At 63.5% G+C, this 55506-nt stretch carries 55 protein-coding genes and 1 riboswitch (2 of these 56 cut by a window edge); of the genes, 33 read left to right on the top strand and 22 right to left on the bottom strand.

The genetic code is table 11. The annotated features are described in order from the left end of the window. Positions 1-540 carry the 5' portion of a hypothetical protein gene (locus tag CO671_RS26270; RefSeq protein WP_097608381.1) on the bottom strand. Its footprint begins 402 nt before the window's first position, so 540 of the gene's 942 nt are visible here — the first part of the coding sequence; its start codon is at positions 538-540; its stop codon lies beyond the left edge, outside the window. Positions 541-730: 190 nt separating this feature from the next. On the opposite strand from CO671_RS26270, the gene CO671_RS26275 reads away from it, so the two are divergent. The 3 genes from CO671_RS26275 to CO671_RS26285 all read left to right on the top strand — a co-directional run bounded on the left by CO671_RS26275 (position 731) and on the right by CO671_RS26285 (position 2976). Beyond that, positions 731-1303, top strand: a complete 573-nt coding sequence (locus CO671_RS26275; RefSeq protein ID WP_097608382.1) for a transglutaminase-like cysteine peptidase — start codon at positions 731-733, stop codon at positions 1301-1303. A gap of 342 nt (positions 1304-1645) precedes the next feature. Next, complete coding sequence (locus tag CO671_RS26280) at positions 1646-2047, top strand: hypothetical protein (RefSeq protein WP_097578911.1); 402 nt, start codon at positions 1646-1648, stop codon at positions 2045-2047. A gap of 221 nt (positions 2048-2268) precedes the next feature. Then, positions 2269-2976: an isoprenylcysteine carboxylmethyltransferase family protein gene (locus tag CO671_RS26285; protein ID WP_097608434.1), complete on the top strand. Its 708-nt coding sequence runs from the start codon at positions 2269-2271 to the stop codon at positions 2974-2976. Between the two features lie 129 nt (positions 2977-3105). Here CO671_RS26285 and CO671_RS26290 read toward each other — a convergent pair whose 3' ends face one another. Both CO671_RS26290 and CO671_RS26295 read right to left on the bottom strand, forming a co-directional pair. Next, on the bottom strand, positions 3106-3636 hold the full coding sequence (locus CO671_RS26290; RefSeq protein WP_097608383.1) for a gamma carbonic anhydrase family protein: 531 nt from the start codon (positions 3634-3636) through the stop codon (positions 3106-3108). An 11-nt stretch (positions 3637-3647) separates the two neighbouring features. Beyond that, positions 3648-4343: a fumarylacetoacetate hydrolase family protein gene (locus CO671_RS26295; protein WP_097608384.1), complete on the bottom strand. Its 696-nt coding sequence runs from the start codon at positions 4341-4343 to the stop codon at positions 3648-3650. Positions 4344-4616: 273 nt separating this feature from the next. On the opposite strand from CO671_RS26295, the gene CO671_RS26305 reads away from it, so the two are divergent. Continuing rightward, positions 4617-5369 (top strand): nucleotidyltransferase domain-containing protein, encoded by a 753-nt coding sequence (locus CO671_RS26305; RefSeq protein ID WP_097608435.1) that lies wholly within the window; start codon positions 4617-4619, stop codon positions 5367-5369. A gap of 924 nt (positions 5370-6293) precedes the next feature. Here CO671_RS26305 and CO671_RS26315 read toward each other — a convergent pair. After that, positions 6294-7274, bottom strand: coding sequence for an SDR family oxidoreductase (locus CO671_RS26315; RefSeq protein ID WP_097608387.1), 981 nt, complete (start codon positions 7272-7274; stop codon positions 6294-6296). 161 nt (positions 7275-7435) lie between these two features. Beyond that, positions 7436-7993, bottom strand: a complete 558-nt coding sequence (locus CO671_RS26320) for a DUF308 domain-containing protein (RefSeq protein WP_097608388.1) — start codon at positions 7991-7993, stop codon at positions 7436-7438. 140 nt (positions 7994-8133) lie between these two features. Between CO671_RS26320 and CO671_RS26325 the strand changes: the two genes are divergently transcribed. Next, positions 8134-8715, top strand: a complete 582-nt coding sequence (locus CO671_RS26325) for a TetR/AcrR family transcriptional regulator (protein WP_097608389.1) — start codon at positions 8134-8136, stop codon at positions 8713-8715. Between the two features lie 173 nt (positions 8716-8888). Here CO671_RS26325 and CO671_RS26330 read toward each other — a convergent pair whose 3' ends face one another. Both CO671_RS26330 and CO671_RS26335 read right to left on the bottom strand, forming a co-directional pair. Continuing rightward, positions 8889-10871, bottom strand: a complete 1983-nt coding sequence (locus CO671_RS26330; protein WP_097608390.1) for an adenylate/guanylate cyclase domain-containing protein — start codon at positions 10869-10871, stop codon at positions 8889-8891. After that, positions 10871-14641 carry a FecR domain-containing protein gene (locus tag CO671_RS26335; protein ID WP_097608391.1) on the bottom strand — a complete coding sequence of 1257 codons (3771 nt, stop codon included), beginning with the start codon at positions 14639-14641 and terminating at the stop codon, positions 10871-10873. The genes CO671_RS26330 and CO671_RS26335 overlap by 1 nt, the downstream gene beginning before the upstream one ends. 128 nt (positions 14642-14769) lie before the next feature. Between CO671_RS26335 and CO671_RS26340 the strand changes: the two genes are divergently transcribed. Continuing rightward, positions 14770-15309 (top strand): Pycsar system effector family protein, encoded by a 540-nt coding sequence (locus CO671_RS26340; protein ID WP_010026513.1) that lies wholly within the window; start codon positions 14770-14772, stop codon positions 15307-15309. Between the two features lie 54 nt (positions 15310-15363). Here the strand turns inward: CO671_RS26340 and CO671_RS26345 are convergent, their stop codons facing one another. After that, positions 15364-15852, bottom strand: a complete 489-nt coding sequence (locus CO671_RS26345; RefSeq protein ID WP_097608392.1) for a RidA family protein — start codon at positions 15850-15852, stop codon at positions 15364-15366. After that, positions 15846-16571 carry an SDR family oxidoreductase gene (locus tag CO671_RS26350; RefSeq protein ID WP_010029620.1) on the bottom strand — a complete coding sequence of 242 codons (726 nt, stop codon included), beginning with the start codon at positions 16569-16571 and terminating at the stop codon, positions 15846-15848. Before CO671_RS26350 ends, CO671_RS26345 begins: the two co-directional genes overlap by 7 nt. Positions 16572-16758: 187 nt before the next feature. Here CO671_RS26350 and CO671_RS26355 point away from each other — a divergent pair, with 187 nt between their 5' ends. Further along, a complete protein-coding gene (locus CO671_RS26355) occupies positions 16759-17661 on the top strand; it encodes a LysR family transcriptional regulator (protein WP_097608436.1) in 903 nt (300 codons plus the stop codon). A gap of 105 nt (positions 17662-17766) precedes the next feature. Next, positions 17767-18543 carry a DUF1194 domain-containing protein gene (locus CO671_RS26360; RefSeq protein ID WP_097608393.1) on the top strand — a complete coding sequence of 259 codons (777 nt, stop codon included), beginning with the start codon at positions 17767-17769 and terminating at the stop codon, positions 18541-18543. 39 nt (positions 18544-18582) lie between these two features. Here the strand turns inward: CO671_RS26360 and CO671_RS26365 are convergent, their stop codons facing one another. Then, positions 18583-19017 (bottom strand): 6,7-dimethyl-8-ribityllumazine synthase, encoded by a 435-nt coding sequence (locus tag CO671_RS26365; protein ID WP_097608394.1) that lies wholly within the window; start codon positions 19015-19017, stop codon positions 18583-18585. An 80-nt stretch (positions 19018-19097) separates the two neighbouring features. Then, a riboswitch (FMN riboswitch) is annotated at positions 19098-19241 on the bottom strand. A gap of 562 nt (positions 19242-19803) precedes the next feature. Here CO671_RS26365 and CO671_RS26370 point away from each other — a divergent pair. Both CO671_RS26370 and CO671_RS26375 read left to right on the top strand, forming a co-directional pair. Further along, positions 19804-20250, top strand: a complete 447-nt coding sequence (locus tag CO671_RS26370; protein ID WP_097608395.1) for an SRPBCC family protein — start codon at positions 19804-19806, stop codon at positions 20248-20250. 184 nt (positions 20251-20434) lie between these two features. Then, the gene (locus CO671_RS26375; protein WP_097608437.1) at positions 20435-20785 is read left to right on the top strand and encodes a hypothetical protein; all 351 of its coding nucleotides are present in this window, start codon (positions 20435-20437) and stop codon (positions 20783-20785) included. A gap of 84 nt (positions 20786-20869) precedes the next feature. Here the strand turns inward: CO671_RS26375 and CO671_RS26380 are convergent, their stop codons facing one another. Further along, entirely contained in the window at positions 20870-21094 is a 225-nt protein-coding gene (locus CO671_RS26380) for a hypothetical protein (protein WP_010004126.1), read from the bottom strand. Positions 21095-21274: 180 nt separating this feature from the next. On the opposite strand from CO671_RS26380, the gene CO671_RS26385 reads away from it, so the two are divergent. The 5 genes from CO671_RS26385 (at position 21275) to CO671_RS26405 (ending at position 26369) form a co-directional block, all read left to right on the top strand. Next, positions 21275-22369 (top strand): adenylate/guanylate cyclase domain-containing protein, encoded by a 1095-nt coding sequence (locus CO671_RS26385; protein WP_097608396.1) that lies wholly within the window; start codon positions 21275-21277, stop codon positions 22367-22369. A 147-nt stretch (positions 22370-22516) separates the two neighbouring features. Beyond that, entirely contained in the window at positions 22517-23503 is a 987-nt protein-coding gene (locus tag CO671_RS26390; protein WP_097608397.1) for an ABC transporter substrate-binding protein, read from the top strand. A gap of 19 nt (positions 23504-23522) precedes the next feature. Then, positions 23523-24527 (top strand): iron ABC transporter permease, encoded by a 1005-nt coding sequence (locus CO671_RS26395; RefSeq protein WP_097608398.1) that lies wholly within the window; start codon positions 23523-23525, stop codon positions 24525-24527. A 41-nt stretch (positions 24528-24568) separates the two neighbouring features. Beyond that, positions 24569-25561 (top strand): iron ABC transporter permease, encoded by a 993-nt coding sequence (locus CO671_RS26400; RefSeq protein WP_097608438.1) that lies wholly within the window; start codon positions 24569-24571, stop codon positions 25559-25561. Between the two features lie 7 nt (positions 25562-25568). Further along, a complete protein-coding gene (locus CO671_RS26405; protein ID WP_097608399.1) occupies positions 25569-26369 on the top strand; it encodes an ABC transporter ATP-binding protein in 801 nt (266 codons plus the stop codon). 100 nt (positions 26370-26469) lie between these two features. Here the strand turns inward: CO671_RS26405 and CO671_RS26410 are convergent, their stop codons facing one another. After that, positions 26470-27153 carry a class I SAM-dependent methyltransferase gene (locus tag CO671_RS26410; RefSeq protein WP_097608400.1) on the bottom strand — a complete coding sequence of 228 codons (684 nt, stop codon included), beginning with the start codon at positions 27151-27153 and terminating at the stop codon, positions 26470-26472. 159 nt (positions 27154-27312) lie between these two features. Between CO671_RS26410 and CO671_RS26415 the strand changes: the two genes are divergently transcribed. Beyond that, positions 27313-27954 carry a helix-turn-helix domain-containing protein gene (locus CO671_RS26415; protein WP_097608401.1) on the top strand — a complete coding sequence of 214 codons (642 nt, stop codon included), beginning with the start codon at positions 27313-27315 and terminating at the stop codon, positions 27952-27954. Next, positions 27951-29216, top strand: a complete 1266-nt coding sequence (locus tag CO671_RS26420; protein WP_097608402.1) for an MFS transporter — start codon at positions 27951-27953, stop codon at positions 29214-29216. The genes CO671_RS26415 and CO671_RS26420 overlap by 4 nt, the downstream gene beginning before the upstream one ends. Here CO671_RS26420 and CO671_RS26425 read toward each other — a convergent pair. The 4 genes from CO671_RS26425 to CO671_RS26445 form a co-directional block, all read right to left on the bottom strand. Beyond that, positions 29179-30084: a LysR family transcriptional regulator gene (locus tag CO671_RS26425; protein WP_097608403.1), complete on the bottom strand. Its 906-nt coding sequence runs from the start codon at positions 30082-30084 to the stop codon at positions 29179-29181. The two genes, CO671_RS26420 and CO671_RS26425, sit on opposite strands and share 38 nt — an antisense overlap. Before the next feature lie 392 nt (positions 30085-30476). Continuing rightward, positions 30477-31499, bottom strand: coding sequence for an LLM class flavin-dependent oxidoreductase (locus CO671_RS26435; RefSeq protein WP_097608404.1), 1023 nt, complete (start codon positions 31497-31499; stop codon positions 30477-30479). A 370-nt stretch (positions 31500-31869) separates the two neighbouring features. After that, positions 31870-32583, bottom strand: coding sequence for a DNA helicase (locus CO671_RS26440; protein WP_097608405.1), 714 nt, complete (start codon positions 32581-32583; stop codon positions 31870-31872). Positions 32584-32853: 270 nt separating this feature from the next. Then, complete coding sequence (locus CO671_RS26445; RefSeq protein WP_097608406.1) at positions 32854-34005, bottom strand: ROK family transcriptional regulator; 1152 nt, start codon at positions 34003-34005, stop codon at positions 32854-32856. 206 nt (positions 34006-34211) lie between these two features. On the opposite strand from CO671_RS26445, the gene CO671_RS26450 reads away from it, so the two are divergent. From CO671_RS26450 to CO671_RS26480, 7 genes are all read left to right on the top strand, one after another. Next, positions 34212-35519: an extracellular solute-binding protein gene (locus CO671_RS26450; RefSeq protein WP_097608407.1), complete on the top strand. Its 1308-nt coding sequence runs from the start codon at positions 34212-34214 to the stop codon at positions 35517-35519. Between the two features lie 76 nt (positions 35520-35595). Continuing rightward, positions 35596-36486: a sugar ABC transporter permease gene (locus tag CO671_RS26455; protein ID WP_010031725.1), complete on the top strand. Its 891-nt coding sequence runs from the start codon at positions 35596-35598 to the stop codon at positions 36484-36486. A gap of 3 nt (positions 36487-36489) precedes the next feature. Continuing rightward, the gene (locus CO671_RS26460; protein WP_097608408.1) at positions 36490-37407 is read left to right on the top strand and encodes an ABC transporter permease subunit; all 918 of its coding nucleotides are present in this window, start codon (positions 36490-36492) and stop codon (positions 37405-37407) included. Between the two features lie 2 nt (positions 37408-37409). After that, positions 37410-38516 (top strand): sn-glycerol-3-phosphate ABC transporter ATP-binding protein UgpC, encoded by a 1107-nt coding sequence (gene ugpC, locus CO671_RS26465; RefSeq protein WP_097608409.1) that lies wholly within the window; start codon positions 37410-37412, stop codon positions 38514-38516. Between the two features lie 10 nt (positions 38517-38526). Continuing rightward, on the top strand, positions 38527-39357 hold the full coding sequence (locus tag CO671_RS26470; RefSeq protein WP_097608410.1) for a glycerophosphodiester phosphodiesterase family protein: 831 nt from the start codon (positions 38527-38529) through the stop codon (positions 39355-39357). Continuing rightward, positions 39354-40184, top strand: a complete 831-nt coding sequence (locus CO671_RS26475) for an inositol monophosphatase (protein WP_097608411.1) — start codon at positions 39354-39356, stop codon at positions 40182-40184. Before CO671_RS26470 ends, CO671_RS26475 begins: the two co-directional genes overlap by 4 nt. A 465-nt stretch (positions 40185-40649) precedes the next feature. Beyond that, entirely contained in the window at positions 40650-40934 is a 285-nt protein-coding gene (locus CO671_RS26480) for a hypothetical protein (RefSeq protein ID WP_141514495.1), read from the top strand. Between the two features lie 53 nt (positions 40935-40987). On the opposite strand, the gene CO671_RS26485 is transcribed toward CO671_RS26480, so the two are convergent. Together CO671_RS26485 and CO671_RS26490 are read right to left on the bottom strand one after the other, a co-directional pair. Further along, entirely contained in the window at positions 40988-41350 is a 363-nt protein-coding gene (locus tag CO671_RS26485; RefSeq protein ID WP_097608413.1) for a hypothetical protein, read from the bottom strand. Between the two features lie 5 nt (positions 41351-41355). Then, on the bottom strand, positions 41356-42153 hold the full coding sequence (locus tag CO671_RS26490) for a DUF899 family protein (RefSeq protein ID WP_097608414.1): 798 nt from the start codon (positions 42151-42153) through the stop codon (positions 41356-41358). Between the two features lie 117 nt (positions 42154-42270). On the opposite strand from CO671_RS26490, the gene CO671_RS26495 reads away from it, so the two are divergent. Further along, positions 42271-43491, top strand: coding sequence for a helix-turn-helix domain-containing protein (locus CO671_RS26495; protein ID WP_097608415.1), 1221 nt, complete (start codon positions 42271-42273; stop codon positions 43489-43491). Positions 43492-43519: 28 nt separating this feature from the next. After that, positions 43520-44152 (top strand): PQQ-binding-like beta-propeller repeat protein, encoded by a 633-nt coding sequence (locus CO671_RS26500; RefSeq protein ID WP_097608416.1) that lies wholly within the window; start codon positions 43520-43522, stop codon positions 44150-44152. A 45-nt stretch (positions 44153-44197) separates the two neighbouring features. On the opposite strand, the gene CO671_RS26505 is transcribed toward CO671_RS26500, so the two are convergent. Together CO671_RS26505 and CO671_RS26510 are read right to left on the bottom strand one after the other, a co-directional pair. After that, positions 44198-44491: a hypothetical protein gene (locus tag CO671_RS26505; RefSeq protein ID WP_097608417.1), complete on the bottom strand. Its 294-nt coding sequence runs from the start codon at positions 44489-44491 to the stop codon at positions 44198-44200. Further along, positions 44488-45021 carry a GNAT family N-acetyltransferase gene (locus CO671_RS26510; protein WP_097608418.1) on the bottom strand — a complete coding sequence of 178 codons (534 nt, stop codon included), beginning with the start codon at positions 45019-45021 and terminating at the stop codon, positions 44488-44490. Before CO671_RS26510 ends, CO671_RS26505 begins: the two co-directional genes overlap by 4 nt. A 123-nt stretch (positions 45022-45144) precedes the next feature. Here CO671_RS26510 and CO671_RS26515 point away from each other — a divergent pair, with 123 nt between their 5' ends. Together CO671_RS26515 and CO671_RS26520 are read left to right on the top strand one after the other, a co-directional pair. After that, on the top strand, positions 45145-46884 hold the full coding sequence (locus tag CO671_RS26515; RefSeq protein ID WP_097608419.1) for an ATP-binding protein: 1740 nt from the start codon (positions 45145-45147) through the stop codon (positions 46882-46884). Between the two features lie 10 nt (positions 46885-46894). After that, positions 46895-47296: a response regulator gene (locus CO671_RS26520; protein ID WP_064682565.1), complete on the top strand. Its 402-nt coding sequence runs from the start codon at positions 46895-46897 to the stop codon at positions 47294-47296. Positions 47297-47687: 391 nt separating this feature from the next. On the opposite strand, the gene CO671_RS26525 is transcribed toward CO671_RS26520, so the two are convergent. Continuing rightward, a complete protein-coding gene (locus tag CO671_RS26525) occupies positions 47688-49112 on the bottom strand; it encodes a PLP-dependent aminotransferase family protein (RefSeq protein WP_097608420.1) in 1425 nt (474 codons plus the stop codon). Positions 49113-49293: 181 nt separating this feature from the next. Between CO671_RS26525 and CO671_RS26530 the strand changes: the two genes are divergently transcribed. After that, positions 49294-50157 carry a DMT family transporter gene (locus CO671_RS26530; protein WP_097608421.1) on the top strand — a complete coding sequence of 288 codons (864 nt, stop codon included), beginning with the start codon at positions 49294-49296 and terminating at the stop codon, positions 50155-50157. A 183-nt stretch (positions 50158-50340) separates the two neighbouring features. Beyond that, complete coding sequence (locus tag CO671_RS26535; protein ID WP_097608422.1) at positions 50341-50796, top strand: DUF4168 domain-containing protein; 456 nt, start codon at positions 50341-50343, stop codon at positions 50794-50796. A 176-nt stretch (positions 50797-50972) separates the two neighbouring features. Here CO671_RS26535 and CO671_RS26540 read toward each other — a convergent pair whose 3' ends face one another. Continuing rightward, positions 50973-52181 (bottom strand): ROK family protein, encoded by a 1209-nt coding sequence (locus CO671_RS26540; protein WP_097608423.1) that lies wholly within the window; start codon positions 52179-52181, stop codon positions 50973-50975. Between the two features lie 202 nt (positions 52182-52383). Here CO671_RS26540 and CO671_RS26545 point away from each other — a divergent pair, with 202 nt between their 5' ends. The 3 genes from CO671_RS26545 to CO671_RS26555 form a co-directional block, all read left to right on the top strand. Then, a complete protein-coding gene (locus CO671_RS26545) occupies positions 52384-53670 on the top strand; it encodes an ABC transporter substrate-binding protein (RefSeq protein ID WP_097608424.1) in 1287 nt (428 codons plus the stop codon). Between the two features lie 207 nt (positions 53671-53877). Further along, positions 53878-54762, top strand: coding sequence for a sugar ABC transporter permease (locus CO671_RS26550; protein ID WP_097608425.1), 885 nt, complete (start codon positions 53878-53880; stop codon positions 54760-54762). Next, on the top strand, positions 54762-55506 hold the 5' portion of the coding sequence (locus CO671_RS26555) for a carbohydrate ABC transporter permease (protein ID WP_097608426.1). 107 nt of this gene lie beyond the right edge of the window; the window shows 745 of its 852 coding nt (coding positions 1-745); its start codon is at positions 54762-54764; its stop codon lies off the right edge, out of view. The genes CO671_RS26550 and CO671_RS26555 overlap by 1 nt, the downstream gene beginning before the upstream one ends.

Below are 55506 nucleotides of genomic sequence, written 5' to 3' on the forward strand. Positions count from 1 at the left end.
CCCGTGACCTTCCTTGCCGCCTTTGCCTGGGCCGTCCTTGTCGTGCCCGTGATCCTTGCCACCCTTGTCGCCGCCGTGATGATCACGGTCCTTGCCGCCGTGGTTGCCTTTGCCATGGCCATCCTTGCCATGATCGTGATCCTTGCCGCCCTTGCCGCCCTTGCCGCCGTGATGATCGTGGCCATGGTCGTTGTCGTCACCAGTATTGTCGCCAGAGTTGCCACCGGTGTCGTCGCCGGTGTCGTTTCCGCCATCATCCGCAACCTGATTGCCACTGCCACTCTTGCCGCCGCTTTCGGCAGTGGAACCGGTGCTAGATGTCTTCTGGCCGCCGCCAATGCCTCGGCTGCCGCGATCGTTGTCGTTCGGGTTGAACTTGCTGCCGGCGGGAATTGATCTGGTCGGCATGCACAGCCGGTATTCGAGCGTGCCGCGCACGGCGGAATTACAATTGACGACCGTCGGGGCTGCCATGGTCAGGCTGCTGCTTGCCAGAAGGAAAGCAACGGCGACGCCGAATTTCGATGCTCTGCTGCTCATTTCAATCGTCTCCCAGGGTTAACCGAATGTTAACTGGGAGACCTTCTATACTAACGATCAATTAACGTGAAGAATAAACGATAGCTAATCTGTCCATATTAGATATTACGGTTAAATTTACAAGTATAAAATTTTAATAAATTTTTACTTTGGCCGTGTTATTGTAAAAGTGAAATAAGGGGAATCAGCTATGAAGCGTCTCTTTTCGCTTGCTGTTATTTTATCCTTTCTTGTGCCTTTTCAGGCTGTTGCCGGATCCTCCTTGCCTGTGACGAGAAGTATCGGCGCGCCTGTGGGATTCGCGGCGGCCTGCGCCAAGTATAAGTGGCTGTGCGGCAGGGCGGCGGCCCAACAACTGCACGACGCGGCAGGCATAGCGCTGCTTCAAAAGGTCAACCGGGCCGTCAATGGACGCATCATTCCTGCGGAAGATCGTCCGTCTTCCCACGGGGATGTCTGGTCTCTCCCGGTTGCCGGCCGGGGCGACTGTGAGGACTATGCCCTCCAGAAGATGAAGGAGCTGATCGACGCCGGTTTTCCGTCAAACAAGCTGGCGCTTTCGGTGGTCATCGGCCCGGATGATCAAAATCACGTCGTGCTCATTGCTCGCACGGACGGTGGCGATTACGTGCTCGACAATCTGTCCAGCGCCGTCAGGCTCTGGCGTTCGACGGGCTATACGTTCTTAGCCACCCAGGATTTTCAGTCGCGAACCGGCTGGCGGGTGACGCTTGCCGGTCCCCGTGCCGGCGAATTCTCCTGAACCAGACGCGTCGTGCAAACGCAAAGATGCCTGGCGATCCGGCTCGCGTGCCTGGAAACTGGCCCCATCTCCTGCACCGTCCTGCGGCTTTCGGGCCGTTATCGAGACATATCGAACCTGAGTGGAGAAGCACAATGAACATCGCTGCGACCGCGGCAAAGGCGAAACGGGTGCAGGTCGCGGTAAATTCGACGAAGAATTGTGCGTCTGAAGATCTGCGTTGAACAGGCGCGATGTAAGAATCGGAAACACTTTGTGACTAAGTGCCTCCAAAAGCAGCGCTTTTCGACTTGCTGAATAACAAGACTTGAACGATATTGCCCAGACGTTGAGGACGTCGTCATGATCAGAATGATAGAAGACCCTGCCGAATTGGCTGGCGAAGACATCACTGGCAAATATATTCTCCGCAGGCTGAACTATCATTGGTTCGCTTACGGCAAGGCGGCCATTGTGACCGCCTGCAAGGGAACGATCCTCCACCTCGATCGCGAGGAAACGGTCTATTCCGAGCGTTGGGGCCGTCGCGCATATACGGGGACCGGCAAGCGTTACCCCGGTGGCATCTGTCCCATTTCGGCGGTCGCCTGTGTTTGCGATACGCCCGATGATGTCAATGCGGTCATTCAACTGGATGTCGAAGCGCAGGACGAATTCTATCAGTTGATCGCCAAGACGGAAGCCAGGGTTCGGGCGCTCGCCGCTTCGTCTGGAGCGAGCCAGTTCATGGAAGCGGCCGAATAAGGCAGTTTTTCAGCGATATTCCCCATTGCCGCAACGGCAGTTGCGGAGAACGCGACCTCTGGCTGCAGAGGCGGCGCTGCGATCGGCGTCGACTTTCACCGGCTGCATTGCCATCGGGTTGTTGCGCGCGCTTCGCCTCCTAAATTCCGCGTAGGGTTGCCAGATTTTAGCGGCCGCTGTCGGCAGTGCGGGCGCTTGGCCCGATGATGCTAGGAATGGTCATGACGCAAAAGGACAATCGACCCGGCCGGTCATTGGTGGCCGCGCCACCGATCGGATCGCTGACTATCACCGTCGCGGTGATGTTTGCCGCACTCTTCTGGCCGGCCGGCACACTTGATTGGCCGCGCGGCTGGATCTTCCTCGGCCTTTTTCTTGCGCTGACAGCAATTGCGATCGTCTGGATCTGGCGGACGAATCCCGAGCTGTTTGCGGCGCGCAGCCGATATCAGCGGGGCACCAAGCGCTGGGATGCGGTGGTGGCGACGCTGACGATGTTTCTCTTTGCCGCCATTCTTCCGGTCGGGGCGTTCGACGACGGGCGTTTCCATTGGGCGCCGCAACCCGACTGGGTCGTGCTCGCCGGCTATATCGTGATGATCGTTGGCTATCTCGGCCTGACCTGGGCGCAATCGGTCAACCGGTATTTCGAGCCGACCGTGCGCATCCAGACCGACCGCGACCACAAGGTGATCGACACCGGACCCTATGCCGTCATCCGCCATCCCGGATATGTTTTTGCCATCGTGCTCGCCGCAGGCATGGCGCTGTCGCTCGGCTCGCTCTATGCGCTGATCCCGGTGGGGCTGCTGGTCGTTGTGCTGTTCGGCCGGACGCTGGGGGAAGAAATGGAGTTGCGCCGTGGGCTCGAGGGGTACGAGGAGTATATGGATCGGGTGCGCTGGAGGTGGGTTCCCGGTGTCTGGTAAGGGGGACGGCGCCAGCGGTTGCCGGCCCGCGATTGTTCTCAGGAAGGCAAAGCGCCACCTCTCTCCGACCTCATCCTGAGGTGCCCCGTAGGGGCCTCGAAGGGCGAGGGCGGCCACCCGCCCCGCCGATCACCCGATCTGCTTCAGATCTCGCGCAAAACGCTGCCAATTCTTCACATAATTCTCCGCCGAGCGACGAATGCCTTCCACCGCCGCTTCATCGAGCACCCGCACGACACGCGCTGGCGCCCCGACGATCAGCGAATTATCCGGAAATTCCTTGCCTTCGGTCACCAGTGCATTGGCGCCGACCAGGCAGTTATTGCCGATCTTGGCGCCGTTCAGGATGGTCGCGCCCATGCCGATCAGCACGTTGTCGCCGAGCGTGCAGCCGTGCAGGATGGCGTGGTGGCCGATGGTGCAGTTCTCTCCCGTCGTCAGCGGAAAGCCGATGTCGGTATGGGCCATGACGCCTTCCTGTATGTTGGTGCCGGCGCCGATGGTGATCTTCTCGTTGTCGCCGCGCAGCACCGAGCCGAACCAGATGCCGACATTCTCGCCGACCTCGATATCGCCGATGACATGGGCGTCCGGGGCGATCCAGTGAAGGCCGGCGGGCGGCAGTTTCGGCGTTAGTCCGCCAAGCGCGTAGACAGGCATGGAAAGCTCCCTCAGACGACCTCGACCGACAGCGTTGCGACGCCGTCGATGCCGCAGGTGATACGGTCGCCCTTCGACACCGCGCCGACGCCGGCTGGCGTGCCGGTCATGATGACATCGCCGGGCGCCAGCACGAAGAGTTTCGAGAGTTCGGCAATGATCTCCGGCACCTTCCAGATCATCTGGTTGAGATTGCCGTCCTGGACGCGCTTGCCGTTCTGCTCCAGCCATATCCGGCCTTCGCCGGGATGGCCGATGCGGCTGGCCGGCACGATCGGCGAGACGGGCGCGGAATGTTCGAAGGCCTTGGCCAGTTCCCAGGGGCGGCCGAGCTTCTTTGCCTCACCCTGAAGATCTCGGCGGGTGAAATCGATGCCGACGGCATAGCCGTAGATGCAGTCGAGCGCCCGGCCGGCTTCAATGTTCGCACCGCCCGATTTCAGCGCCAGCACGCATTCGACTTCGTAATGCACGTCCTTCGAGAGCGCCGGATAGGGAAAGGCCTGCCCGGCCGGCAGCAGGTTGTCGGCATTTTTCTGGAAGAAGAAGGGCGGCTCGCGGCTGGGATCATGGCCCATCTCGATCGCATGGTCGGCATAGTTGCGGCCGACGCAATAGACGCGGCGCACCGGAAAACGATCGTCCCGGCCATCGACCGGTAGCAGAACCGGGGCGGGAAGCGGGATGACGGTGGCGAGATCGGACATGGGCGGGCTCTTCCTGTTCAACGAGTCTTTCCCGCATCTTAGACGGAAAACGGCGGGGCGGGGAAGCATTCTCGGCAGATTGACGCTATCGCTGCCGGGCGATATCCTCGCCGCCATGAACAGGATGTTTGCAGTTTCGACGTCTACGACCACCGCCTCGGCGGTGGGTGGCAGACGCGTGAACTGAAGTCCGTTCATTGCTGCCGAGACCCAACCCGCCGGAAACGAGCGGGTTTTTGTTTGCCCGCTCGCCTCCCGCATTCGAGGAACGAGATCGTGGATGTGAAGAAACAGATTCTTGCCGAGCAGGCGCTTGCCGTCGCCCGCCGCGCCCTTGCCAGCCGCTATGCCGGGGCCGCCTTTGCCTATGTCTCCGGCTCCATCATGCGCGGCGAGGGCACCGCCTTCTCGGATATCGACCTAGTCGTGATGTTTCCGTCGTTGGAAAGAGCCTGGCGGGAGTCCTTCTCCGAAGAAGGTTTTCCTGTGGAGGCCTTCGTCCATGATCCTGAAACACTGGCGCATTACCTCCACCAGGACGCGGAGAGCGGCTGTCCCGTCATGGTCAACATGGTTGCGACGGGCAGCATCGTCGGGCCGGACGCCGAGCGTGCGCGCCTGATCCAGGCAAAGGCGGCGGATGTGCTCGCCGCAGGGCCGAAACCGCTTGCCGGCGCGGGTTACGACATGCTGCGCTATCATGTCACTGATCTCGCCGATGACCTGCGCGGCGACCGCCCGCCGGAAGAAATCGCCGCCATCGCCGCGCTGCTCTACCCGAGACTTGCCGATCTGATCCTGCTTGGGCGCGGCATATGGACCGGCCGCGGCAAGTGGGCGCCGCGTCTCATCAGGAAGCTCGATGCACGGCTCGCAGCCGAGTTCGATGCTGCATTCACGCTGGCGGTGCAGGGTGACGGCAGCCGGCTGCTGGCATTGGCCGACAGCGAGCTCGCTTTGCACGGCGGCCGCTGTTTCGACGGCTTCAGGCAGGAGGCCCCGATGGAGGCGCGGCGGCTGGAATAGCGACGAGGAAGCCGCGCCATTGGTCTCGTCCGCGGGCGTTGCCAAGGCGCCGGCGTCCACGAGAGCCTCATCCTGAGGTGCCCCGCAGGGGCCTCGAAGGGGGAGGCGGGTGCGCTGACGTTGATGGATGCAAGGAGCAGCGTCGGCTCCGGCCTTTGGCCTGCGCACCTCAGGATGAGGAACCTTGGAGGATGCCGCGCCCAAGGAGGGCGTTGGAGAATGGCCCTTTGCGTTCGGTGGACGGACAATATCTCGCATTCCGGCAAGGACAGAGCATCTAAAGCCGGATCCCCTGGCGAGGCGACCCGTGCCATTGCAATGAGGTGCCAGTTGGATAAGGTGAATTGTAATATTATTAAAATCAGAGGATGAAAGAAGAGTGCCAGGTTCGCGATTTTTCAGAACAAACCATATTCTAATTCCCATATTTTCCGTAACTTTGGGTCTGTCCGGATGCGTCACCAACAAGGATGGTGTTCAAGTTTCCCAGGACCAGAGCCGGGCTCTGAGTGGAGAGCGGACAAAAATGGGCCAGTCGTACAATTTGAATGCAGACTGCACCGCTGCGACAATGCCGAGCATAAAACTGGTACAGCCCCCCGCGCATGGATCGGTAGAATTCGTTAGTGAAAAGATTTCCTCACATTACCCGACTGGCGCCCCTCAGATCAGGTGCAATTCCAGGAAATCGCCTGGCGTGTCCGAATATTATACTTCCAATAGCGGATACTCCGGAAAGGATGTGTATAAGGTGAGGGTGTCCTACGGCGAAGGAACAATTAAGGACGTAACGGTCAATATCAATGTAAGAAAGAAATAGAGTAGGGCCGGCCTTATATTCGGCCGGTCATTCTCATCTGCAGACGAGGCGGTGGCGCCTCCCGCCGCTCGTTGTCGCTATCGGTTCACGCCCCTCGGAATATCCTAGCCGAGAGCCCCTTGCTCCGCACAAATCCTGTCGATCAGGGCATCGAGTTCGCCCCTCGGCGGGCGGTTTTTGGCCAGGCGTTGCCTGAGGTGCATGATCGAGTCGGCAAGGATTTCGTCGAGGCTTTCGGCGCAGGTGAAATCACCCGCCACGCCCTTGACCTTCGAGTTGTCGAAGATCGCGGTCCAGGCCTTGTCACCCAGGAGCGGGCCGACCCACTCCTCGTTATAACGGATCAGCGTGTCCGTCGGCACGTGGACGATCTTCGCCTCCACGTCCAGCAGTCTGGCGATCGCCTTCTGGATATCGTCCCAGATGTGGGCGCGGTCGGAAGTAATGTGAAAGATCTCGTTCAGCGCCGCCTGCTTGCCGAAGAGCCCGACGAAAGGCACGGCAAAATCGGCCGAGCGGGTGAGCGTCCAGGGCGTGTGGCCGTCGCCGGCCACGATGATGGGCTCGCCGTCCAGCATGCGCCTCGCCATGATATCGCTGTCGCCCATCATCATCGGCAGGCCGGTGCGGACCGTGTGGCTGGGGCGGACGATTGTCCAGGCGAGGTTGCCGGATTTTTTCAGCAGTTCCTCGCAGGCGATCTTGGCCTGGCTGTAGGGCCAGTAAGGATTGATCGCCGGAGTCTCCTCGGTGATCACATAGTGACGCGGCGGCTTTTCATAGACCGAGGCCGACGAGATGAAGATGTACTGGCCGCAATTGCCGGAGAAGACCTCGATGTCGCGGGCGACCTGGTCGGGCGTGAAGGCGATGAACTGGCAGACGACGTCATAATCGGCCTTGGCGAGGTCCGCATAAGCGCCCGATCCGAGTTCGCCGACGATCGAGTTCACGCCCGCGGGCAGGGGAGCGCTTCTCAAGCCGCGATTAAAGACGCTGACATGGTGGCCCGCGGCAACGACGCGCTCGACGCAGGGGTAGGAAATCTGGCCGGTGCCGCCGATGAAGAGAACGTTCAAAGCCATAGGCGTGACCTCGGGATCTGTGGGCGGGAGCAAGGATGGCTCTTCATAGCGCGAAAGAAGCTGATCGTCTCCCGCAAATCTCGTGCAGCGCGACCGTCGGAGCTCGTCGTTTCGACGGCGGCAAATGGGGTCGAACTTGCCGCCGTCATGGCACGCCGCGCTTATGCCTGTGCCTTGCGGTAAGCTGCGGCGACAAGCCAGAGCGAGGAAAGCAGGAAATAGAAGGCGCCAAAGCCTGCATAGGGAACGATGTCAAGAATCGTCGGCGAAGCGGCGCCGAGAGACCGGCTGATCATGAAGGCGCCGGCGAGCGCCGATTGCGCGCCGCTGAGGATCATCACCCATTGGGCGCCGTAGATGCGCCAGCGCCTGACACCCGTATAGAGCTGCAAGAGCCCGGAAAGGATCGCCCATGCCCCGAAGACGGCGAGAACGGCATAGTTGCTTTTGCCGAGGGCGATGACGACGGCGAGCGTGGTGACGATGCTGACGACGACATTCAATGCCTGCGAAGGGTTGGCCTTGAGGCCGCCATTGACGCGGGCGTCGACCAGGTTGGCGGCGGCATCCCACAGAGGATAGATCAGCAGCAGAAAGGCGGCAGGGCCGGATTGCCCGCCCGAGAGAATGGCGGCGGCAATCCAGATCAGAGAGAATGCGGCGCGCGTGAAATAATAGGATCGCAGCCAGTTGGGCTGAGGGGAGGAATTGTTTTGCATCGGCAGGTCCTTCTTGATTTGCCTGCCTACTAGTAGGAAGGCAAAAACCTCGAGTCAATGCATCGCCCGAACACCTCATCGTGAGCAGGAGGAAGGCCGCGTGGGCTTGACAATATGCCTACCAAAAGGTAGGCGGCGTCATGAAATCAATGGCTTCCACCTCGGATAAAATTCTCGACGTCGCCCAGTCGCTCATCGTGGCGGGCGGCTATAACGGCTTCAGCTATGCCGACATCTCGGCCGCGATCGGCATCCGCAAGGCGAGCATCCACCACCATTTTCCTGCGAAGGCCGAGCTGGTCGCAGTGCTGGTGGACCGTTACGCCAAACAGGCGGAGACGGGTTTGCAGTCTTTGCGCGAGCAGGCCGCAAGCCCTGCCGATCAGCTGCAGTTCTACGTCAACTACTGGCGTACCTGCATCGAGAACGCCTCGCAGCCCTTCTGCATCTGCGCCATGCTTGCCAGCGAAATGCAGATGCTGCCCGATGAGGTGGCATCACGCGTTCGCGCCCATTTCCGAAATCTTGCGGCATGGCTGACCTCGGTGCTGCAGGCCGGCGTCGAGCAGAACCTGTTCCAGCTCGACAAGCGGCCGCAAGAGCACGCCCAGATGCTGATGGCCTCGGTTCATGGGGCCATGCTTTCGGCGAGGGCTCTGGGCGATCCCGGATTGTTCATCGCAGTGGTTGCACCTGAGATCACAAGGCTGCGGGCCGCATAACGATCTCCTTTCGCCAATCTCCTGTCCCAAGGTCCTTTGCCTGACGGTTGATGGATGCACGGCGCAGCGTTGCGGCGTGTCCTTCGAGGCTCCGGCCTTTGGCCTTCGCACTTCAGGATGAGGGGCATTGGAGGGGGCCGCGCCCAACTCATGTATCGCGAAATGCTGTTCCGTCACTCCCCAGCATCGCTAACCAGCGAATCCCGCACGATCGTATAATAGGCGGCAAGCTCCGGAATTTTTGCTGCCAGCGTGTCGAAAACAGGTTCGGATGACGCAAGCGTTCCGGCATACTTCGCCTCGATAAAATCCTCATGCGCGGCCAGCGCTTCGGCATCGGCCTTATGCACGACGGTATAGATCGGCGAGGGCACGGTGCGGCCCTTGACGATGATGCGGTCGAGTTCGATCACCGTGTAGTTGGCGGCGACCAGCCTTGCGGTTTCTTCGCCGAGCAGCAGCGCCACGCCGTAATTCTTCGAGGCGCCTTCGAGGCGCGAGGCGAGGTTGACGCTGTCGCCGAGGCAGGAATAGTCGAAGCGGCGGGTCGAGCCCATATTGCCGACGATGCATTCGCCGGTGTTGATGCCGACACCCATCTTCAAGATGTGCGGCTTGCGGCCGAGTGCGGCCGCCTCCTGCTCCAGCTGGCCATTCAGCCGCGAGATCGCCGCCTGCATGGCGAGTGAGGCGCGCACGGCGTGCAGCGCGTGGTCGGGATCGTCAAGCGGTGCATTCCAGAAGGCCATAATGCAGTCGCCCATATATTTGTCGATCGTGCCGCCATGATCCATCACCACGTCGGAGAGCGGCGTCAGCAGCCGGTTGATCAGGCCGGTCAGCTGCTCTGGATCGTCCTTCAGCGTCTCGGCGATGGTGGTGAAACCGCGCACGTCGGAAAATAGCACCGACAGTGTGCGCCGCTCGCCGCCGAGCTTCAGCTGCGAGGGATCGTTCGACAGGCGCCGGACGAGGTCGGGCGAGATATATTGGGCGAAGGCGCGGATGATCTGGCGTTTGTTGCGGCGCTCCTCGGCATAGTCGAAGGCGGCCTGGCCGAAGGCGACCGCGATATAGGCGACCGTCGGCCCGAGCGGCGAAACGAAGACATGGCCAAGCCGGATGCCGGCAAAGCTGACAGTCGCGAAGGCGAGGAGGGCGGCCGCGCTGGTCACGATCGTCAGCCATCCCGTCGAGCGCCAGACGGTGAAAGCGGCAAGCAGCACCGAGATCAGGATGCAGGCGGCGACCGCCAGCAGGCGCGCTTCGCGGATCGACAGGCCGTAGCGGATATTGTCGTAAATCGTCGCCTGGATTTCGACGCCGGAGACGAGCTTGCCGGTATGAACCGTATAGGGTGTCGCGAAGGCGTCGACGCCGCCCTTGTCGATTTCAGGCGCATTCTGCAGGCTGAGCCCGACGAGGACGACGCGGTCCTTGAAATAACCCGGCGGCAACAGATTCTGAGGATCGAGCGCCTGGTAGTATGAGACCGTGGGGTAGCTGCGGGCCGGGCCGAAGGACTGGATCAGCCGGCCGGCCGGCAGGATCTCCGCCTCCGCGCCCGAGGCCTTGGCCAGCATGGCGGCAAAGCCGTCCTCATAGCCCGGAATGCGGCGGAAGATGCCGTCGCCGCTGAGATCGATCGAGGCGATGCCGGTCACGGCACCGGCTTGCGTCAGCGCCGGCAGCGGCGTGGCGCGGATCAGCTGCGAGGCCTGTGGCGTCTCGATCAGCGTTTCGTCGCCGGCAAGTACGACATCGGGACCGACGGCCTTGGCGATCGCCGCGTCATTGCCGGGGTTGGAGGGCTCGGCCATGATGATGTCGAGGCCGATGACGCGGGCGCCGGCTGCACGCAGCTGGCTGATGAGCTCGGCATGCAGGCTGCGCGGCCAGGGCCATTGCGCGTTGATATCGGCGAGTGAGGGCTCGTCGATGGCGACGATGACGGGTCCGCCCTGCGGCGGACGCGGATCGTCGAACGTCGAGAGATAGTCGAAGCTTCTGAGCTCCAGCAGCGACCAGGCGGGCAGGCGCGATAGAAGCGAAATGGCGACCAGCACGGTCAGCGACAGCACCAGCAGCCGGAGGCGGCGGCGTCCGGCTTGGCCGCCGTTCAGTCCGGCCTGCCGACGGTTGTCCTGCGCACGCATCAGAAGCGGACTTTGAGGGTGCCCTTGAAGGCGCGGCCCCAGCCGGGCACGCCGGGCGTGATCTCGAACTCTTCGTCGAGCAGATTATAGGCGGCGGCCTCGAGCTCGATGCGCTTGTCGAAGGGTTCCCAGACGAGGTGGGCGTCGAGGCTCCAATAGTCGTCGAGCTTGGTGCCGAGATCGTCGCCGTCGCGCTCGCCGATGTAATTTGCCGCCACCGTCGCCTTGACCTTGGCCTCGTTGACCCAGGTCAGCGCGATCTGGCCGGAATTCTTCGGGATATAGGGGAGCGAGCCGCCGTAATTGAAGGTCCCCGGATCCTTGTTTTCGGAATCCATGTAGGCGTAGGTGGCCGAAAGACCGAAACCGTTGCCGAGCGCAACATTGGCGGTTACGGCGGCGCGGTCGATGCTGCCGCGCGAGAGCGGAAAGCTGTCGACGGCCGGGAGAGCGATCAGTGGCAGACCGATCGAAAAATCATGGAGCTCCTGATGCTGGTACTCCACCGTGGTGAAGAAACGATCGGTCCATTCGGCATCCCATTCGAAGGCCGCCGTATCGACGTAACCCTCAGTGCCGACGGAGAACTGGTTCGCCTGAAGGCCAAGGACGCCGATCGGCGCAAGCGTGGGAACGCCCGTGTCGGCGCTCTGGCGCATGAAAGCGGCGCGCAGCCAATGGTTCTGCGTCGGCGCCCAGGCAAGGCCGAAGCGTGGTTCGAGCCGGCTGACGTCAACGCCGTCGCCTTCCAGGCGCGTGCCGAAGAGCGCATATTCGCCCTTCAGGTTCGGTGTGATTTCGTGCAGGAGATCGACATAGGCGCGGCCGATATTGATGCGGGTCTCAACCTCCGTCGGTCCGTCGGTTACGCCGTCGACGAGCCCTGGAATGACATCCTCGAGATGGAAATAGGTCTCGCGCGACGCGTCGAGCCATCCGCCCTCGATACCGTAACGCCAGGTCAGTGATCCATCCCCGATACTGTGGCTGAGCGCGGCGATGTAGGCCTTCGAGTCATTCTCGTCGCTGGTTTGCAGGAAAGGCCTGATGTCCCGGCCGGGGCCGCCGAGAAGCGGCACGTCTGCCCAGTCGAATTGTATGTCGTTGGTGGTTTTCGCTTCGGTCTGCTGATAGAGCACAGCAGCGCTCAGGACGTTCTCATAGGCGAAGGTATGGCTCCAGCCGAGGCCGGCGCTGGTAAGTCGGGTGGTGTCTCGCCGAGTCGTGTAGAGCGGCAGTTCGTCCGGCGCCAGGGGCAAGCCGAAGAAGCGCAATACGGGGTTCAGCGCGTCCGAGAGCGAGGGGTCCGTCGACAGCGCATTCAACGTTCCATCATTGTTGGCATGATTGAAATAGGCCACGACGCGGTCATCCGGCGTCACCGTCGCCGTCAGATAGCCGTTGCCGCCGAGCAGCTTGTTGTCGGTCGCATATCCGCCGAAGTCGCGGTAGTCCCCATCGAGCGCCAGTTCTTCCCAGGTCAGATTGCCGTAAAAGCTGATCGGGATCGTCTCGTTGGAATAGCCTTGGATATCGGCTTCACCGATGCGTCTGGTATGGCCGTCGACGCTGTTGATGCCGCCGCCGAGCGAGCCTTCGATGAACGGTACGTCGAACAGCGTTGCCGAGCGCGAACGGCCCGACAGCATGTGCGGAGAAAGCAGCAGGCCCTGGATGAAGGACGAGTAGCTCGACGCGTTGCCGCGGTTCTGGATGACATTGTCATCGCTGAAGCTCGTCGCGTTGACGTAAGGGAAGATGCTACCCTTGATCGATTGGTCGATGTATCCGGTGCCTTTAAAGGGGTCGAAGGCGGCATCGCCGTAGTAGCGGCCCCAGGCATCCAGGCCCTGCAGGCGGAAGGCGTTGTTGAGCGTCGAACCGGCGCTCGCATTGGCGCCGAGCCCGCTGTAATCGCCGCCGCGGGCGCGGGAGCGACGCAGGTATTCCTGGGCGTTGCGGATCGCGCCGTCGGCGTCGTAATCGTCAATATCGACGGCGGTGCGAAAGGACGAGATAACCGGGTCGTTGTTGTCGAGCCGGTCGGCATTGTCGAGCGCCTGCTGCGACGGAATGCGGTCGCCTTTTTCATAATGGGCGGCGGCGAGCATCAGCTGGGATTGCGAATGCGCCGGGTTGGTGGTGCTGGCGGCGAGCAGGTCTTGCAGCGCCTCGTCGCGCTCGCCAGATTGCAAGTAGTAGCGGCCGCGGGCGAGCAGGGCGATGTCGAAGGACGGATCGAGCGCGATTGCCGTGTCGATCTCGCGTTTGGCTTCCTTCATCCGCCCTTGGTCGAGATAGAGGATTGCCAGGTTGGCGTGCAGCAGCGGGTCTTGCGGATCGAGCTCGATCGCCTTCTTGAAGGCCTTCTCCGCTTCGCCATTGGCATTGCGCGAACTCTGCAGCAGGCCGAGCGAATTCAGCGTGCTTGACCCACCGGGAGCAAGCTCGATGGCGCGATTGAGGTCGGCAAGCGCGCCGTTGATGTCGCTCTCATAGACCGCCTTGTAACTCGCCCGGGCGGAGAGCGCCATCGGGTGATCAGGGTCGAGCGCCAGCGAGCGTTCTATCGCTTGCATCATCTGCTCGCGGTCATCGGTGAGCTGGGCCAGCTGGGCGCGGACCGCCGGGAGGGTCGGATCGTCGGGATAGCGCTGTTCCGCTTTCTTGATGATTTCGATCGCGGCACGCGGGTTCTCGAGAAAGCCTGTCGTATAGGCCTGCATGATCGCGCCATAGGGGCCGGAGGTGGTGGCCGGCGCCGGCTCGGCATGCTTGGGATCGGCCAGCGAACGGGCAAAATAGCCGCCATATTGCGCCATGTTGCGGCGGGTCGGATCGAGATGCGGCAGGGCCTTCCGGAAGAGCCTGGCGGCGTCGCCGTAGCGCTTCTCCGCGCCGGCGATGGTGGCGTCGATCAGGTCGACGCGGGCCTGCTGGGCTGCCGTCAGCTTGCGGCCGCGGATATTCTGCAAGGTTGCAGCCGCAGCCTGGCGGCCGTCGAAGGCGCTCTGCACTTCGGCAAGTTCCAGCCAGTCCTCGGTCGTGCGCCGCTCCGGCGGCAGCGCCAGCAGGCGGCGGCGCTCGGTGGCCATACGGTCGGCCCGCAGCGGCGACGTCGGCATCAGGTCGAAGCCGTCGCGCAGGTCGAGATAGAAGAGCATCTGTTCCCGGTCGTCGGGATTGACGCTGATGATCTTGGTCGGCGCCTGGCCGATGGTGGCGACCGCCCCTTCGCCCTCGCTCACCTCGACGCTGCCCTGCGGGTTGGAGAGCGCCACGCGGCCTTCGAGTACGATCATCGAGGTTTTGGCGCCGTCGACGGTCATCGTCCAGTCGGTGCCGCGGATGGCGGCTGCGGCGGCCGGGGTTTCGACCGTCAGGTCCTGGCCGCCGCGCTGGGCGCGGGCCCAGATGGTGCCGGCCTGAAGCTCGAGCACCGTATCGCCGCTTGCGGCCATCTTCTTGACCTGCAGCGAGGAATTGCGGCCGAGGCGGACCTGGGTGTGATCGGAAAAGACGATGGCGAGCTGGCCGTTGGCATTGGTGCGCAGCACGTCGCCGGTCAGAAGATCCTGGTTGATGTCGACGATGCGCCAGTCCGACACGTCGATGAAGCGGACCTCCTCGCCGGTCTTGCGGGCGATGACGGAGCCGGCGACCGGGGTTGCACGCTGAATGGGATCGGCCATCGCCGGCAGCCCGAAACCGGGCACGGCAAACGCCAGCGCCACCCCAATGCGACAGATGTTACTGGAATAACCCCGCATGACCTCGACCCCAACCCCGCTTCCCCTTTGTCTTTGCAGAGTGGAAAAGTCAAGCGCGTTGCACACGTGTTCTTGCTTTCGTCGCGAAGTGTAATATCAGGGAAACACTTTAGGGATGGAGTATTCAGGTGAGCGAATTCGAAAATGTCACGGAGGTTATGCTGAGCAGGCCGTCGAGCGGAGATGTCAGCACCGAGTATTTTGACCACATCAAGAAAATCAACGACATATTTTATGATCAGATAAAGATATCCGACCAGAAGGCCGCCTATATCTTTACTTTCATGCTCGCCTTTTTGGTCAGCTCCAGCGATGTGAGGGCAGTCTTCAGCCTGGCCCGTTATGTCGGTGGCGCGCCGGGAAGCATTCTGTTCTCGGGCCTGCTTGCCGCAGCCTCGGTCTTCTCCATCCTCTCGGCCATTCTCGTCGTGCTGCCCCGTCGTCTGGGCACGTCGACCTCGCTCTTCTGGGGCGCCTGGCCCAAGCACCGCGACCTGTTCTTCGAGGCGGCGCTGCGGCGCGACGAGCGCTATCTTTTCGATCAGTATCTCGAAAACGCCGAAATTCTTTCCTGCATCGCCCGCAGCAAATACCGCTGCGTCACCTTCGCCTTTCGCGGGTTGATGGTGAGCGTCATTGCCTATGTGCTGCTGTTGGCGGCAGGCTGAGCGCAAGCGAAGGCAAGAATGCGGGGCGCGCGCTGAGACGCGCGCCCCGCTCATTCAATCCTCGACTTCGATAACGAGCTCGATCTCGACCGGCATGCCGAGGGGCAGGCTGGCGACGCCGAGGACGACGCGGCCGGAGAGCTTTTCCTCGCCGAAGACCGCAAGCAGCAACTCGGACGCGCCGTCGGCGACCCTGGGGTGGTCGCGGAAATCGCCCTCGGTGGCGATATAGACGCCGAGCTTCACGACCCTCACGACGCTGTCCAGCGAGCCGAGATAATCCCTGGCGGCGGAAAGCGCGCTCAGCGTCGCCGTCTCGGCTGCCTTGCGACCGTCTTCCGATGTCAGCGCGCCGCCGACACGGCCGATATAGCGGGGCTCGTGGCCGACAACCGGCAGCATGCCGCTGAAGAAGACCAGATCGCCTGTTCTCGTCGCCTCGACATAGGCCCCAAAGGGTGTCGGCGGCGGGGGAAGGATGATGCCGAGTTCCTGCAGCCGCCGTTCCGCGCCGGCTGCCTGCGCTTTCTCATGGTTTACCATTTGCCCAGATGTGCGCCGCCATCGACGTGCAGCACCTCCCCGGTGACGCGCGGAGCTTCAGTGAGGAAGACCACCGCGTCGACGATTTCATCGACATTCGAAATGCCTGTCATCGGCGACAGCGTCCTCAGGAACTCCTTCGGATTGTCCTTGTGAAGGGGCGTGTCGACGACGCCGGGGGCGACCGTGTTGACGCGGATTCCCTCGCTTGCATATTCCATCGCAAGGTTCTTCGAAATCGCGTCGATGCCGCCCTTGGTCATCATCGCCACGGAAGCGGGCATGCCGGCGATCGGATGGTCGATCAGCGGGGTGGTGATGCTGACGACGCTGCCGCCCGTCTTCTGGGCGAGCATCTGCCTGATGACCCGCTGCGTCAGGTGCAGGAAGCCTTCGAGATTGGTCGACGAGAGCTTACGGAAGTCGGTCATCGTGTAATCGACGAACGGCTTGGTGAAGAAGATGCCGGCATTATTGACGAGCGCGTCGATCGAACCGAACCGGTCGATTGCGGTTTTGGCGACGCGGGCCGCTGTTTCGGGATCGCCGATGTCGCCGTCGACCAGAGCCAGCCTGTCGGAAGCCTGGAAGGCATCCGAAGCGCTGACCTGACGCGAGGTGGCAACAACGTTGTAGCCGCGCTCGACGAAGGCGTTGACGAGCCCTGCTCCGATACCCTGGGAGGCGCCCGTGACGATGACAGTCCTTTGCTTGGTCATGTTGAACTCCATAATCTGGTTCGGGCAACGCAGGCCTGGCAAGGTGGGTCGCTCGAGATGGGGCCGCCGCGATCGCGCCGCCATCGGGTTGTTGGTTGTTTTCGCAAGGTGAATATGGCGAAAACGTCATTGCTCGATTAGATGGAAATATCTGGATTCTCTTTTGCATCAGTGCAAAAATGCCGGCATGGCCGATCTCAACGACATCGCCGTCTTCGTGAAGGTGGCGCAATATGGCAGCTTCAGCCGCGCCGCCCATTCGCTCGGCATGCCTGTTTCGACCGTCAGTCGGAAGGTGACGTCGCTCGAAGAGCAGCTCGGCGTGACGCTGATCCAGCGCACAACCCGCAAGCTCAGCCTCACCGCGCAGGGCCGGGCCTATTACGACAGGTGCAGCGAGCCGCTTGCTCATCTCATCGACGCCGAGCAGGCGCTGACTGAAGCGCAGAGAAAGCCGGAAGGCCTGCTGAAGATCTCGGTGCCGGTTATCTTGGGCCAAGAGGTCTTCTACGAATTCATCTCCGATTTCCTGAAGACCTATCCCGAGATCCAAGTCGATCTTTTCGTCACTAACCTGTTCCTTGATCTGGTCGCGGAGAATATCGATCTCGGCATCCGCTTCGGCGACCTCAAGGATTCCACCATCGTCGCGCAGCGGCTCGGCAAGAGCGTGCGCTATCTGGTCGCCGCCCCGGATTATCTGAAGGAGAGGGCGCTTCCCACAAAGCCCGAAGACCTCAAGGACCATCGGTGCGTGCTCCTGAACGGGCGCAACGGCGAAGCGGATTGGCATCTCGTCAGCGGCCGCAAATCGGCCGACGTGCGCGTGTCGGGGCCGGCATCGAGCCGCGATTTCGATGCGGTCAGCGCCTTCACCTATCGTGGCCACGGCATTGGTCTCCTGCCTTCGACCTATTGCGACGAGCAGATCCGAGGAGGCGCGCTCATCCGCCTGCTACCGGACTGGTCGTCGCCGGAAATCTTCGTGCACGCCGTCTATCCCACGCGCCGCTTCCTGCCCCTGCGCCTGCAGGTCTTCCTCGACGCGCTGAAGGCATGGAAAAGTCCTTTGTGGCTGCCGTTGCATTGAGGGGTGCCATCACCGAAAATTGAAGCGGCCCGCGCGGCGGCGCGTTCGGCGGCGGCCAAGCTGTGCTAGAGTCGCCCGGCGTGGGAATGTCGCGGGGATCTGCCGATGCTGACGTCACTTGCGGTGCTCATGGGTCTTTCCGGTGTCGTGCCGACGGCGCAGGCTGCGGCAAACGAGGTCGACGTGACGCTGGTGCTTGCCGTCGACACCTCGCGGTCGATGGATTTCGAAGAGATCGGCATCCAGCGCGACGGTTATGTCGAGGCGCTGAAACACAAGGAATTCATCGATGCGGTGAAGGGCGGGCTCACCGGCCGCATCGCCATCAGCTATTTTGAATGGGCGGGCTATGTCGTCCAGGGTTCGGTGATCGACTGGCAGGTGATCGCGACGGAGCAGGATGCGATCGCCTTTGCCGACAAGGTCGACGCCCGGCCGATCGGCACGCAGCGGCGCACCTCGATCTCCACCGCGATCGCCCAGGGCGTCAGCATGATCATCTCCAGCCCCTTCCGGGGCAGGCGGGAGGTGATTGATGTCTCCGGCGACGGTCCGAACAATTCCGGCAATCCCGTCACGCCCGTCCGCGACAAGGCGGTGGCATCAGGCATGGTCATCAACGGCCTCGCCCTCATGCTGCGGCCTTCCGATGCGCCCGACGGGCTCGACAAATATTATGCCGACTGCGTCATCGGCGGCCCCGGCGCCTTCGTGCTGCCGGTCCGCAAGATCGAGGACTTCGCCGTCGCCGTGCGCCGCAAGCTGGTGATGGAGATCAGCGGCTTGTCTCCGCCGGCGACGGTACAGCCGATCGCCGGCGCGGAGCCGGCAACGGACTGCTTGATCGGAGAGAAGCAGTGGCGGGATATGTTTGACCGGTAAGAGAGGCGGCAGGCGTTGCCGCCGCCTCGATGCGGAGGTTTACGCCGCGAGAGCGGCGCGCGTTTTGCCGATCATGAGCGCGGCTCGGGCCGCCTCGCGGCCCTTCTCGACGAAGTGCGCGCGGTAGATCTGCGTGTGATGCTCGGTTTCCTGGTAATTGTGCGGGGTCAGCGAAACCGACAGAACCGGAACGCCGGTATCCATGCCGGCGCGCATCAGGCCATCGACGACGGCCTGGGCGACGAATTCGTGACGGTAGATCCCGCCATCGACGACGAAGGCGGCGGCGATGACGGCGCCGTAGCGCCCGGTCGCCGCAAGATCGCGCGACAGCAGCGGCATTTCGAATGCGCCGGGAACGTCGAACACATCGATCTGCTCAGCTGGAATGAGCTGCTGGAAACCTTCGAGCGCACGGTCGACGATATCGGCGTGCCAGCCGGCTTTGACGAAGGCATAACGGGTGGGTGTCATGGTAATCTCCTTTGGCGTACAGACACGTCACCCAAGGCGATCACGAACGTTCACCGGCTGCCGGTAAGGGCAGCAGGAACGCGCGTTCTCTTTCATCCGGACTATGACCGTCGGCTCAGGCATCTCACCTGATCTGCTGACCCTTCGTTAAGAAGGCGCTCGCGGGCTCGCAATCGAAACTGCATACCGCCGGTAGGGACTTCCACCCCGCCCTGAGAACGGCGCGGACAATAGGGGCAAGGCGGCGGGCTGGCAATAGGGGAATTGGTTTGGTGGTGGGGTGGCTTCGAGGCTTCGCCCTTTCGGGCTGCGCGTCTCAGCATGAAGACGTTGGGGTATGCAAGGCTGATGAGGCTGGAAGTGGAGTGAGCACGCCTCTCCGGCCTCCCTCATCCCTGTGGCCTCAGGCTTCGCCCGAGGGATGTCACAGGGATCCAGTGCGCCCAAGTCCTTGGGCGCGAGAGACTCGCCTCCTGTCAATGGAGTCAATCACGGCGCGGACGCGCCGTGGCTGGATTCCTGTGACATCCCTCGGGTCAAAGCCCGAGGACAGGAATGACGGAGGAGAGGTGGTGCCCGCTACACACCTCAGCATGAGGAGCGTTTGGCGGGTGCCGCACCCGTCAATGAGGGCCGGCGAATAGGAGGAGGACACGCATTGTCCGATCGCCCTTGCTGCGCGTGCACTCGCGCCTACATGCTTCCATGAGCACACTCACGCCGAAACAGCATGACGCGCCGTCCCGCATGAGGCGGGGCTGGCCGTGACCATCATGGGAGGGAGGCATGCCAGAGTCTTTTGTCGTGCGCCGTGAGGCGCATATTGCGGCGCCGCCGGCTGCGGTGTTTGCGCTGATGACGGATCCGGAGAAGATTTTGCGATGGATGGGAACGGAGGCCGAGATCGAGCCGGAGCCGGGCGGGCTCTATCTCGTCAATGTCACCGGCGCCCGCTTTGCGCGAGGCTCGTTTCGCGAGGTCGTGCCGGTGCATCGGCTTGCCTACAGCTTCGGATGGGATGGCAGCGAGGCCGTGCCGCCGGGCTCCAGCCTGGTCGAGATCGACCTGATCGAGCAGCCGGATGGGACGTTGCTCCGACTCACCCATAGCGGCCTGCCGAGCGAGGAGCAGTGCGCCGGCCATGCCGAGGGCTGGGAGCATTATCTCGGGCGGCTCACCGCGGTCGCCGCCGGGCGCGATCCGGGACCGGATCCTTTTTACGGCAGGACATGAACGATTTTTCGCGGGCGCGGGGCGCTTCTCAAGCGCTTGCCGCTGCGGGAAAAACGGCCGGCGGGCACTCCGACCGGCGGTCAAAAAGCAAGGTTTTTTCACCTGCAAACATGAATGCCCGGTTCATCTCCAGTTCAATTTGGCGGCCCTAAAGTGGGTACGGCTGGATGAAATGGAGTTTTCGATGAAGGCACTATCTATCGCGGCTGCCTTGCTCGCTGGCAGCCTTTCGATCGGCTCTGCGCAGGCGATGCCGATGGGGACAATCAATGTCGAGAGCAAGGTCACAAGCGATGCCACAAAGGGCGATGCCACAAAGGGCGATGTCACGAAGGTCGACTACGCCTGCGGCCGCGGCTGGCACCTGAACCGCTGGGGCGAATGCCGCCGCAACTGGCGACGCCCGCCGCCGGTGGCTTTCTATGGTGGTCCGCCCCGCTGGGGCTGGGAGCGCCGCCACCGCGACTGGGATGGCCCGCGCTGGCGCCATGAACGCCGCTGGGATCGCGAACGCCGCTGGCGGGACGACTACTAAAAACCTCGGCATGAGGCTGACGGACGAAGGCCGGCGCGATATTTCGCCCGGCCTTTTCTTATGGAAACTGTAATTGCGCTCAGGTCAGATCCGGCTAACCAGCCAGTGCTTGCCGTCGATCAGCTCTTCGAGTTCGGCCGGATCCTTGACGCCGAACTCAAACCATTCGACGAGTTCCTTCGCCTTCAGACGGCTTTCGTCCGCCGTAAACTCGATTCCATAGCGCGCGCACCAGCGCCGCAGGATCGACGTCAGCAGCGTCATGTCATTTCCGTCCAGCGGATCTTTCGGCCAGAATGTCGTGCCCATCGCAACCCCTCAATCGCGGATGATGACCCGACATTATAGTGGAATCAAAGCAGCGCAAGTTTAAAGTGTTATTTTTCTGCTTTCCACCGGCGTGTCGGATTTTCGACACTGTTTTTGGCAAGAGCCGCCGGCGCGGAACCGTCTGCTTGCGGACGCCTCCGGGCGATGTCATCCTGAGCCATGGATCTGCCTTCCTCCCTTGCCTGGCTGGTTGACGAGGCCGCTGCCTCGCCCGGTCCCGAACGGTTCCTGGCCGAGCTCGGACGCCGGCTGCTTTGCGATGGTCTGCCGCTAGCCGGCGGCGCGCTGACGCTTTCGGTGCCGCATCCGATCATCGCGCGGCGCACCTGGCTGTGGCGGGCGGAGACCGGGGCCGTTATCGAGGCGCTCGCTTTCGCTGCGGCTCCGCCCGTCGAGGCCGGCCGCGAGTGGCTGGCCGGGCTCGGGCCGGTATGGGAGCAGCAGATCGGCCCTTCACAGGACAGCCCGGTGCTTGGCTGGGCGGGCATCGGCAATGGAGCAGGGGTGGACGCTTTCGGCGCGGCCGAGGCGGACCGTCTGCGCGAGGTGGCGCGGTTTGCCGCTGCGCCGCTTGCCGCACTCGCGGCGCGAGAGGCGCGGGCAGCCCTGCTCGAGGCCTATCTCGGCCGGCGCAGCGCGGCGCGGGTGCAGGCCGGGGCACTTGCCCGCGGCAGCGGAGAAACCATCCGCGCAGCGCTTCTCTGCGCCGACCTGCGTGACTTCACCGCACTCTCCGAGGTGACGGAGCCGCACGCCATGATCGCAACGCTCGATGCCTGGTTCGACCGCGTCGCCGGCGCCGTGCACGCCTTCGGCGGCGAGGTGCTGAAATTCATCGGCGACGGTGTGCTGGCGATCTTCCCCGTCACGCCTGCGGCGGATAAGGCTCAAGGGGACCGCGATGCCTGCGAGGCGGCGCTGCGGGCCATCGCCGCCAGCCGCGCCGGCATGGTCCATCTCGACCAGGTTCGCCAGGGGCAGGGGCTGGCGCCGCTGCCTTTCGGCGCCGCGCTGCATTTCGGCGAAATCCTGTGGGGCAATATCGGTGCGGCCGACCGGCTGGATTTCACCGCCATCGGCCCAGCCGTCAATCTCGTCAGCCGGCTCGAGGGGCTCTGCAAGCCACTCGGCCGCAGCGTGCTGATCTCCGGGGCGGTGGCGGCGAACACGACAGCGGCGCTCGTGCCGCTCGGAGAGCACGCCTTGCGTGGCATCGCCGATCCTTGCGCGGTCTTTACCCTGCCTGAGAATTGACCTCAGCGCTGATGCTGCCGAAATCCGCAGATGCGGGGTTACTCCCAGCCGCGGCTTTCTCCGCTTCGTAAAACTCCGGCAAGAATCATGATTGTGAAACTCCTCTTTTTTGGCTAAAGCCTGTGCGCACATCGAATGGGGGCAAACATGACTCGATATATGCGCAAATTTCTCTCCGTGCTGGGGGCGTCTGCAATGCTTTTCGCCGGAGTCGCTCAGGCCGAGGACAAGAAGGTCTCGATCGTCGATGATCGCAGCGTCATCGTAGATGATCGCGGCGTGACCGTCGAAGTCCCGGCGCAGCCGAAGCGCATTGCCTCGATTTCCTATTTCGCCGATGACGTCGCGCTCGCGCTCGGCATCAAGCCGGTCGCCAGCACCTATATGACGGCAGGCCGCGAGCCGAGCTTCCTGCTCGGCCTGACCGCCGGGATGAAGCAGATCGGCCAGCGCGCCAAGCCCAATCTCGAGCTTCTCTCCGAAGCCAAGCCGGATCTGATCATCGCGATCCGCCGCTATACGGTCGGCAATGCGGCGCAGCTGCAGAACATCGCGCCTTACGTCGCCTATAATATGGAGCTGCTCGAAGAGAGCTACGGCGAGACCGCCGCCCTTTCCAAGCTGCTCGGCAAGCCCGAGCGCGGCGAGCAGCTGAACGCCGATTTCCGCAAGCATCTGGCGGAATTCGCCGCCAAGGCGCCGAAGGACAAGCATCCGCGCTTCCTGATCATGTGGGGCGGCGCGACACCTTTCGCCTTCCACACGGAAAACACCTCGGCCTCGATCGTCGCTGCGATCGGCGGCGACAATGTTCCCGGCCCGAAGACCCCGGGCGGCGAGTTCGGCATCGACCTCAGCCTCGAAACCATGTTGGAGAAGGACCCGGAGGTGATCTTCGTCTACGATTCCGGCCCGGATCGCCCGCATGAAGGCAATCCGATCTGGTCGCAGCTGTCGGCGGTCAAGAACAACCGGGTCTTCTATGTCGGCGACCAGTGGGTCGAGACCAATGGCCCGATCGCCCGCGAAATCGTGCTGCGCGAGGCCGCGCACTACCTCTATCCCGACACGTTCCCGGCCGTCGACGTCAAGGCGGAAGCCGCCAAGCTGATCCCGGCCGAACTGCAGAACTAAGCCGGGGACAAGACCGGCGATGAGCCCCCGGCAATCATTCCTGGCCATCGGGCTCATCGGCATCGCGACAATGTTGGCGGTGTTGCTCGGCTTGCTGATCGGTGCCAAGACGCTGTCGGCCGAGACCGCCATCCGCGTGCTCCTGGCGCCCGATGGCAAGATCGAATCCATTCTCGTCTGGACGCTGCGGCTGCCGCGCAGCCTGACGGCGGCTGCCGGCGGCGCGGGGCTTGCCGTTTCCGGCTATGTGCTGCAGACGCTGACGCGCAATCCGCTGGCCGATCCCGGCATCACCGGCGTCACATCGGGGGCGGTCGCGCCGATCGTCTGCTGTTTCGTCTTCCTGCCCTCGATATCGCCGGCCTATTATCCCTTCATCGGCCTTGCCGGCGGGCTTGCGGCAGCCTCGGTGACATTCTGGGTGTCGCATGGCGGGCAGGGGCGGCCGCTGCAGCTTGCGCTCGGCGGCGTCAGCGTCTCGCTCTTTCTGAGTGCGATCACCACCTATGTGCTGCTTTTGACCGGGCCGCAATCGGCATCGCTGCTCTTCTGGCTTGCCGGCGGCTTCCAGGGGCGCACCTGGTTGCATCTCTTCTACATGCTGCCCTGGACGATCGCCGGCGTCGCCGGCGCCCTGCTGCTGCGGCGCGTCATCGCCATGTTCATGCTGAGCGATCATGCGGCGGCTGGCATGGGCCTGCAGCTCGGCTTCTGGAAGCCGCTCATCCTCGTTCTCGCCGTCCTTCCGGTCGCCGGTGTCGCGCCGGTCGCCGGGCCGGTCGCCTTCGTGGGGCTGGCCGCTCCCCACATCGCCCGGCTGCTCAAGCCGCGCGGCACCGGGTGGGAGATTGGGCTCAGTGCTGCTCTCGGCGCGCTGATCGTCACCGTCGCCGACGTTTTGGCGCGCAGCATCGCCATCCCGCGTGAGCTGCCGGTCGGCATCGTCACCGCGCTGCTTGGCGGCCCCGTCTTTATCTATCTCGTCCAGCGCGGGCGGCTGAGCCTTGCGGGTGAGGCACGATGAGCGCCCCGGCCTCGACATCGGCCGTTTCGCCGGGCTTCGGCATGGCCGCCGCACTGGCCATCCTGACGGTCCTGTCGCTGGCGGCGGCGATCTTTCTCGGCGTTGCCGATATTCCGATGGCCGATGTCGCGGCCGTCTTGACCGGCGGTGGCTCGGCGGAGGCGCAGCTGATCATTCTCGATATCCGGCTGCCGCGCATCGCCACCGGCATTCTGGCCGGCATCCATTTTTCGCTAGCGGGATATCTGCTGCAGACCATCACCCGCAATCCGCTCGCCGATCCGTCGCTGATGGGCGTGTCGCAAGGGGCAACGCTGTCGGTGACGATTTTCCTGCTCTTCACGGTCTATATCTTCGAGCCGGGCTCGAACACGCTTGCCGAGCTGCCGGTCGCATGGCTGCCGGCGGCGGGGCTTGCCGGCGGCCTGATCGCCGGCGGCGTCATCTATCTCCTGGCTTTTCGCCTCGGCCTCAGCGCACTGCGCATCACGCTCTGCGGCGTGGCGGTCGGGGCGGTGCTGCATGCGGTGGCGATCGGCCTCATCGCCGGTTGGGGATCGGCCCGCATCGAGATCATCCTCGAATGGCTGTCGGGCAGCCTTTACGCCCGCAGCTGGGATCACGCGCTCTTCCTGCTGCCCTTCACCATCGTCGGGCTCGCCATGTTGCCGGTCATCTACCGGCCCTTGACGCTGCTGCAGTTCGATGCATCCGTCGCCCGCTCTTTCGGCCTCGGCTATAAGAGACAGTTCTCGGTCGTGCTGATCGTATCTTCTGCACTTGCGGCGAGTGCGGTCGGCGCGGTCGGCCCTGTCGTCTTCATCGGTCTCGTCGTGCCGCACCTCGCCCGTTTCCTGGCGGGACGGAATTTCATGCTGTCGCTGGTGCTGACGATCGTGCTCGGCGCCGTCATCGTCACGCTCGGCGATCTCATCGGCCGGCTGTTGGGCCAAGCCGAGGAAATCCCGATCGGCGTGGTCACGGCCGTCTTCGGCGTGCCGCTCCTGCTCGCGCTGCTGCGCAAAACCATGTGAGGCCGAAATGCCATTGTCCTGTTCCGACCTCTCGGTGATGTACGGCCAGCGAAAGGCCCTTAACGGCTTCAGCCTCTCGCTCGAAAAGGGCGAGATCCGCGCGCTGATCGGCCCGAACGGCTCGGGCAAGAGCACGGCGCTGCATGCGCTGGCAGGGCTGATCCGGCCGGCCGGGGGCCGAGCGTCGCTCGGCGGCGTTGCCGTCGCCTCCATGTCGCGCCGCATGCTGGCGAAGAGGCTTGCCTTCCTGCCGCAGCAGCCGACCGCGCCAGATGAAATGACCGTCGCCCAGCTCGTGCGCCAGGGCCGCTATCCGCATGTCGGCCTGTTCCGCTCCTATGACAGTCGCGACGAAGACGCGATCGAATGGGCGCTCGAAAGCACCGGCCTGTCGGGGCTTGCCGACCGCAGCCTTCGGGAACTGTCCGGCGGCGAGCGGCAAAGGGCCTGGATATCGGCCGCTCTCGCCCAGGAAGCGGAGATCCTGCTGCTCGACGAGCCGACCTCCTTCCTCGATATCGGCTATCAGGTCGAGGTGCTCGACCTCGTGCATCGGCTGAGCCGGGAAAAGGGCGTGACCGTCGTCATGGCGATCCACGACATCAACCAGGCCATCGCCGTCAGCGACCGCATCTCGCTGCTCGAAAAAGGCGAGCTCAGATTCGACGGCGCCCCTGGGGAGCTCGCCGAACGCGGGCTAATCCAGGAAATCTTCCGCGTCAGAGGCCGTTTCGTCCAGGTCGCGCCCGACAGCCCGCCGCATTTCGATGTCGAGCTGATGCGGCTTCAGCGAGCCGATACGGTCTAATGCCTGTCGCCCGGAAGTGTGCAGCGGTTCCGGGACAACGACATGCGTCAAAACAAAGAGCTAAAGCGCGTCGCATGAATCATATTTGACGCGACGCGCTTTAGCGCTTCACCAGCCTGAAGACGATCTTCGTCTGGGTGTAGTAATTCAGCGCATCGGCAAAATCAGGCGTCCAGCCGTCCGCGACGAAGGGAATGAAGCCGTCATATTCGAGCTTGCGGGCGGAGACGTCGAAGCCCGCCTTTTCGAAGGCGCGGCCGTAATCGGTGATCGACCGGTCCTGGACGACGGTGTTGGTGCGGTTGGCGACGAGCTCGCGCCATTTCGGCCAGAGCGGGTTATCCGTATGGCATCCGGTGACGGCATAATAGACGCCGCCGGATTTCAGCGCCCGCCAGATGTCGGCGGCGTGGGCGTCGATATCGGGAACGAGGTAGATGACCTCATGGCTGACGGCGAGATCGAATTCTTCGCTCCAGCCGTCGAGCCTGCCGCCGACCTGATGCTGGATCGGCAGATTGCCCTTCAGCGTCTCGGCCTTGGCGATCGAGGTTTCGGCGATATCGATGCCGAGCGCCTTGCGGAAGGGGCGGATCGCATAGAGATGGCGCAGCAGGCCGCCCTGATTGCAGCCGAAATCGAGCACGCTCTTGTCGGTCAGGTCGCGCTCGAGGATGAGGTCGATCAGGTGGCGCCAGATGGGCGCATGTCCATCGGCCATCCTGTCTTCGGCGTCGGGATCGATATACCACGTGCCGATGTTTTTCTGCGCGTCCTCAGCCATCCTCTTGCCCCTCGCATCATGCCGATCACGGTGACGGTCTTAGGATGTGGGGTCATGCTTGGCTAGATCAGGAGCCGGTTTTCGAGCGCCTTCCACAGCCTCCGAATATTTTGCAAAGAAAGTTTTGCAAAGATATGTTTGCGATTGTATGCTTGAGGTATGAAACATCCGCACCCTAAACCTGCCGCAGATGCCCGCACCGTCAGCCGGGTCGTGCCCGAACCGACCGCGCTGAAGGCGCTGGCCCATCCTGTCCGGCTGCGCATGCTCGGCATGCTCCGGATCGATGGGCCTGCCACGGCGACGCAGCTGGCCGCGCGGCTCGGCCTGAACAGCGGCGCGACGAGCTACCATCTGCGCCAGCTTGCCCAATACGGCTTCATCGAGGAGGCGCCGCATGCCTCGCGGCGCGACCGCTGGTGGCGCGCCAGCCACGAGCTGACCTCGGTGCCGGCGAGCGAAGCCGAAGGGGAGGCGCTCGATCTCGACATCGCCTTCAACCAGGCCGCACTCTCGCTGCAGGTCGGCCAGATGCAGCAGGCGTTGGAGGAATATGCCGAGCTGCCGGCCGAATGGCGCAAGGCGACGGCCGCCGACGACCTCATCATCCCGATGACGGCGGCGCAGGCCGAGGCGCTGACGAAACGGCTAAGGGATATCATCCTGGACGCAATGCAGGCGGCCCCTCGGCTGGGGGAGGCGGCGTCTCAAGAAGCGGGCATGGTTCCTTTCTATGTCATGCTGCACGCCTTTCCCTATCCGGGCCGCCTTCCGCATCGCGAAGGGGAGGACGCGCCGTGAGGAGGGGCGGGCCCCTCTTGGCGCTCGCCGCCGCCGAGACATTCTCGCTCTCCGGCACGCGGCTTTCGACCATCGCCATTCCCTGGCTGGTGCTGAGCACGACGGGCAGCCCCGTGCTGACGGGGCTGACGGCGATGATGGAGATGCTGCCCTATGTCGTCGCCAAGGCGCTCGGCGGACCGCTGATCGACCGCGTCGGCGCCAAGCGCATCGCCATCATCTCAGACACCGCTTCTGTATTCGTTGTCGCTCTGGTGCCGCTTCTCGATCTCTTCGGTCTGCTCGGCATGCCGGTGCTGCTGCCGCTCGTTTTTGCGATGGGCGTGCTGCGTGCCCCTTCCGATGCGGCCAAGCAGGCAATGGTTCCAGATATCGCCACGCTCGCCAATGTGCCGCTCGAAAGGGTGACCGGCGTTGCGAGCGCCATCGAGCGGCTGGCCTCGACGGCGGGGGCGGCCGGCGCCGGCGCGTTGATCGGGCTGATCGGCCCGGGCCAGGCGCTGCTCGTCAATGCCGCCACTTTCGCCGCCGCCGCGCTGATCGTCGCCGTGGGCATACCCGGGACGCGCCGCGCGCCCGCGCCCAAAACTCCACCGGCTGAACGGGCTTCTTATCTCGACGATCTCCGTGAGGGCTGGCGCTTTCTGCGCGGCGATGCCGTGCTCGTCAGCATCGTCGCCATGGTGGCGGTTACCAATCTCTTCGACCAGGCCTATCATGCCGTGCTGCTGCCGGTCTGGACACAAGATGCCGGCCATGGCCCGGAGCTGCTCGGGGCGATGTTTGCCGCCTTCGCCGGCGCCTCGATCGCGGGTGCTGCGATTGCTGCGGCGATCGGCGAGCGCATGCCGCGCCTGACGGTCTATACCGTGGCCTTCCTCCTGACCGGCTTTCCGCGCTTTCTCGTTCCCGCGCTGGATGCGCCCATCGGCCTTGTCTTTGCGACGCTCGCCATCGCAGGATTCGCGTCGGGCTTCCTCAACCCGATCCTGTCGGCAGTCATCTTCGAGCGCATCCCCAAGCCGCTGACCGGCCGGGTCACCGCATTGAACACCGCCCTCTGCTTCGCCCTCATCCCCTTCGGCGGCCTCGTCGGCGGCGCGCTGATCAGCACGCTCGGCCTTGCCGCCGCACTGTTCCTGATGGGGATTGCCTATCTCGCGACCACGCTTGCGCCGCTGGCACTGAAGAGTTTTCGCGGGTTTGACGGGGAGATCGCCGCGCTCACTGATGCCCGAGCTCCTTGGTCATCAGGTCGATGAAGCGGCGCACCCGCGGTTCCAGCAGGCGCTTGTCGGGATAGAGTGTGACGATCTTGGCGTCGTCGGTTTCGAGCTCCGGCAGCACCTGGCGGAGGCGGCCGGCGGCGAGATCGCTGGCGACCAGAAAGTCGGGGAGCAGAGCTATGCCGAGGCCCGCGACGGCGGCGTCGCGGATCGCCTCGTCGCTGTCGAGCCTCAGGCGGCTGCGGCCTTGCGCCTTGACCCAGGCTCCGCCTTCGCCGCGAAAGCGCCAGCCTTGCCGTTGATCGCGGCTGGAAAAGACCAGGCAATCGTGGGCGGCGAGATCGTCAATGTCGCGCGGTTCACCACGGTCGGCGAGATAGGATGGCGAGGCGCAGAGCCGCGGCCTGTCGGCGGCGATCACCCGCGAGACCAGCCGGGTGTCGGATGCCGACGGCGTCGTGCCGATCCGGATCGCCAGATCGAAACCTTCTTCGACGATGTCGGTCTTGCGATCGGTGAAGTTCACTTCGACCTGGATGTCGGGCCAGGCCAGAAGATATTTTTCGACGATGGGCAGCACGACGAGCCGCCCGAAGGCATCGGGAACGGTGAACCTGAGAACACCCCGCGGCGCGGCGCTCTGACCCGCCACGCTCGCCTCCGCCTCGTCGACCGAAGCGAGGACTTCTAGACCATGTTGATAGAATACCCGGCCTTCGTCGGTCAGGCTCAGCCTTCTCGTCGTGCGGTTGAGCAGGCGCGTGCCGAGGCGGTCTTCCAGGCGGATGACGGCCTTTCCCGCTGCCGATCGGGACAGGCCCATGGCCTGGCCGCCGGCGATGAAACTTCCGGCATCGACGACGGCCATGAAGATCAGGATATCGTTGAGGTTCGTACGCGGCATGGGGCAACTCGAGCGGTTCGGGCTACGGCCTTAATTCGGTCGTGCTGCGGCCGATTCAAGGTTCGCACCATCAACGTCCGGCGCGGCAGTAAGGTCCCGAGGCTTCGTTCACGCGGCGGTGGGATGGCAGATGCGCTCTCCTGAGCCGGGTCGTCGTGCCCAGGCGACGAGGAGAGGGCTTACCGTGGAATACCCCCTCTGCCCTGCCGGGCATCTCCCCCACAAGGAGGGAGATCGGCTGGGCGCGATGGTTTTCCCCAAATAACTGCCGCATAGTTCCTTCGCTACGGAAGAAAGGGACTGATGGTCCAACCTCTTGCCAATCTCCCTCCTTGTGGGGGAGATGCCCGGCAGGGCAGAGGGGGGCTGCCACGCGGCTGTCGTAAATTCCCTCACCGCCAGCCGAGCGCCGGCGCGACGTGGGTCAGGATCGCTTCGATGACATGGGCGTTGTAGGCAACGCCGAGCTGGTTGGGGACGGTGAGCAGCAGCGTGTCGGCTTCGGCGATCGCCTCGTCTTCGGCGAGCTGCTTGATCAGCAGATCGGGCTCGGCGGCGTAGCTGCGGCCGAAGATCGCCCGGGTCTTCTCGTCGATGAAGCCGATCTTGTCGCCTTCGTCGCCGCCATAGCCGAAATAGGCGCGGTCGCGCTCATCGACCAGCGCGAAGATGCTGCGGCTGACCGAGACGCGCGGCTGGCGGGCGTGGCCGGCGGCCTTCCAGGCCTCGCGGTAAGCGCGGATCTGATCTGCCTGCTGGACGTGGAACGGCTCTCCCGTCTCGTCATCCTTCAGCGTCGAGCTCTGCAGGTTCATGCCGAGCTTTGCCGCCCAGACGGCGGTGGCGTTGGAGCTGGCGCCCCACCAGATCCGCTCGCGCAGCCCCTCCGAATGCGGCTCGAGACGCAGGAGACCGGGCGGGTTCGGAAACATCGGCCGCGGGTTCGGCTTGGCGAAACCTTCGCCGCCCAGCACTTCAAGAAAGACCTCCGCGTGGCGCCGCGCCATCTCGGCCTCGTCCTGACCTTGCTGCGGGGCATAGCCGAAATGGCGCCAGCCATCGATCACCTGCTCGGGCGAGCCGCGGCTGATGCCGAGCTGCAGCCGGCCGCCGGCGATCAGATCGGCGGCACCCGCATCCTCGGCCATATAAAGCGGGTTCTCGTAGCGCATGTCGATGACGGCCGTGCCGATCTCGATCCGGCTGGTCTTAGCACCGACGGCGGCCAGCAGCGGGAAGGGCGAGGCCAGCTGCCGGGCGAAGTGGTGTACGCGAAAATAGGCGCCGTCGGCACCGAGCTCTTCAGCGGCGACGGCAAGATCGATCGACTGCAGCAGCGCGTCGCCCGCCGAGCGCGTCTGCGATTGCGGCGAGGGCGTCCAGTGCCCGAACGAAAGGAATCCGATCTTCTTCATGCTGATACTGCACCTTGATCCGTTGTGTCTGGGGTCGACAGGTCATGGCACAGTTTCGGGTTGCATGACAATCGGAACTGGGTGCGCGCATCGGCGCTGCCATATGCCTGTTGCCGAGCCTTCCCTCGGTCTCTCTCCGGTTCATCGTCGGGGCGTCATGCCGGGTGGCGAGCCCTACGGCTCGAAGACATCGACCGACCATAATACTCGAAAGGGCTATCGTATCCACTCATGCCGGCACTATGATTAAACGGGCTCAGCGGAGCAAGCTCCACCATCTTGCGTTCACGCCGGAGGTGCGAACTGTTCCGCCGGCAAACACCCGGTCGCGGGTCAGGCGTGAGACCTGCGACCGGGGCAACGCAGCTTCCTAAAGCGCCGCGGCGAAGGCCATCTTTCCGTTGTTCAGGAAACACGTCTTGTCGAACAGCTTCAGGTCAAGCGGGTTCGGCAGCCTGATGTCGGTGATATCGGGCAGGGACTTTTCAGTCGTCTCGAAGGATCGGTCGATCTGCGCGATGAAGACCATCATCAGGCCGCGTTGGCGCGCGAAAGCCTTCAGCGTTCTGACCTGGGCCGAGAGCTCCGGGTTTTCCCGCTTCTGGTCGAGCAGCTGGAGATAGTCGATGACGACGAGGGTGCCGCGGCGCGTGGAGGCCAGTTTTTCGGTCATGTAGTCGGCGCTGATGGCGTCGGAGCCGTCGAATTCGAACAGGTGATCGAACTGCGTGCGGTCGATGCCGATAGCACGAAGGCGGTCTTCGACATTCTCTCGCGTATACTCCAGCGAAAAGAATATGCCGGGATGGCCCGTCTTCATCGCCTCGACCGCGAGTTGGAGACCCATCAGGGTTTTGCCGTGGCCGGGCCGGGCACCGAGGAGCAGGAGGTCGCCGGGCTGCAAACGTGCAAACAGCTCGCCGGCGGGCGTAGTGTCGGATGCCTTTGCCGCCAGCAGGCTCCAGCGGCCATGGCCTTCGTCCTTGGCTATGCGGTCGAGCGCCTGATGCAGCGGTATGTCCTCGGCGCGCGACAACGCCTTGGCCTTACGCTTGAGGTGATAGATGGGTTGAGTGGTCTTCATGGATAAACCTCCTATTTGCGAGCGTCGTCCGCAATCCCTCCTTATGCCAGTGCTCGAACAGTCGGTTCGGTGTCAGGTAGCCCTGCATGACGTCTGCTTTCCCGATGGAGGGGGGAGGCGTGGGCTGCGCCGGAATCAGATCATAGCGCAGGTCCATTCGGTCGAAAATTGCCTGCGTCGCCTCGGAGCAAAAAATGCGTAACGCCCGCAAGCGGAAGCGGAGGGAATTACGGGAGTCGGTTTCTGCTCGCGTCGATCAGCTGCCGAGGATCAATAATAGGCGGATTTGAACGGGGCGATCGCCGCCCCCATGGCCGAGGCGTCGGTTGCGATTTCGGAAATGATCAGCTTCGGGCGGGGGCGAGCGACGCCGTAGCGGGGGCGGTCGAAGATCTCGGTGCGGTCGATCAGCATCTGCGCCAGCGCCGGCGGGATCTGGCCGCCGAAGACGATCCCCTGCGGATCGAAGATCGCCCAGATCGCGTTGATGAGCCGGCTGTAGGCCGGCGTCACCTCGTCCACCCATTCCGCAACACCCGGCCATTTCGCATCGAAATGCTTGCGCATGTAGGTGATCGAAGGAATGTCGAGACCGTTGCGGTTGAGATTTTCGATCAGGTATTGCAGGGCCGGCCGGCGCTTGTTTTCCTCGGCGTCGTACATGCCGGAGAATTCGCCGGCATTGCCGACGCCGCTATGCAGCAGTTCGCCATTGCTGACGAGGCCGCCGCCGAAGCCGTAATTGAAGCTGAGGTAGGCGAAGTGCCTGATGTAGCGGCCGGCGCCGAACATGGATTCGGCGACCGTTCCCGCCTTGGCGCCGTTGTGCACCCAGACCGGCTTGCCGAAGAATTCCGACAGCAGCGGCCCGAGCTCGATCAGCGACCATTCGTGCAGCGGCAGCGGTGCGTTGAAGCGGGTGCCGCTGACGTGGAAGCCGGCAATGGCAAAGCCGATGCCGAAGAAAGCTTCGTCGGAGAGGTCGTTTTCCCGCTGATGCTCGATCAGCTGCTCGCGCACGAGATCGAGCGATTGCGCCATCGAGCGTTCCCGCAGGGTGATGCTGCTTTCGGCGAGCACCCTGCCTGATATATCCATCAGGCAGATGCCGATGACATCGGTATTGACGGAGATGCCGCAGCTATAGGCGTAGCGGCCCTCGAGACGCAGCGTCGGGCTCGGCTGGCCGCGGCCGGCGCCCGGCTTCGGCGAGCCGAAGGAGACGATGCCACGCTCCTCCAGCTGGTCGATGATCCGGTAGACCGATTGCTGGGTGAGGTCGGTGTGGCCCGTGACTTCGGAGCGGGAGAGGCCGGGATTGCGCCAGATCAGCCGCAGGAGATCGCGTTCGTTGGGAGAAACGACCCCACCGCCTTCGCGCAGGAAGTGCGGGGCGATCAGCGGCTCCGGGAAATAGGTCATATCCAACACCTCGGTCGTCGATAATTACCTTATGCGTGTAGTAATAAGGTCCGTCGCCAGCGGTACATCCGTGATTGCAGCCTATAGCAATAGCCTGCTGTCGCGGCAAGCTAGCATCCGTCACCAAATTGTTACACACTATGTGTAATAATCCGCCATCACCAAAGGCGGGCTGTGAGCCGGTCGATCAAACAGGCGAGGGCAAGATGAAGATTTCCATTCTGGCGGCTGCGGCCGCGCTGACGGCGGGCGCATGTTCTGCGCAGGCCGCCAATATCGAATTCTGGTACGGCAATACCGGTGTCGTCGAAAAGGCGATCCAGGATCAGTGCGCTGCTTTCAATGCTGCGCAGTCCGAGCATCACATCACCTGCGTCGGACAGGGCAGCTACGAGGTGTCGATGCAGAAGGCGATCGCCGCCTTCCGCGCCAAGAACCATCCCGTCCTCATCCAGTTCTTCGACGCCGGCACGCTCGACCTGATGCTGTCGGACGCCGTCGTGCCGGTCCAGGAGGAGCTGCCCGACGTCAAGTGGGACAATTACATCACCGGCGCTCGTGCTTATTACGAAACCTCGGGCGGCAAGCTCTTCGCCCAGCCCTACAATGCCTCCACGCTGCTCTTCTACACCAACAAGACCGAGCTCGAAAAAGCGGGCATCACCAAGACCCCTGAGACGTGGGAAGAGATCATCGAGGCCGCACGCAAGCTGAAGGCTTCCGGCCATGCCTGCCCCTTCACCACCGATGGCGATACGTGGCGCGTGCTCGAACAATTCTCGGCCCGCCACGGCCTGCCGATCGCTTCCGAGCACAACGGCTATGACGGCCTCGATGCCGAATATGTCTTCAACACCACCTTCGCCGCCAAGCATCTGCAGAACCTTGTCGATTGGCGCAAGGAAGGGCTCGTGAAGCTCGGAAACGACACCAAGGCCGGCAATTTCACCGCCGCCTTCAATGCCGGCGAATGCGCGATGATGGAAAATTCCTCGGGCTCCTATACGGCCTCCGCCAAGGCCTTCGAAGGCAAGTACGAACTGACCGTCTCCCTGGCGCCGATGTATCAGGGCCACGAGCGTCACAACACCTTCGTCGGCGGCGCCTCGATCTATATGATGAAGGGTCATGACAAGGCAGAAATCGAAGGCGCCAAGGCCTTTCTCGATTTCCTGCGCCGTCCCCAGCAGCAGATGGCCTTTACCGCGGCCACCGGCTACGTGCCCGTCACCAATGACGTGATGGAGGCGATCGATAAGAGCGGCGAGGCCGGTTCGCCGAAATATGCGACGGCGGCTCTCGGCATCGGTTCGATGAACGAGCCGCGCACGCCGGATACGCGCGGCATCCGCCTCGGCTTCTACGTCCAATTCCGACAGATCTTCATGGAGGAGACCCAGAAGGCGTTTGCCGGGGAGAAGACCATGCAGGCAGCACTCGACAGCGCCAAGAAGCGCGGCGACGAACTGCTGCGCCGCTTCGAGCAGACCTACAAGGGCGTGAAGCTGCCCTGACCCCGGACACTCCTCCGTAAGGGACGCGCGGAGCCGCGCGCGCCCCTTACGGTTCTTTCCATGCAGGGCTCCTCCCATGACGTCGGAATCTTCGCTTTTCAGCCATCGCTGGCTGCCGCTTCTTCTGGTGGCGCCGTTCATGCTGCTGATCGTCTTGTTCTTCTATGCGCCGATCTTCCAAGCCTTTTACTGGTCGTTCTTTCTCGAGCGCCCCTTCGGCGGCGGCTCGATGTTCGTCGGCTGGGACAATTTCGCCCGTGTGCTCTCCGATCCGGAATTCTGGGAGGCCGGCTGGCGCACCATCGTCTTCATGGTCACCGGCTCCTCGCTGGCGGTGCTGATCCCGCTGATCCTGGCGGTCGCGGCCGATCGCAAGATCCGCCTCTCGCTGCCGGCTCGCAACGTGCTCGTCTGGCCGAAGGGCGTGGCGGGCGCCTCGATCGGCGTCGTCTTCGCCTTCCTTTTCAATCCTTTCGTCGGCGTGCTTGCGCCGCTCAACTCCATCTTTCCCGGCATCTGGGCACCTGGCATCGATGGCACGGACGCCTTCATCACGCTGATAGCAGCCCATGTCTGGGGCGGCATTCCGTTCAATTTCGTCATACTGCTCGCCGGGCTGCAATCGATCCCGCGCACCATGCACCAGGCGGCCGCCATGGATGGGGCAGGGCCGTGGCGGCGCATCCTCGACGTTCAGCTGCCGCTGATCGCGCCGCAGCTCTTCCTGACGCTGGTGCTGGAATTCACCGAAAGCGTCACCTCCGCCTTCGCCCTGATCGACACGATCACCAAGGGCGGGCCGGGCGGCTCGACGACGCTGCTCGTCTACAAGATCTATACCGACGGCTTTTCCGGCTACGACCTGTCCGGCGCCTCGACACAGACGGCGATCCTGATGGTCTTCATCGTCCTTCTCACCGCCGCCCAGTTCCTCTTCCTCGGCCGGCGCATCAATTACGAGCGGTGACCCATGATCGAAAACGCGCGTTCCCTCAACATCGCCGCCAGCCTCGTCCTCGTCGTCGGCATCCTCTATATTCTTGGGCCGCTCTACCTGACGCTCGCCACCGCCTCGCAATCCTATGAATATATGCTGCGCAACGGGCTGGCATGGATCCCTGGCGACCAGCTGTTCTCCAACATGGCGCGGGTTTTTTCCAAAACCCACATCCCGATCCAGATGCTGAACAGCCTGGCGGTCGCCCTCGGCGATGCGATCGCCACCTGCGTGCTGTCGTTTCTGTCGGCCTATGCCATCGTCTATTTCCGTGTCCGCTGGGCGGGCGTGGCTTTTGCGCTGATCCTCGCGACCATCATGCTGCCGATCGAAATTCGCGTCATCACCACCTATCAGGTGGCGTCGAACGTGTTTTCGCCGGTGAATGCCTTGCTCGACATGACCGGACTGAACGGGCTGATCGCCGATTATTTCGGCGCGCCCGTCAAGCTCGAGTGGAGCCTGCTGAACACGCATTTCGGCCTCATCGCGCCGCTTGTCGCCCACGGCACCGGCACCTTCCTGTTCCGCCAGTTCTTCCTCACCCTGCCGAGAGATCTGTTCAAGGCGGCGCGCATGGATGGGGCGGGGCCGATCCGTTTCCTGTTCGACATCCTGCTGCCGCTGTCGCGCACCAGCTTCGCCGCGCTCTTCGTGCTGACCTTCCTCAGCGGCTGGACGCAATATCTCTGGCCGCTCGTCGCCGCCTCGACATCGGACATGCAGACGGCCGTCGTCGGGCTGGCGCGGCTCGTTCCCGATGCCGATGGGACGGTGCCCGATTTCCCGATGATCATGGCCGCCACCATCGTCGTCTCAATCATCCCGCTGGCGATGATCGCGCTTCTGCAGCGCTATCTCGTCCAGGGCCTCGTTCTCACGGAGAAATAGCCATGAACGCGATCGACATGGCGATCCGCGCCGCTGCCGCCAACATCAAGCTGACAGGCGTCACCAAGGCCTATGATGCCCAGACCGTTGTCATCCCGCCGCTCGATGTCGAGCTCAGGGCCGGCGAATTCACCGTCGTTCTCGGCCCGTCCGGCTGCGGCAAGTCCACGCTCCTGCAGATGATCGCGGGGTTGGAGCGGGTGAGCGCCGGGCAGATCGCGATCGGCGGGCGCCAGGTGCAGGATCTGGAACCGAAACACCGCGGCTGCGCCATGGTGTTCCAGAACTATGCCCTCTATCCGCATATGAGCGTCTTCGACAACATCGCCTACAGCCTAAAGATTTCGGGCATGGCGAAGGCCGAGCGTATCGAGCGGGTCGGGGCGGTGGCGAAGATGCTCGGGCTTTCCGACTATCTCGCCCGCAAGCCGGCGCAATTGTCGGGCGGCCAGCGCCAGCGCGTCGCGATCGGCCGGGCCATCGTGCGCGAACCCGGCGTGCTGCTCTTCGACGAGCCGCTGTCCAACCTCGATGCGCAGCTGCGCCACGACATGCGCGTCGAGCTTGCCGAGCTCCACCGGCGCATCGGCGCCACCACCGTCTTCGTCACCCATGACCAGGTGGAGGCGATGACGCTTGCCGACCGCATCCTCATCCTCAATAAGGGTCGGATCGAGCAGTTCGACACGCCGAAGGCGATCTATCATCACCCGGCTTCCGTCTTCGTGGCGAAATTCATCGGCGCGCCGCCGATGAACATTCTGCCCGTCACCGGCGACGGCGCGGTGCTGAGACTCGCCGACGGACAGGCGGCCGTGCAATCGAAGCTCACCGGCGCCTATCAGCTCGGCATCCGGCCCGAGGATATCCTTTTCGGCGGCAGGGCGGACAGCCACGGGCTCACATCCGCCTTGCGTTTCCGCGAGGACCTCGGCTCACACGCGGTGCTCGCCGCCGAGCTTGCCGGCTCGACCGTCAGGATCGCCACACCCTTCGGGGCCGAGGTCGCCGACCATGCCCAGCTCTCTCTCCATTTCCCGGCCTCCCGCCTGCATCTCTTCGATGCGGCGAGCGGCAGGGCCATACCAGGCGCATTCGGCGCAAATTGAAGGAACGTCCATGAAATACATCGACCACATTGCCGACCCGTCGCGTCCCTGCGCCATCGTCGCCCATCGCGGCGCCTGGCATCATGCTCCCGAAAACAGCCTTGCGGCGATCGAGGCCGCCATTGCCGGCGGCTATGACATCGTCGAGGTGGATATCCGCCAGAGCGCCGACGGCATGCTGTTCATCCTGCATGACGATACGCTGGAGCGCATGGCCGGCATCGACCGCATTCCCGAGGAGATGACGATCGCCGAAATCACCAGCCTCAGGCTGCGCATGGCCGATGGCGGGCCGGACCAGCCGTTCACGACCGAGACCATTCCGACGCTGGAACAGGTGCTCGAAACCGCGCGCGGCCGCATCTTCGTCGATCTCGACCTCAAGGACCGCGAGATGTTCGGCATCGTCGCCGCCAAGGTCAAGGAAATGGGCATGGAAGACCAGGTCGATCTCAAGGCTGCCGCCGGCACGCCGGAGGCGCTCGCCTGGCTTTCCGCGCAAGGCGGCATCGACGGCATTCCCTTCATGGGCCAAGCTTTCTTCCGCGAGGGAAGCGCCGATCAGACGGCCGAGGCGATCCTTTCGATCAGGCCGTTCATGTGCGAGGCCAAATTCGACCGGTTGGAGACGCTGGCCGGGCAGCACCCGCGCCTGCGCGAGGCCGGCATCTCGCTCTGGGTCAACTCGCTCGATCCGGTCTCTTGTTGCGGCCTGACCGACAGCGCGGCCCTTGCCGATCCCGATGCGATCTGGGGCCGGATGATGGCATCCGGCATCAGCGTCATCCAGACCGACCAGCCGGCGGCGCTGAAGGCCTATATCGAGGCGCGCCAGAAGTGAGGGAGATTTCCGATGCGCTGCTCTTCGCGCTGATGGAGGATATGCGTGCGGCGGCGGGGGCGGAAATCCTGCCCCGCTTCCTCGGCGTCGCCGCCGAGGGCATCCGCACCAAAACCGCGCCCGATGATCTGGTGACCGATGCCGATCTCGGCGCCGAACGGTGGCTTGGCGAGGCGTTTTCGGCGCGGTTTCGAGAAGCGCTGCTCGTCGGCGAAGAGGCAGTCTCGGCTGATCCCGCGCTGTTGGCGCGGCTTGCCGATGCCGATCTCGCCGTCCTCATCGATCCTGTCGACGGTACCTGGAATTTCGCCCATGGGGTGTCGCTCTTCGGCATGATCGTGGCGATCGTCTCCGGCGGAGAGACCGTCGCCGGGCTGATCCATTACCCCGTCACCGGCGATTTCCTCGCCGCGCGGAAAGGCCTGGGCGCGTGGCACATCGCTCGCGACGGCGCGCGAACCCGCCTTGCCGTCGCGCCGCCGTCGCCCGTCGGGGAAATGCACGGCTTCGTGCCGCTGCACATGTTTCCCGCCGAAGACCGGCCGGCCTACGCCCGCCACCTGCTGCGCTTTGCCCGCACCACCACCTGGCGCTGCTCGGCCTATGAGTACCGGGCGGTGGCGACAGGGGCGATGAGCTTCTCCCTCAACGCCGAACTCAAACCCTGGGACCACGCCGCCGGCGTCCTGATCCACCGCGAAGCCGGCGGATATGGCGCGCTGCTGACCGGCGAAGCCTATCGGCCGGCGATGACGAAGGGCAGGTTGCTGCTGGCGCCGGATGCGGAGAGCTGGGAGGCGATCCGCAGGGTTTTGGCGGAGGGGTGAGCGGTCGGCGAGGGACACATGCGAGAGAGCCTTGTCCTGGCGGGTTACACCCTGTGGGTTGCTCGCACCTCAGGATAGGGTCATTGGAAAAACCGGCTCTCCGCGGTGCCTCGCGCGCGCCAATCATTCGCGCCATCCCGTCCGCCGACGCAATATTTGGACGAAAGCGCTGCTCACCCTCCCTCATCCCTGTGCTCGTCACAGGGATCCAGCGCGCCCAAGTCCTTGGGCGCGAGAGACTCTTTGAAAGGTAAGTAGGTCATTCACGGCGCGGACGCGCCGTGGCTGGCTTCCTGTGACATCCCTCGGGTCGAAGCCCGAGGACAGGAATGAGGAATGAGAGGTGGGCGGACACAGCAATGACGGAAGAGAGGTTGGCGGCCACGGGCAATGCAAAAACGCGATTGAAAGCCGGGCAGGACACTGTCATGACGTCTGCGTCTATCCCACAAAGGAGATCGAGCTTTGGGCGTTGAAATAGTGCGAGTTCCAAGCGATTGGCAACATCCGGTCGATGAGGACGGTGAATATGAGGTGGGAGCTCACCATCAGCCGTTATACGAGATGGAGGATCTCAGCAAAACCGCATTCCAGCTCTACGAAAATGTCAGCGAAGGCTCGCCGGTAAGTCCGGTCTTTGCCACACGCGATGCGCTCGCAGAGTGGCTTGCCCAGAACGGCTGGGCCGCAGAAGCTATCGATTTTCTCCTCGTGAACGGGCACGCACCGTCTGGGGTCACCCGCCTGTAAGCAGGCTGCCCATCGATCCTCCAAGCCGCCGCGCCATATCGCGACGCTGTTCATCACTGCTGTCCCATGCCTCGCCGGCCGGCCATGAGCCGCAGCCAGGGCGCCAGGTGAAAGCCGCTCATCAGCAGATACATCGGCACCATTCCGCCGATCGGGAAGGTCTCGGGCGCGGTCATGCAGATCATGTCGGGGCTGCCGGTCGCGGCCGTCAGCAGTGCCATGATTGCGAAGGTCGGCGCGGCAGCGAGCGACAGCCATTCGGCGGCGGGCAAGCTCCGGGCGGAATCGCCCGGTCTGCCGGCCGCTCCGTCGGCGGCGGCCGATACAGACAGCCATTCGGCTGTATTGAAGGCAGCTTCGCCGCCTTGGGCGGCGTGTTCGCTGCCGCTTTTCGAGCTGTCGCCAGAGAGCAGCATCACCGTCACTCCTTGCCGTAGCGGTCGTGGTGACGCCACCAGATGCCGGTTTCGTTGCGACCCTTCGGGGCGCGGTCGAGCCATTGGTACACGCCCCAGAGGCCATCCAATCCGCGCGCATAGCTGGAATAGCTGTGGTAGACGGCGCCGTCGATGAGCTCGAAGGCGCTGACGCCCGGCCGGTCGCGGACATAGGTGGGCACATCGGTACCGGTCATGGCGGCGATTTGCATGATCGGCTCGTCGCTGCCGCCTTGCTGCCATTCCTCAATGTTCCGGCTGGGCATCGGTTCGGGGGCGGGCGGTTCGCGGCGGTAATTATATTCCACGCCGCCCAGCCGCTGCTGCTCGTCGCTGAACCAGACGCCGAAATCGCTGTTGAAATCGCTGCCGCCGGAGGAGGCCCAGGGGAAGCGCCAGTCCATGCGCCGCCGGAACGCCAGAAGCTTTGCAAGCGGCGCACGCGAAACGGCCCAGAAGGCGACGTCGTGATTTTCGAGATGGACGAAGAAGCCGTTAAAGCCGTCGGCGATCGAGGAACAGGAGGGGCAGCCGGCGCTGTAATCCGGTCCGAACATGAAGTGGTAGACGAGAAGTTGCGAGCGCCCGCCGAAGAGATCCTTCAGCGAGGCATCGCCGCTTTCGGTGTCGAAGCGATATTTCTTGTCGATCCTGACGCGGGGCAATTGCTGGCGCTTCAGGGCCAGCGCGTCGCTTTGGCGGGTCAGTTCCTTCTCCTCCTCGAGCAGATCGAGCCTTGCTGTCAGCCACTGCTCGCGTGTTGCATTCAGCTGTGCCGTCATGGGTCTTCTCCTTTGCCTGTCTGTCGTCGTACCATCCGGCGCGGATTGTCTGCCGGTGCCGAGTAGATTACGGCCGGACAGGGGAATGGCGGGAGTGACAAGTGTGACGGGATTTGAATGGACTCGCTGATCACGGCCGCGGCGCTGGCGCTGGCATCGGGCGATGCACTCGGCGCACTGAAGCGGGTGGCGCTGCGCGACGACGCGCCGGCGCTGGCATTGCGTGGCATCGCCATGGCGCAGCTCGGCGATCTCGTCCGCGCCAAGGCGCTCTTGAAGAATGCGGCGCGCGCCTTCGGTCCGCGGGAGGCTGTGGCGCGGGCGCGCTGCGTGGTCGCCGAGGCCGAGATCGCGCTTGTCTCGCGCGATCTCACCTGGCCGGTCAAGGCGCTGGACGCGGCGCGCAAGGTGCTGGAAGCGCATGGCGACAGGGTCAACGCCGCCCATGCGGGCAATGTCGCCATCCGCAGGCTGGTGCTGATCGGCCGCCTCGACGAAGCCGAACGCGCGCTCGCAGCGCTCGATCCGACGCCGCTGCCGCCGGCTTTGCGGGCCGCCCACGAGCTGCTGGTATCAGGCATTGCCGTCCGGCGTCTGCGAACCGAGGCGGCACGATCTGCCTTCGACCGGGCGAGGCTTGCCGCGCGCACGGCCGATATCCCCGCTTTGACGCGGGAGGTCGAAGCTGCCGCGCTGGTGCTCGCCACCCCGGCGGCACGGCTGGTGTCGCGCGGGCAGGAGCGTCCGCTGCGGCTTGCGGAGGTGGAAGCCCTGCTTTCCTCCCGCACGCTCGTCGTCGATGCCTGCCGTCATGTGGTGTGGAGCGCGGGCAATGCCGTTTCGCTGGCGACGCGGCCGGTGCTGTTTGCGCTCGCCCGTACGCTCGCCGAAGCCTGGCCGGCGGATGTGGCAAGGGGTACGCTCATCGCATGCGCCTTTCGTGGCAAACATGCCGATGAATCACATCGCGCTCGGTTGCGCGTCGAGATTGGCCGGCTGCGTGCAGCACTTGCCGGACTGGCGGAGGTCTCGGCGACGAAGCGCGGTTTTGCGCTTTCGCCACGCGTCGCCGGCGATATCGCCGTGCTGGCGCCGCTGGTCGAAGGTCAACATGGCGCCGTGCTCGCATTCCTGGCCGATGGCGAGGCGTGGTCGAGCTCGGCCCTGGCGATCGCGCTTGCGGCCAGCCCCCGCACCGTGCAGCGTGCGCTGGATGCCCTTGCCGGCGAAGGCAAGGTGCAGTCGCTCGGGCGCGGTCGTGCACGGCGCTGGATGAGCCCGCCGCTGCCGGGTTTCCCGACGATCTTGTTACTCCCCGGACCGCTGCCGAGCGATTAGGATGAGCCGAACTGGAGGGAAGGAAGCGATGAAAAAATCAGCTGCGAATATCCTGCGTGAATACGGGCCGTTTTCCGGCGCCGAGCGCGTCAATGGCGTCACCTTCGACGGCCGGCATGTCTGGTTCGCCTCCGGCGACAGGCTGAACGCGCTCGATCCGGAAAGCGGCGAGGTGGTGCGCTCGATCGAGGTCGCCTCTCATGCCGGAACGGCTTTCGACGGCGAATTCCTCTATCAGATCGCCGAGGATGTCATCCACAAGATCGATCCGAAGACCGGCCGCATCCTTTCCACCATCCCCGCACCCGGCAATGGCGGCGATTCCGGCCTTGCCTGGGCCGAGGGCACGCTCTGGGTGGGCCAGCATCGCGGCCGCAGGATCCACCAGATCGATCCAGAGACCGGCAAGATCCTGCGCACCATCGAGTCCAACCGCGTCGTGACAGGCGTCACCTGGATCGACGGCCAGCTCTGGCATGGCACCTGGGAGGGCGACGACAGCGACGTCAGGCGCATCGATCCGGAAACCGGGGAAGTGCTGGAGCGGCTTGATATGCCGGAAGGCACCGGCGTCTCCGGCCTCGAATCCGACGGCGCCGACCGCTTCTTCTGCGGCGGAGGCGGCAGCGGTAAAATCCGCGCGGTGCGCCGGCCGGGATAAGGTTCTCTTGACCTCGGCGCAATTGCGACGGAAGCGAGAGCGATATCAAAGCGAGCCGACAGGCCACCTGTACAGGATTCTCCGGATGGCTAACCTCACCTGTTCCTCGGACGGGGGATCGACTTCGAAATAGGTGCCGAACCGCGTCGTCAATGCTGTTATCTCATCATCCGAAATGGCGGAGAGCATCTCCGGCGTCACCCGATCGCCGAGAATATCGAGGATCACCTCATAGCACTCGTGCGCGGAGGCATCCTCGAACGGCACGGGCGGGCAGATGGCGTCGCCGAATTCCTCTCCGGCAGCCTGTTCGAATTCCATTCTCGACATGTCGTTCATGGCTTGTACTCTTCAAACAAAAGCGCCATGCCGATCGCGTTGATGAACCGGCCGTCGATGCGTGCAGCGCGCCGGATTATGCCCTCGCGCACGAAGCCCAATTTTTCGTAAAGAGCGATCGCCCGGCTGTTGTCTTCGTAAACATCGAGTTCGACTCTGGCGAAACCGGTCTTCTGTGCGGCTCTTAATGTCGTCTCCATCAGCCTTCGTCCCAGACCCTGGCCGCGATAGGCGGGAAGGATTCCCATTCCGAGGCGTCCGCGGTGGGCGTTCGAGGGGAAGAAATGCCGGCTGATATCACACCAGCCGACGACCTCTTCACCCGTGACGGCAACGAATTGCGGATTGCCTTTTGCAATCATGCCCATCACGAACTCACGTGTCTGCGGCAGCGGCGTTGCTTCGATCATCGACAGGTATTTTTTCTCCCGCGCGACGATGTCGAGCGTGCGATGAAAGCTGTCGATATGGGCGGCAGCGATCGCTTCGATTCTGATGCCCGACATATCAGGTGACGCTCCTGCGTCCATGTTCTTCTCCTTGGATTGCGCCGGAAGGTGCCAATCTGCGGCTGAGCCGGAGCGCAAGCAAGGGCAATCTTCCGTGGTCAGGCTGAAGCTTGGTAACGAGCGCAATTCATCGTCCGTCAACTTTTGCGTGTCAACTTCCAGGGAAGGGGCGCCATCAAAAGGTTGCGGGTATTGAAGGTCCGGCTCACATCGCACATTACGCTCGTCCTGGTGACGCTCACCTGCGCGGCGGCCGTGTTGCTGTGCGGATTTGCGTGGCTCGCCGCGGTGAAGGTCGATGATCTCTATTTGCGCCGGCAGGCCGACTTCGTCACCCAAGGGTTGGAAGAGCAGATCAATGCGCTTCCCCGGGAACAGGAAAGCGTCACCAAATGGGACGACGCCTTCCTTTATGCCAAGCAGCGGAACCATGAATGGCTGCTTGACAATGTCGGCCGCTGGACGAGCCAATATTTCGGGCACGACAGAACTTATATCTTCGACGATACCAATCGCCTGATGTTTGCCTTCCGCGATGGAACGGACACAATGCCGCCGCGCCTCGGCAGCGACGACGGCCAGGAGATGGCGGCGCTGGCGGGCGAGATGCGCGCTGCTCTCCTCGAGAGCACAAAGCCGGGCGCCGAACCGCTTGGCCAACTCGCCAGGGTCCGCACGATCATGATCGGCAACCGGCCGGCGATAATAAGCGCGCGCCCCATTCTGCCGAGCTCGACAAGGATGCAAATCGAGGCCGGCCAGGAGTTCATCGCCGTCTCGGTCAAGTTTCTCGACGGAAAGGCGGTCGAAAGTATCGCCCATTATGCGCGGCTCGAAGGATTGCATTTTACCGCATCGAAGAGTGATGCACGGGCGCAGGTGCCTGTATCGTCGCATGACGGCGGCACGATCGGCTATCTCGTCTGGCAGCCGATCCGGCCGGGCTTCATGCTGCTTCAGCAGATCGCGCCGGCGGGGCTCGGCTGCCTAGCCCTGCTGATCGCCGCGGTGTTCTGGCTCGGACGAGGACTGCATCGCACCTCGCTGACCCTGCTGGACAGTCAGGCTGAGCTCACCCACCATCGCAACCACCTGGAAGAGATGGTGGCGGATCGAACCGCAGAAATCGAAAGACAGAGGGAAGAGCTGGACCGCCTGCTGGTACACGAACGCCAGGTGAATGCGCTCCAGCGCCAGTTCGTCGCCATGGCCTCGCACGAGTTTCGAACCCCGCTTGCAATCATCGACGCCGCCGCCCAGCGGCTCTGCCGCTCGACGACCAATGTCAGCGGCGAGTATGTTCACGAAAAAGCCGGAGTGATCCGAAGCGCGGTGGTGCGCATGGTCGATCTGATGGAGAGCATCCTTGCCAGCGGCCGGCTCGAAACCGGACAGATCATATTGAAGCGGAGCGAAGGCGATCTGAAAGCCCTGCTCGTCACCTGCTGCGACCGACAGCGAGAGCTCAGCCGCTCGCACATCTTCCATCTCGATCTCGAGCTGATGCCCGATCTATTGACCTTCGATCGAAGCGCGATGGAACAGGTCTTCACCAACCTGATTTCCAATGCCGTCAAATATTCGCCCAATGCGCCTGACATTCATGTTCGCGCCCGGGTTGATGAAAAGAAGGTGGAAATCGCCATCGCCGATAGCGGCATCGGCATGGATGCGGATGACCTGCCGAAACTGTTTCAACCCTATTACCGGGCCCGCAGCGCCACGGGCATTGCCGGAACCGGCATCGGCCTGAATGTCGTCAAGCAGGTTATCGAGCTGCATGGCGGCAGCGTCGAGGTGACGAGCGAGCTTGGCAAGGGCACAACATTTACCATTTCTCTGCCAATAGAGTCTTTATTGTCGGATCAACAAGTCGCAGCTTAAGGAAGAGCTCATGGTTACCGTCCTGTGCATAGAAGACGAAGTCGAGATCCGGAATCTCCTCGTCGAAGAGTTGAGCGAAGCCGGCTACAAGACGCTCGAGGCCTCGAACGGCGCCGAAGGCCTGGAAATGATCCTGTCGAAATGGCCGGACATCGTCATCAGCGATATTTCCATGCCCGTCATGGACGGGCACCAGCTTCTGGCGGAAATCCAGATCAACCACCCCGAGCTCTCCAACATCCCCTTCATCCTGCTGACGGCGCTGACCGACCGGGAAAACACGCTCGCCGGCCTTCGCGCCGGAGCGGCGGACTACCTGACGAAGCCGCTCGATTTTGATCTGCTGCTCGCCAAGCTCGAAGGCTGCGTGACGCGGCTGGAGAACGACAAGGCGGTCAATCGGTCGTTTTGAGGTGTGGCGCTGAACGGGGTGATGGCGCCCAAGAGAGCCTCATCCTGAGTGCTTCGCAGCGGTCTTGCAGGAGTCGCGGCCTTCAAGAGAGCCTCATCCTGAGGTGCCCCGCAGGGGCCTCGAAGGACGAGGCGGGTGCTCTGAAGTTCGACGAATGCAAGAAGCGGCGTTGAGCGTGCCCTTCGAGGCTTCGCCCTCACGGGCTACGCGCCTCAGGATGAGGGGTGTCGGAGGGTACCGCGCTGTAATCGCGGGCGCAGGAGAATGTGCACGGCCTTCAAGAGAGCCTTATCCTGAGGTGCTCGCATCGGTCTTGAAGGCAAACGCGGCCTTCCAGAGAGCCTCATCCTGAGGTGCCCCGCAAGGGGCCTCGAAGGACGATGCGGGTGCTCTACGACCTCATCTGCCTCCCCAATACCTCCCCCAGCACCTCGAACACCCGCCGATCCAGCATCTGTGACACGTTGAACCGCATGAAATTCGTCGCCGACTGGGACAGGCTGAAAGCATTGCCGGGGGCAAGCACGACCTTCCTTTCCAGCGCGGCCCGCGCCACGTCGGCCGCATCGATGCCGTCGGGCAGCCGGCACCAGAGGAACATCCCGGCCGGCGGCTCCAGCCAGGGCGTTATATCAAGGCCTTTCAGCCGGGCCGAGACCTCGCCCATTGCCCGGGAAAGCCGCTGTCTCAGCGTCTCCATGTGTTTGCGGTAGCTGCCGTCGCTCAAGACGTTCAGCACCAGTTCCGCCGTCAGCCGGCCGCCGCCGAAGGAGGTGGCGATCTTGAGATCGGTCAGTCCGTCGACCCATTCGGGTTTGGCAGCGATAAAGCCGCAACGAGCCGAGGCGGAGAGCGTCTTCGAAAAGCTGCCGATGTGGATGACCCGCTCGAGCCCGTCGAAGGCGGCAAGGCGGGGCGCCGGCATATGTTCGAAATCGGCGAAAATATCGTCCTCGATGATGGTGAGGTCGAACTGATCGGCGAGTTTCAGCAGCCGGTGGGCCGTCACCGGCGAAAGCGTTGCGCCAGTCGGATTGTGGATGGCTGAGTTGGTGATGTAGAGCCGCGGCCGGTGTTCGGCGACAACCTGGGCAAACAGCTCGATATCGGGACCGGACGGCGTATAGGGCACGCCGACGATCTTTGCCCGATGGGCGCGCAGCAGCGCGTGGAAATTGAAGTAGCAGGGGTCGTCGACCAGCACCGTGTCGCCGGGCTCCAGCAGGAAACGGCAGAGCAGATCGATTGCCTGGGTGCCGGAATCGGCCAGCATGATCTGGTCGGGGGAAGCTTCGATGCCGCGTTCGCCCATGCGCCGCGAAATCAGCTGGCGCAGTGGCGGCAGGCCGAGCGGCGAACCGTAATCGGCAAGCGCCGCCCCGTCGGCACGGGCAAGTGTTCTCAGCCCGCGGCGCATGGCTTCGCCGGGCAGCCAGGAGGGCGGCAGCCAGCCGCAGCCGGGCTTCAAGTCGCTCTCGCCGGCCTCCAGCGATTGCCGTGATATCCAGAAGGGATCGACGGCACGGTCGAGTTTTGGCCCGGCCTCGGCCAGCGCAAAGGGTGCTGCGTGGTTGGCGACATAGAAGCCGGAGCCTGGTCTCGCCAGGATCGCGCCTTCGGCGACCAGGCGCTCATAGGCATCGACCACGGTCGAGGTCGACAGCTTCAACGTCGCCGCCAATCCCCGGACCGAGGGCAGCCTTGCGCCAGGCGTCAGGCTGCGGCCGGCAATGCGCTGCCGGATCGTTGCGATCACCATCTCGACGCGTGTGCGTCCTGCCAGTTCTTCGTTCATCTGTACTGCTTTCCGAACCATAACAGTTTGTCGAAATCGTATCAGACTGTCACTATCCTGACCATCCGTCCTGGTCGATAAAGGCTGAAGCGCGCGGCTTTCGAATTTGATTCAAGTGGTGCGCCTTAGGTCGTTGATTTCATACATGCTGTCCAAACCTGAGGGCGCTTGGACGGCATGGATCGGGAAGGAAGAGTACATAATGGAACGCATGACGGCAGGATGGATCAACGGCTTGGTCGGCGTGGTGATCTTCAGCGGCTCGCTGCCGGCGACGCGCGTCGCGGTGGCGCAGTTCGATCCCGTGTTCCTGACCGTCGCGCGCGCGGCGATCGCCGGGGTCTTGGCGCTCTGCCTGCTGATCATCTTTCGTGAGAAACGGCCGTCAGGGCGTGATATCGTCTCGCTGGTCGTCGTCGCGCTCGGCGTCGTGGTGGGCTTTCCGCTGCTGACGGCGCTGGCACTGCAGCATGTCACCTCGGCCCATTCCATCGTCTTCATCGGCCTGCTGCCGCTGGCAACCGCGACCTTCGGCGTCATCCGCGCCGGCGAGCGGCCAAAGCCGGCCTTCTGGCTCTTTTCCATTCTCGGCAGTGCGCTGGTGGCGGGCTTTGCCTTGGCGCAAGAGGTCACCGCATCGCCGGTCGGCGACGTCCTGATGCTGGCGGCTGTCCTGGTCTGCGGTCTCGGTTACGCCGAAGGCGGCAGGCTGTCGCGCACGCTGGGCGGCTGGCAGGTGATTTCCTGGGCGCTGGTGCTGTCGCTGCCGCTGATGGTCACGGTCGCCTTTCTATACCGGCCAGTGAGTTTTGCCGGCATCGAAATGCCGGCGCTCGTCGGCCTTGCCTATGTCTCGCTGTTCTCCATGCTGATCGGCTTCATCTTCTGGTATCGCGGCCTCTCCCAGGGCGGCATCGCCGCCGTCGGCCAGCTGCAGCTGCTCCAGCCCTTCTTCGGCCTGGCGCTCGCCGCCACCCTGCTGCGTGAGACGGTGACATGGAGCATGCTGGCTGTAACGGTCGCCGTTATTCTGTGCGTGGCGGGGGCGAGGAGATTTGCACGGTAGGGCTTGCGCCGGCCTCCGCCGGTCACAAAGCCGCCGCGCAATCGTCAGCAAATAGCCCTGTTACCGCCGCATCCTGCCCTTTTCAGGCTTCATCGTCGCGACCTCGCCGGCCTTTTCAGCGGCCGAGCGATCGACCGAGGCGGTCTTGCTGCCGTCAAATCACGCACGTGAAAAGGAACGAATATGATCACTCGTTACACACCTGTCGCAATGATGACCGCTGCAGTCTTCAGCCTGCTGGCGTTCAGCCCGGCTTCGGCTGTCGAGATGGCCCAAGCAGGGCAGCAGCCGGCCGCGCAGGGCCAGGCGCCGATGCAGGGGCAGAGCGGCGGCACGGCTGCGCCGGCGGCCGTCAGCGATCAGAAACTCGAGGCCTTTGCCGTCGCCTACCTGCAGGTCGATAAGGTCCGGCAGCAATATTCGGCCGAGATCGACGCGACGAAGGACGAGGCCGCCAAGCAAAAACTGCAGGAAGAGGCCAAGAAGGAGATGGTCGAAACCGTCCAGTCCTCCAACGACATCTCGGTTGAGGAATATTCCTCGATCCTGACGGCCGCGCAGAGCGACCCGGCTCTCGCCAAGAAGGTCCTGGACAAGATCGGAACACCGCCGCCGGCGCAGTCGCAACAGCAGCAATAGGCAGCGCGGCCCTGTAACATCCCTAAGTCGGACGAAGGGGCGGGCAAGCTGAAAGTCCATGCGGCGAGTGGGCGCGAAATCCCACTTGCCGATCTCCCCCTTGTGGGGGAGATGCCGGGCAGGCCAGAGGGGGCCACACACACCGTCCGATAAGACAATCCGCCTTCTACCGCACGTCAAGCCGCCGACGTCGAGCCTGTGACACCCGCCAGCGTCACATCCGTCACCCCGCCTGACGATTCGAAGTCGAAGATCTTTTGCGTCACCAGCGCTGCCGCACCCCGCGCCCAGGAATTGTCTTCCCAGTCGGGCAAAAGCGGCGGGGCGGTGCGGAAGGTGCGGGCGGTGAGGGCTTCGCGCAGCGGCGTGAGGAAGGCCTCGCCGAGGGAGACGGCTTCGCCGCCGGCGACGATGACTTCGGGGTCGGTGATGTTGACGAGGTTGGCGAGCGCGGTGCCGATGCCGCGGCCGGAATCTCCGACGAGGGTGAGGGCGGTGGCATCGCCTGAGGCGAGGGCGGTGCGCAGTTCCGGCAGGCCGAGGTCCTCGCGGCCGGTCGTTTCGCGCCAGCGGCGCAGCATCGACAGTTCGGAGTGATAGGCCATGAGACAGCCGCGCTTGCCGCATTCGCAGAGGCGGCCGCCTTCCTCGAACAGCGTGTGGCCGAACTTGCCGGCCGCGCCGTTGGCGCCGCGATAGAGCTTGCCGTCGATGACGAGCGCACAGCTGATGCCGACGCCGACGGCGAGCACCGCCATGTTGCGGTGCTGGCGGCCGAGGCCGAAGAGCTGCTGGGCGATGGCGTAGGCGTTGGTATCGTCCTCCAGCCAGACCGGCACATGGACGCGGGCGGCCACCAGCGAGGCGAGCGGCACGTTGTCCCATTGGAAGCGGTGGCTGCGCACGCAGGCGGTCTGCTCGTGGTTGATGACGCCGGGCATGGAGATGCCGATGCCGGCGAGCTTTGCCTTCGGCCGGCCAGCGAGCTTGACCAGTTCGGGCACGGTGCTCGCCAGCAGATCCGCGACATAGTCAGGATCGTGGCCCTCCAGGCCGACGCGCATGGCGGCGACGGGATTGGTGGCGAGATCGGTCGCCACGCATTCCACCGAATCCACCATCAGCTTGAAGCCGAGGGCGAGCGAGTGCTCGTAATTGATCTCGACGGGGATCGGCCGGCGGCCGGCGAGGCCGGGCACCGCCTTGCCCTCGGTGACGATGCCTTCCTCCAGAAGATCGGCGACGACGAAGGTGACGGCGGCCGGGGAGAGGCCGATGACGGTGGCGATATCGGCGCGGCTCCTCGGCCCTTCGCGTCTGAGAAGGTTGAGGATGAGGCGTCGGTTCATGGCTCTCGCCGTGGTCTGGTCGCCTTTCAGCTTCACGATGCATTCCTTAATTTTGTAAATTAATTATTGCGGGCTCGCTCAATCTATGCATAACTTCGCCCGCCGATCAACTGAAGCCGGGGCGAATGTACGCCGGGCATCGCAGGGCGACCGGCGCGTTGAATGCCTGATCGAGCGCGTTCCAAGGAGGGGGCCGCTTGGGCCGGGCGGTGTCGATCGATCAACTGGGAGGAATTCAATGGCATTTTCGAAGCAATTTCCCGAAACCACCCGCAGAAGCTTCCTGAAAGGGGCGGGCGCTGTTTCCGCGGCCGCGGTCACCGGTGCGGCCACCGGCGGCTTTCCGATCCCGGCGATCGCGCAGGCGCAGGAGGTCACGATGATCTCGGCCGAGAACAACGGTGCGGCACTCGACGCGCTGAAGGCGATCGCGGCGGGCTTCACCAAGGAATCCGGCGTCAACGTCGTCATCAACAATATGGATCACGAGGCGCACAAGACGGCGATCCGCAACTATCTCGTTGCCGGCGCGCCGGATGTCTGCTCCTGGTTTTCGGGCAACCGCATGCGCGCCTTCGTCAAGCGCGGCCTGTTCGACGATATTTCCGACCTGTTCGAGAAGGAAAAATACAAGGACGTGCTGGGGGCGACGGCCGGCGCCGTCACCGAGGACGGCAAGCAATACGGCCTTCCCACCGGCGGCACGCTCTGGGGCATGTTCTACCGCAAGGATGTGTTCGAGCAGCATGGCCTGACGGTGCCGAAGACGGCCGACGACTTCATGGCCTATGGCGACAAGTGCAAGGCGGCCGGCATCACGCCGATCGCGATCGGCACCAAGGAATTGTGGCCGGCGGCCGGCTGGTTCGACCAGATGAACCTGCGCATCAACGGCCTCGACAAGCACATGGCGCTGATGAACGGCGAGATGAGCTATCTCGATCCGTCGCTGACTGATGTCTTCGACCAGTGGGAGGCGATGATATCAAAGGGCTTCTTCACGCCGAACCACACCTCCTTCGGCTGGCAGGAGGCCGCGGCCCTTCTGGCGCAGAAGAAGGCCGGTATGATGAACCTCGGCGCCTTCCTGCGTTCCGCCTTCACCGAAGCGGACCTGCCGCAGCTCGCCTACGCCACCTTCCCGGTGCTCGACGCCAAGGTCGGCCATTTCGAGGAGTTCTCGGTCAATTCGATCCACATTCCCGCCAAGGCTAGGAATAAGCAGGGCGCGCGCGATTTCCTCGCCTATTTCTACAGGCCGGAAAACCTCGCGGCCTATCTGGAGCCGGGCGGCAACGTGCCGCCGCGCCACGACCTGCCGCCGAGCAAGGATCCGCTCGTCAACGTCGCTGTCGAGACGATGAAGACGGTGCAGGGCACCTCGCAATATTACGACCGCGACAGCGACCCCGACATGGCCCAGGCCGGCCTCGTCGGCTTCCAGGAGTTCATGGCCAAGCCCGACCGGCGCAAGGCGATCCTGACGCGCCTCGAGGGGACGCGGAAGCGGATTTATAAGATCTAGGTCCGGAACGTGTTTGGCGTTTGCCCCTCACCCTAACCCTCTCCCCGCTTGCGGGGAGAGGGGACGTGCCCTGCGAGATGTTGGCGAGGGACGGAGAGGTTGCGGCGTTTCCCCTTCGCCCCGTTTACGGGGAGAAGGTGGCGGCAGCCGGATGAGGGGCTGCCCCACGAGGGTCGCTCGCTCTTATCCTTAAACAAGGTTCTCAAGATGCAGACATTATGGCGCCGCCAGCGTTGGTGGCTTACCCCGACTTTGCTTATCGCGCCTGGTATCGCGCTGTTCTTCACCGTCATCCTGCTCTCGGCGGTCAGGAGCGTCTGGATCAGCTTTCACGAATGGGACGGGTTCGGGCCGATGGTCTGGATCGGGCTCGGCAATTACGTCGAGCTTTACAGCGATCCGCAATTCTACGTGTCGCTGAAGAACAACCTGATCTGGCTCGTGATGTTCATGGCCGCGCCGCCGATCGGACTCGCGATTGCGCTCTTGGTCAACCAGAAGATCGCAGGCATGCGCTTCCTGAAGTCGCTGTTCTTCATTCCGCTGGTGCTTGCGTCCGTCACCGTCGGCGTCGTCTTCACCTGGGTCTATACGCCGGAGTTCGGGCTGCTGGCGCTGATCTTCCGAGCCTTCGGCGCGGTGGCGCCGGCCGTGCTTTCCGACGAGCATTTCGTCACCTTCGCCATCGTCATCGCCGCCCTCTGGCCGCAGATCACCTTCTGCATGGTGCTTTATCTCGCCGGTCTCAACAATCTCAGCGAAGAGCTGATCGGGGCAGGGCGCGTCGATGGCGCCAGGGGCTGGTACATGCTGCGCCACATCGTGCTGCCGCAGCTGACGCAGGTCACCTTCATCGCCATTGCCGTCACAGTCGTCGGCGCGCTTCGCTCCTTCGACATGATCTCGGTGATGACGGCGGGCGGGCCGTTCGGATCCTCCTCGGTGCTTGCCTACCAGATGTACGAGCAGTCGATCTTCTCCTACCGCTTCGGCTACGGCGCGGCGATCGCCTCGGTGCTCTTCGTGATCATGGCCGTCTTCATCGCCTGGTATCTCACCCACATCATCCGCAGCGAAGAGAGGGGAGGCTGATGTATCCTCGTCCCATTCCCGAAAGCGCGATCTGGCAGCGCCGGCTCTATGTCTCGGCCGTCGTCCTCGTGCTCATCCTCTGGCTCTGCCCGCTCTTTGCCATCATCCTCACTTCCTTCCGCTCGACGGCTGATGTGATGGGCGGCAATCTCTGGGGCTGGCCGACCGAGATCGGCCTCATCGACAATTACCGGGCCGTCTTCACCGACACGCCGATGGCGCGCTATTTCCTGAACAGCCTGATCATCACCATCCCCTCGGTGATCGGCGTGCTGGTGCTGTCGACGCTCGCGGGCTTCGTGCTGTCGCGCTACCGCTTTCGCGGCAACATGCTGATCTTCGCGCTCTTCGTCGGCGGCAATTTCCTGCCGCACCAGATCATGATGATCCCGGTGCGCGACCTGATGGTGCGGCTCGACCTGATCGATACGACCGTGGCGCTGATCATCTTCCACGTCGCCTTCCAGACCGGTTTTGCGACACTCTTCATGCGCAATTTCATCGCGGCCCTGCCGGACGAGCTGTTCCAGGCGGCCCGCGCCGAAGGCGCCTCGCCCTTCCAGACGCTCATCCATGTGGTGATCCCGCTGGTCAGGCCGGCGCTTGCGGCGCTTGCCATCCTGATCTTCACCTTCGTCTGGAACGATTATTTCTGGGCCGTGGTGCTGACCGTCAGCGACAGCGTCAAGCCGGTCACTGCCGGCCTTGCCAATCTGCGCGGCGAATGGGTCTCGGCCTGGAACC

Source organism: Rhizobium sp. M10 (assembly GCF_002531955.1).
Classification (GTDB): domain Bacteria; phylum Pseudomonadota; class Alphaproteobacteria; order Rhizobiales; family Rhizobiaceae; genus Rhizobium; species Rhizobium etli_C.

Excerpts from the sequence above, each read along its gene's own strand:
- CO671_RS26550 (WP_097608425.1), top strand. The coding sequence starts at position 53,878 with ATGCAGACATTATGGCGCCGCCAGCGTTGGTGGCTTACCCCGACTTTG.
- CO671_RS26405 (WP_097608399.1), top strand. The coding sequence starts at position 25,569 with ATGCCATTGTCCTGTTCCGACCTCTCGGTGATGTACGGCCAGCGAAAG.
- CO671_RS26525 (WP_097608420.1), bottom strand. The coding sequence starts at position 49,112 with ATGGTTCGGAAAGCAGTACAGATGAACGAAGAACTGGCAGGACGCACA.
- CO671_RS26545 (WP_097608424.1), top strand. The coding sequence starts at position 52,384 with ATGGCATTTTCGAAGCAATTTCCCGAAACCACCCGCAGAAGCTTCCTG.
- CO671_RS26410 (WP_097608400.1), bottom strand. The coding sequence starts at position 27,153 with ATGGCTGAGGACGCGCAGAAAAACATCGGCACGTGGTATATCGATCCC.
- CO671_RS26315 (WP_097608387.1), bottom strand. The coding sequence starts at position 7,274 with ATGGCTTTGAACGTTCTCTTCATCGGCGGCACCGGCCAGATTTCCTAC.
- CO671_RS26375 (WP_097608437.1), top strand. The coding sequence starts at position 20,435 with ATGAAGGCACTATCTATCGCGGCTGCCTTGCTCGCTGGCAGCCTTTCG.
- CO671_RS26485 (WP_097608413.1), bottom strand. The coding sequence starts at position 41,350 with ATGCTGCTCTCTGGCGACAGCTCGAAAAGCGGCAGCGAACACGCCGCC.
- CO671_RS26400 (WP_097608438.1), top strand. The coding sequence starts at position 24,569 with ATGGCCGCCGCACTGGCCATCCTGACGGTCCTGTCGCTGGCGGCGGCG.
- CO671_RS26530 (WP_097608421.1), top strand. The coding sequence starts at position 49,294 with ATGGAACGCATGACGGCAGGATGGATCAACGGCTTGGTCGGCGTGGTG.
- CO671_RS26415 (WP_097608401.1), top strand. The coding sequence starts at position 27,313 with ATGAAACATCCGCACCCTAAACCTGCCGCAGATGCCCGCACCGTCAGC.
- ugpC (WP_097608409.1), top strand. The coding sequence starts at position 37,410 with ATGAACGCGATCGACATGGCGATCCGCGCCGCTGCCGCCAACATCAAG.
- CO671_RS26470 (WP_097608410.1), top strand. The coding sequence starts at position 38,527 with ATGAAATACATCGACCACATTGCCGACCCGTCGCGTCCCTGCGCCATC.
- CO671_RS26440 (WP_097608405.1), bottom strand. The coding sequence starts at position 32,583 with ATGAAGACCACTCAACCCATCTATCACCTCAAGCGTAAGGCCAAGGCG.
- CO671_RS26325 (WP_097608389.1), top strand. The coding sequence starts at position 8,134 with ATGAAATCAATGGCTTCCACCTCGGATAAAATTCTCGACGTCGCCCAG.
- CO671_RS26350 (WP_010029620.1), bottom strand. The coding sequence starts at position 16,571 with ATGACCAAGCAAAGGACTGTCATCGTCACGGGCGCCTCCCAGGGTATC.
- CO671_RS26290 (WP_097608383.1), bottom strand. The coding sequence starts at position 3,636 with ATGCCTGTCTACGCGCTTGGCGGACTAACGCCGAAACTGCCGCCCGCC.
- CO671_RS26495 (WP_097608415.1), top strand. The coding sequence starts at position 42,271 with ATGGACTCGCTGATCACGGCCGCGGCGCTGGCGCTGGCATCGGGCGAT.
- CO671_RS26435 (WP_097608404.1), bottom strand. The coding sequence starts at position 31,499 with ATGAAGAAGATCGGATTCCTTTCGTTCGGGCACTGGACGCCCTCGCCG.
- CO671_RS26500 (WP_097608416.1), top strand. The coding sequence starts at position 43,520 with ATGAAAAAATCAGCTGCGAATATCCTGCGTGAATACGGGCCGTTTTCC.
- CO671_RS26535 (WP_097608422.1), top strand. The coding sequence starts at position 50,341 with ATGATCACTCGTTACACACCTGTCGCAATGATGACCGCTGCAGTCTTC.
- CO671_RS26335 (WP_097608391.1), bottom strand. The coding sequence starts at position 14,641 with ATGCGGGGTTATTCCAGTAACATCTGTCGCATTGGGGTGGCGCTGGCG.
- CO671_RS26370 (WP_097608395.1), top strand. The coding sequence starts at position 19,804 with ATGCCAGAGTCTTTTGTCGTGCGCCGTGAGGCGCATATTGCGGCGCCG.
- CO671_RS26330 (WP_097608390.1), bottom strand. The coding sequence starts at position 10,871 with ATGCGTGCGCAGGACAACCGTCGGCAGGCCGGACTGAACGGCGGCCAA.
- CO671_RS26395 (WP_097608398.1), top strand. The coding sequence starts at position 23,523 with ATGAGCCCCCGGCAATCATTCCTGGCCATCGGGCTCATCGGCATCGCG.
- CO671_RS26345 (WP_097608392.1), bottom strand. The coding sequence starts at position 15,852 with ATGGTAAACCATGAGAAAGCGCAGGCAGCCGGCGCGGAACGGCGGCTG.
- CO671_RS26285 (WP_097608434.1), top strand. The coding sequence starts at position 2,269 with ATGACGCAAAAGGACAATCGACCCGGCCGGTCATTGGTGGCCGCGCCA.
- CO671_RS26505 (WP_097608417.1), bottom strand. The coding sequence starts at position 44,491 with ATGAACGACATGTCGAGAATGGAATTCGAACAGGCTGCCGGAGAGGAA.
- CO671_RS26460 (WP_097608408.1), top strand. The coding sequence starts at position 36,490 with ATGATCGAAAACGCGCGTTCCCTCAACATCGCCGCCAGCCTCGTCCTC.
- CO671_RS26380 (WP_010004126.1), bottom strand. The coding sequence starts at position 21,094 with ATGGGCACGACATTCTGGCCGAAAGATCCGCTGGACGGAAATGACATG.
- CO671_RS26385 (WP_097608396.1), top strand. The coding sequence starts at position 21,275 with ATGGATCTGCCTTCCTCCCTTGCCTGGCTGGTTGACGAGGCCGCTGCC.
- CO671_RS26510 (WP_097608418.1), bottom strand. The coding sequence starts at position 45,021 with ATGGACGCAGGAGCGTCACCTGATATGTCGGGCATCAGAATCGAAGCG.
- CO671_RS26455 (WP_010031725.1), top strand. The coding sequence starts at position 35,596 with ATGACGTCGGAATCTTCGCTTTTCAGCCATCGCTGGCTGCCGCTTCTT.
- CO671_RS26425 (WP_097608403.1), bottom strand. The coding sequence starts at position 30,084 with ATGCCGCGTACGAACCTCAACGATATCCTGATCTTCATGGCCGTCGTC.
- CO671_RS26390 (WP_097608397.1), top strand. The coding sequence starts at position 22,517 with ATGACTCGATATATGCGCAAATTTCTCTCCGTGCTGGGGGCGTCTGCA.
- CO671_RS26360 (WP_097608393.1), top strand. The coding sequence starts at position 17,767 with ATGCTGACGTCACTTGCGGTGCTCATGGGTCTTTCCGGTGTCGTGCCG.
- CO671_RS26365 (WP_097608394.1), bottom strand. The coding sequence starts at position 19,017 with ATGACACCCACCCGTTATGCCTTCGTCAAAGCCGGCTGGCACGCCGAT.
- CO671_RS26445 (WP_097608406.1), bottom strand. The coding sequence starts at position 34,005 with ATGACCTATTTCCCGGAGCCGCTGATCGCCCCGCACTTCCTGCGCGAA.
- CO671_RS26450 (WP_097608407.1), top strand. The coding sequence starts at position 34,212 with ATGAAGATTTCCATTCTGGCGGCTGCGGCCGCGCTGACGGCGGGCGCA.
- CO671_RS26490 (WP_097608414.1), bottom strand. The coding sequence starts at position 42,153 with ATGACGGCACAGCTGAATGCAACACGCGAGCAGTGGCTGACAGCAAGG.
- CO671_RS26520 (WP_064682565.1), top strand. The coding sequence starts at position 46,895 with ATGGTTACCGTCCTGTGCATAGAAGACGAAGTCGAGATCCGGAATCTC.
- CO671_RS26355 (WP_097608436.1), top strand. The coding sequence starts at position 16,759 with ATGGCCGATCTCAACGACATCGCCGTCTTCGTGAAGGTGGCGCAATAT.
- CO671_RS26320 (WP_097608388.1), bottom strand. The coding sequence starts at position 7,993 with ATGCAAAACAATTCCTCCCCTCAGCCCAACTGGCTGCGATCCTATTAT.
- CO671_RS26275 (WP_097608382.1), top strand. The coding sequence starts at position 731 with ATGAAGCGTCTCTTTTCGCTTGCTGTTATTTTATCCTTTCTTGTGCCT.
- CO671_RS26280 (WP_097578911.1), top strand. The coding sequence starts at position 1,646 with ATGATCAGAATGATAGAAGACCCTGCCGAATTGGCTGGCGAAGACATC.
- CO671_RS26295 (WP_097608384.1), bottom strand. The coding sequence starts at position 4,343 with ATGTCCGATCTCGCCACCGTCATCCCGCTTCCCGCCCCGGTTCTGCTA.